At 51.1% G+C, this 57,671-nt stretch carries 39 protein-coding genes, 1 rRNA gene and 18 pseudogenes (1 of these 58 running past the window's edge); 44 read left to right on the forward strand and 14 right to left on the reverse strand.

What is annotated here, in order from left to right; genetic code table 11:
- The 6 genes from P378_RS11075 to P378_RS23605 form a co-directional block, all read left to right on the forward strand.
- A 16S ribosomal RNA gene (locus P378_RS11075) occupies positions 1 to 251 on the forward strand; the annotation flags it as partial.
- A gap of 702 nt (positions 252 to 953) precedes the next feature.
- The gene (locus P378_RS11080; RefSeq protein WP_099083293.1) at positions 954 to 1,142 is read left to right on the forward strand and encodes a hypothetical protein; all 189 of its coding nucleotides are present in this window, start codon (positions 954 to 956) and stop codon (positions 1,140 to 1,142) included.
- A 199-nt stretch (positions 1,143 to 1,341) separates the two neighbouring features.
- The gene (locus P378_RS11085) at positions 1,342 to 2,274 is read left to right on the forward strand and encodes an ABC transporter permease (RefSeq protein WP_099083362.1); all 933 of its coding nucleotides are present in this window, start codon (positions 1,342 to 1,344) and stop codon (positions 2,272 to 2,274) included.
- A 2-nt stretch (positions 2,275 to 2,276) separates the two neighbouring features.
- Positions 2,277 to 3,200: an ABC transporter permease gene (locus P378_RS11090; RefSeq protein ID WP_238473137.1), complete on the forward strand. Its 924-nt coding sequence runs from the start codon at positions 2,277 to 2,279 to the stop codon at positions 3,198 to 3,200.
- Between the two features lie 99 nt (positions 3,201 to 3,299).
- Complete coding sequence (locus tag P378_RS23600) at positions 3,300 to 3,671, forward strand: YkgJ family cysteine cluster protein (protein WP_338013905.1); 372 nt, start codon at positions 3,300 to 3,302, stop codon at positions 3,669 to 3,671.
- Positions 3,672 to 3,763: 92 nt separating this feature from the next.
- On the forward strand, positions 3,764 to 4,021 hold the full coding sequence (locus tag P378_RS23605) for a hypothetical protein (RefSeq protein ID WP_338013906.1): 258 nt from the start codon (positions 3,764 to 3,766) through the stop codon (positions 4,019 to 4,021).
- 136 nt (positions 4,022 to 4,157) lie between these two features.
- Here the strand turns inward: P378_RS23605 and P378_RS11100 are convergent, their stop codons facing one another.
- The 8 genes and pseudogenes from P378_RS11100 to P378_RS11135 form a co-directional block, all read right to left on the reverse strand.
- Positions 4,158 to 5,975 carry an NADH-dependent [FeFe] hydrogenase, group A6 gene (locus tag P378_RS11100; RefSeq protein WP_238473138.1) on the reverse strand — a complete coding sequence of 606 codons (1,818 nt, stop codon included), beginning with the start codon at positions 5,973 to 5,975 and terminating at the stop codon, positions 4,158 to 4,160.
- A gap of 20 nt (positions 5,976 to 5,995) precedes the next feature.
- Positions 5,996 to 7,705 (reverse strand): NuoF family protein, encoded by a 1,710-nt coding sequence (locus P378_RS11105; RefSeq protein WP_099083294.1) that lies wholly within the window; start codon positions 7,703 to 7,705, stop codon positions 5,996 to 5,998.
- A gap of 23 nt (positions 7,706 to 7,728) precedes the next feature.
- Positions 7,729 to 8,157, reverse strand: coding sequence for an NADH-quinone oxidoreductase subunit NuoE (gene nuoE / locus P378_RS11110; protein ID WP_238473139.1), 429 nt, complete (start codon positions 8,155 to 8,157; stop codon positions 7,729 to 7,731).
- A 423-nt stretch (positions 8,158 to 8,580) separates the two neighbouring features.
- Positions 8,581 to 8,784, reverse strand: coding sequence for a hypothetical protein (locus tag P378_RS11115; protein ID WP_099083296.1), 204 nt, complete (start codon positions 8,782 to 8,784; stop codon positions 8,581 to 8,583).
- 341 nt (positions 8,785 to 9,125) lie between these two features.
- Positions 9,126 to 9,587, reverse strand: a complete 462-nt coding sequence (locus P378_RS11120; RefSeq protein ID WP_099083297.1) for a phosphatase — start codon at positions 9,585 to 9,587, stop codon at positions 9,126 to 9,128.
- Positions 9,588 to 9,668: 81 nt separating this feature from the next.
- A complete protein-coding gene (locus tag P378_RS11125; RefSeq protein ID WP_099083298.1) occupies positions 9,669 to 11,645 on the reverse strand; it encodes a [FeFe] hydrogenase, group A in 1,977 nt (658 codons plus the stop codon).
- A 32-nt stretch (positions 11,646 to 11,677) separates the two neighbouring features.
- Positions 11,678 to 13,557 (reverse strand): annotated as a pseudogene (locus P378_RS11130) (NADH-ubiquinone oxidoreductase-F iron-sulfur binding region domain-containing protein).
- Positions 13,558 to 13,570: 13 nt separating this feature from the next.
- Positions 13,571 to 14,059, reverse strand: a complete 489-nt coding sequence (locus P378_RS11135; RefSeq protein ID WP_099083299.1) for an NADH-quinone oxidoreductase subunit NuoE family protein — start codon at positions 14,057 to 14,059, stop codon at positions 13,571 to 13,573.
- A 635-nt stretch (positions 14,060 to 14,694) separates the two neighbouring features.
- Between P378_RS11135 and nadE the strand changes: the two genes are divergently transcribed.
- The 19 genes and pseudogenes from nadE to P378_RS11225 all read left to right on the forward strand — a co-directional run bounded on the left by nadE (position 14,695) and on the right by P378_RS11225 (position 29,467).
- On the forward strand, positions 14,695 to 15,420 hold the full coding sequence (gene nadE, locus P378_RS11140; RefSeq protein ID WP_099083300.1) for an NAD(+) synthase: 726 nt from the start codon (positions 14,695 to 14,697) through the stop codon (positions 15,418 to 15,420).
- An 86-nt stretch (positions 15,421 to 15,506) separates the two neighbouring features.
- A complete protein-coding gene (locus P378_RS11145; protein ID WP_099083364.1) occupies positions 15,507 to 16,238 on the forward strand; it encodes a YebC/PmpR family DNA-binding transcriptional regulator in 732 nt (243 codons plus the stop codon).
- Between the two features lie 82 nt (positions 16,239 to 16,320).
- Positions 16,321 to 16,938 carry a hypothetical protein gene (locus P378_RS11150; protein ID WP_180261068.1) on the forward strand — a complete coding sequence of 206 codons (618 nt, stop codon included), beginning with the start codon at positions 16,321 to 16,323 and terminating at the stop codon, positions 16,936 to 16,938.
- A gap of 108 nt (positions 16,939 to 17,046) precedes the next feature.
- Positions 17,047 to 17,537, forward strand: a pseudogene (ruvC, locus tag P378_RS11155) (crossover junction endodeoxyribonuclease RuvC).
- Entirely contained in the window at positions 17,534 to 18,136 is a 603-nt protein-coding gene (gene ruvA, locus P378_RS11160) for a Holliday junction branch migration protein RuvA (protein ID WP_099083302.1), read from the forward strand. Before ruvC ends, ruvA begins: the two are co-directional and overlap by 4 nt.
- Positions 18,137 to 18,150: 14 nt before the next feature.
- Positions 18,151 to 19,184, forward strand: a pseudogene (ruvB, locus tag P378_RS11165) (Holliday junction branch migration DNA helicase RuvB).
- Between the two features lie 52 nt (positions 19,185 to 19,236).
- A complete protein-coding gene (locus P378_RS11170; protein ID WP_099083303.1) occupies positions 19,237 to 19,569 on the forward strand; it encodes a hypothetical protein in 333 nt (110 codons plus the stop codon).
- A gap of 94 nt (positions 19,570 to 19,663) precedes the next feature.
- Positions 19,664 to 19,861: pseudogene (locus P378_RS24170) on the forward strand (epoxyqueuosine reductase QueH); the annotation flags it as partial.
- Positions 19,771 to 20,226 carry an epoxyqueuosine reductase QueH gene (locus tag P378_RS11175; protein ID WP_420795996.1) on the forward strand — a complete coding sequence of 152 codons (456 nt, stop codon included), beginning with the start codon at positions 19,771 to 19,773 and terminating at the stop codon, positions 20,224 to 20,226. The pseudogene P378_RS24170 and the gene P378_RS11175, both read left to right, overlap by 91 nt.
- Position 20,227: 1 nt before the next feature.
- On the forward strand, positions 20,228 to 20,452 hold the full coding sequence (locus P378_RS11180; RefSeq protein WP_099083304.1) for a DUF2905 domain-containing protein: 225 nt from the start codon (positions 20,228 to 20,230) through the stop codon (positions 20,450 to 20,452).
- A gap of 296 nt (positions 20,453 to 20,748) precedes the next feature.
- A pseudogene (gene queA / locus P378_RS11185) lies at positions 20,749 to 21,772 on the forward strand (tRNA preQ1(34) S-adenosylmethionine ribosyltransferase-isomerase QueA).
- Between the two features lie 81 nt (positions 21,773 to 21,853).
- Positions 21,854 to 22,965, forward strand: a pseudogene (gene tgt, locus P378_RS11190) (tRNA guanosine(34) transglycosylase Tgt).
- 76 nt (positions 22,966 to 23,041) lie between these two features.
- Complete coding sequence (yajC, locus tag P378_RS11195; RefSeq protein WP_099083305.1) at positions 23,042 to 23,323, forward strand: preprotein translocase subunit YajC; 282 nt, start codon at positions 23,042 to 23,044, stop codon at positions 23,321 to 23,323.
- A gap of 149 nt (positions 23,324 to 23,472) precedes the next feature.
- On the forward strand, positions 23,473 to 24,135 hold the full coding sequence (locus P378_RS11200) for an HD domain-containing protein (protein WP_099083306.1): 663 nt from the start codon (positions 23,473 to 23,475) through the stop codon (positions 24,133 to 24,135).
- 87 nt (positions 24,136 to 24,222) lie between these two features.
- Positions 24,223 to 25,454 (forward strand): annotated as a pseudogene (secD, locus tag P378_RS11205) (protein translocase subunit SecD).
- A gap of 15 nt (positions 25,455 to 25,469) precedes the next feature.
- Positions 25,470 to 26,347: pseudogene (gene secF, locus P378_RS11210) on the forward strand (protein translocase subunit SecF).
- Between the two features lie 65 nt (positions 26,348 to 26,412).
- Positions 26,413 to 26,715, forward strand: coding sequence for an ACT domain-containing protein (locus P378_RS11215; RefSeq protein ID WP_099083307.1), 303 nt, complete (start codon positions 26,413 to 26,415; stop codon positions 26,713 to 26,715).
- 20 nt (positions 26,716 to 26,735) lie between these two features.
- Entirely contained in the window at positions 26,736 to 28,094 is a 1,359-nt protein-coding gene (locus tag P378_RS11220; protein ID WP_099083308.1) for a PFL family protein, read from the forward strand.
- 447 nt (positions 28,095 to 28,541) lie between these two features.
- Positions 28,542 to 29,467, forward strand: a pseudogene (locus P378_RS11225) (RluA family pseudouridine synthase).
- A gap of 23 nt (positions 29,468 to 29,490) precedes the next feature.
- Here P378_RS11225 and P378_RS19610 read toward each other — a convergent pair.
- Positions 29,491 to 29,649 carry a hypothetical protein gene (locus tag P378_RS19610; protein WP_180261069.1) on the reverse strand — a complete coding sequence of 53 codons (159 nt, stop codon included), beginning with the start codon at positions 29,647 to 29,649 and terminating at the stop codon, positions 29,491 to 29,493.
- A gap of 117 nt (positions 29,650 to 29,766) precedes the next feature.
- Here P378_RS19610 and P378_RS11230 point away from each other — a divergent pair, with 117 nt between their 5' ends.
- A complete protein-coding gene (locus P378_RS11230; protein ID WP_099083309.1) occupies positions 29,767 to 30,060 on the forward strand; it encodes a DUF5665 domain-containing protein in 294 nt (97 codons plus the stop codon).
- A 3-nt stretch (positions 30,061 to 30,063) separates the two neighbouring features.
- Here the strand turns inward: P378_RS11230 and P378_RS11235 are convergent, their stop codons facing one another.
- From P378_RS11235 to P378_RS11245, 3 genes and pseudogenes are all read right to left on the reverse strand, one after another.
- Positions 30,064 to 30,519 (reverse strand): DUF441 domain-containing protein, encoded by a 456-nt coding sequence (locus P378_RS11235; RefSeq protein WP_099083310.1) that lies wholly within the window; start codon positions 30,517 to 30,519, stop codon positions 30,064 to 30,066.
- A 180-nt stretch (positions 30,520 to 30,699) separates the two neighbouring features.
- A pseudogene (gene comA, locus P378_RS11240) lies at positions 30,700 to 31,517 on the reverse strand (phosphosulfolactate synthase).
- Positions 31,518 to 31,666: 149 nt separating this feature from the next.
- A complete protein-coding gene (locus P378_RS11245; RefSeq protein WP_238473141.1) occupies positions 31,667 to 33,103 on the reverse strand; it encodes an MFS transporter in 1,437 nt (478 codons plus the stop codon).
- A gap of 90 nt (positions 33,104 to 33,193) precedes the next feature.
- Between P378_RS11245 and P378_RS11250 the strand changes: the two genes are divergently transcribed.
- The 8 genes and pseudogenes from P378_RS11250 (at position 33,194) to P378_RS11290 (ending at position 43,062) form a co-directional block, all read left to right on the forward strand.
- Entirely contained in the window at positions 33,194 to 33,469 is a 276-nt protein-coding gene (locus tag P378_RS11250; RefSeq protein WP_099083311.1) for a YqhV family protein, read from the forward strand.
- Between the two features lie 398 nt (positions 33,470 to 33,867).
- The gene (gene pyrR, locus P378_RS11260) at positions 33,868 to 34,374 is read left to right on the forward strand and encodes a bifunctional pyr operon transcriptional regulator/uracil phosphoribosyltransferase PyrR (protein ID WP_143338473.1); all 507 of its coding nucleotides are present in this window, start codon (positions 33,868 to 33,870) and stop codon (positions 34,372 to 34,374) included.
- A gap of 241 nt (positions 34,375 to 34,615) precedes the next feature.
- The gene (locus P378_RS11265) at positions 34,616 to 35,554 is read left to right on the forward strand and encodes an aspartate carbamoyltransferase catalytic subunit (protein WP_099083312.1); all 939 of its coding nucleotides are present in this window, start codon (positions 34,616 to 34,618) and stop codon (positions 35,552 to 35,554) included.
- Positions 35,538 to 36,824 (forward strand): dihydroorotase, encoded by a 1,287-nt coding sequence (locus tag P378_RS11270; RefSeq protein WP_099083313.1) that lies wholly within the window; start codon positions 35,538 to 35,540, stop codon positions 36,822 to 36,824. Before P378_RS11265 ends, P378_RS11270 begins: the two co-directional genes overlap by 17 nt.
- 79 nt (positions 36,825 to 36,903) lie before the next feature.
- Positions 36,904 to 37,982 (forward strand): annotated as a pseudogene (gene carA, locus P378_RS11275) (glutamine-hydrolyzing carbamoyl-phosphate synthase small subunit).
- Between the two features lie 13 nt (positions 37,983 to 37,995).
- A pseudogene (gene carB, locus P378_RS11280) lies at positions 37,996 to 41,225 on the forward strand (carbamoyl-phosphate synthase large subunit).
- Between the two features lie 137 nt (positions 41,226 to 41,362).
- Positions 41,363 to 42,151 carry a dihydroorotate dehydrogenase electron transfer subunit gene (locus P378_RS11285; protein WP_099083314.1) on the forward strand — a complete coding sequence of 263 codons (789 nt, stop codon included), beginning with the start codon at positions 41,363 to 41,365 and terminating at the stop codon, positions 42,149 to 42,151.
- A complete protein-coding gene (locus tag P378_RS11290; protein ID WP_099083315.1) occupies positions 42,148 to 43,062 on the forward strand; it encodes a dihydroorotate dehydrogenase in 915 nt (304 codons plus the stop codon). The genes P378_RS11285 and P378_RS11290 overlap by 4 nt, the downstream gene beginning before the upstream one ends.
- 138 nt (positions 43,063 to 43,200) lie before the next feature.
- Here the strand turns inward: P378_RS11290 and P378_RS19615 are convergent, their stop codons facing one another.
- Positions 43,201 to 43,371, reverse strand: coding sequence for a hypothetical protein (locus P378_RS19615; RefSeq protein WP_180261070.1), 171 nt, complete (start codon positions 43,369 to 43,371; stop codon positions 43,201 to 43,203).
- A gap of 76 nt (positions 43,372 to 43,447) precedes the next feature.
- On the opposite strand from P378_RS19615, the pseudogene pyrF reads away from it, so the two are divergent.
- From pyrF to P378_RS11310, 4 genes and pseudogenes are all read left to right on the forward strand, one after another.
- A pseudogene (gene pyrF / locus P378_RS11295) lies at positions 43,448 to 44,184 on the forward strand (orotidine-5'-phosphate decarboxylase).
- Complete coding sequence (gene lspA / locus P378_RS11300; RefSeq protein WP_099083316.1) at positions 44,185 to 44,634, forward strand: signal peptidase II; 450 nt, start codon at positions 44,185 to 44,187, stop codon at positions 44,632 to 44,634.
- A 154-nt stretch (positions 44,635 to 44,788) separates the two neighbouring features.
- Entirely contained in the window at positions 44,789 to 45,361 is a 573-nt protein-coding gene (gene pyrE / locus P378_RS11305; RefSeq protein WP_099083317.1) for an orotate phosphoribosyltransferase, read from the forward strand.
- A 90-nt stretch (positions 45,362 to 45,451) separates the two neighbouring features.
- Positions 45,452 to 46,924, forward strand: a complete 1,473-nt coding sequence (locus tag P378_RS11310) for an alkaline phosphatase family protein (RefSeq protein ID WP_099083318.1) — start codon at positions 45,452 to 45,454, stop codon at positions 46,922 to 46,924.
- Between the two features lie 81 nt (positions 46,925 to 47,005).
- On the opposite strand, the gene P378_RS11315 is transcribed toward P378_RS11310, so the two are convergent.
- Entirely contained in the window at positions 47,006 to 48,787 is a 1,782-nt protein-coding gene (locus P378_RS11315; protein WP_099083319.1) for an Rqc2 family fibronectin-binding protein, read from the reverse strand.
- A gap of 362 nt (positions 48,788 to 49,149) precedes the next feature.
- Here P378_RS11315 and P378_RS11320 point away from each other — a divergent pair.
- The 6 genes and pseudogenes from P378_RS11320 to P378_RS11345 form a co-directional block, all read left to right on the forward strand.
- Positions 49,150 to 51,898, forward strand: a pseudogene (locus tag P378_RS11320) (calcium-transporting P-type ATPase, PMR1-type).
- A gap of 268 nt (positions 51,899 to 52,166) precedes the next feature.
- Positions 52,167 to 53,014 (forward strand): annotated as a pseudogene (gene dapF, locus P378_RS11325) (diaminopimelate epimerase).
- A gap of 66 nt (positions 53,015 to 53,080) precedes the next feature.
- Positions 53,081 to 54,257 (forward strand): annotated as a pseudogene (locus P378_RS11330) (LL-diaminopimelate aminotransferase).
- A gap of 321 nt (positions 54,258 to 54,578) precedes the next feature.
- Positions 54,579 to 55,771 (forward strand): annotated as a pseudogene (locus P378_RS11335) (pyridoxal phosphate-dependent aminotransferase).
- Positions 55,772 to 56,154: 383 nt separating this feature from the next.
- Entirely contained in the window at positions 56,155 to 56,883 is a 729-nt protein-coding gene (locus tag P378_RS11340; RefSeq protein WP_099083320.1) for a TraR/DksA C4-type zinc finger protein, read from the forward strand.
- A gap of 203 nt (positions 56,884 to 57,086) precedes the next feature.
- A pseudogene (locus P378_RS11345) lies at positions 57,087 to 57,671 on the forward strand (YicC/YloC family endoribonuclease) (it continues 296 nt past the right edge of the window).

The following is a 57,671-nucleotide window of genomic DNA, read 5'->3' on the forward strand; positions in this document are numbered from 1 at the left end:
CGGTCCCAGTTCGGATTGTAGTCTGCAACTCGACTACATGAAGTCGGAATCGCTAGTAATCGCAGGTCAGCATACTGCGGTGAATACGTTCCCGGGCCTTGTACACACCGCCCGTCACACCACGAAAGCTGACAACACCCGAAGCCGGTGAGCTAACCGAAAGGAGGCAGCCGTCGAAGGTGGGGTTGGTGATTGGGGTGAAGTCGTAACAAGGTAGCCGTATCGGAAGGTGCGGCTGGATCACCTCCTTTCTAAGGAGCATTCGGACGTCGGCAAGCAGACGTCGGACGACGGGATAGAAGGAATTCGCTCTGCGAATTCCAACGAGACTGACGACCGATGCCTGACGACTGACGACTGAAACTCTGGTCGATCATTCATCATCTCAACTGTTTAGTTTGAGAGACCAATACTCGAGGTTCGAGATTCGAAGTTCGAACTGGTAAAACGATGCTTGAGCTTAAAGCTATTCAGTTTTGAAGGAACACAGAAGTTAAGCCTCCAGGGCCGATGGTACTTGGGGCGCAAGCCCCCGGGAGAGTAGGTCGTCGCCAGAGTAATTTTAAACACCCTATCCTTGAAAGGATAGGGTGTTTTGTTTTTTGTTAATCATTAAATTTTTCTGCCAAAAGAATAATCAAAACAAGAAGGACATTTGTAATCAGCCAGACAGTTTTGATTTTTTTCAATGAAAAACACCGTCAAAGCATACGCTTGGGATGATTGTAAAAGCATTTATGGCAAATAAAAGAAAGCCATAAAATAATAACTCTTCCACTGTAAGGTCACCCTATAAAATACAACAGGATATGTAGTTAACTAGTTAATTTTAAATTTTACGCTATATGTATTGGAATGAGAATAGCTTCATACTGATATTATAAATATTAAAATCTCCGGCTCTAAAGGTGTCCCTACGACTGCCGATTTTACCGGTAGGAGGAGGGGACAATATGAAGAAAACAGAACAGGGACAACTACCTGAAGAAACAGTCAACCTTTTAAAAGAAGCCTTCAGCGCTGCGGAGCAGCTGGCAAAGATCAAAAAATTAAGGAGTACTGTAGGGCAAAGGATCAATAATCAAGATAAGTCTGTTACAGAAGCTTTAAAAAATTTGCTTAAACAACAAAGTAAAAGCTGACGAACACCCTTAGGGGTGTTTTCTCATTAAGCTAACAAAATGGCTTTTAAAACGGGAAACCCTAGCTATTTTCCGGCTTATCGTAAGAGAAAGTGTGAAATACAGGTCAACTAATGTTAAAATATAGTTGATTCCAAGTAAATTTGACAAAATGATTCTTATTATTCCATAAGTAACAGAATGTAGGAGGAACCGCATGGTGGCCCGGTATTTAGTACGGCGATTGTTTACCATGACCATAGCCCTCTGGCTGATTATAACCATCACCTTTGCCATGATGCACGCTATTCCGGGGGGACCCTTTGCTTCCGAGAAGAAACTGCCTGATGCCGTAAAAAAGAATTTAGAGGAACGGTATCGTCTTAATGATCCCCTGTGGAAGCAGTACCTGGATTATCTTACCAACTTGCTGCGCGGGGATCTGGGGCCGTCCTTCAAGTATGAACACCAAACGGTGAACGATATCATTAAAACTGCTTTTCCGGTTTCAGCAGCTCTGGGGTCTTTAGCCATCCTTTTTTCCTTAATGGTTGGGCTGCCTGCAGGTATTGTGGCCGCCTTAAAGCAAAACCGGTGGCAGGACTACCTGTGCATGGTTTTGACAGCCCTCTGTTTCTCTGTGCCAAGCTTTATCCTCTCGGGCTTATTAATGTATGTATTTGCCTATCATTTTGGCTGGCTGCCTCCGGCCATGTGGGGCACCTGGCAGCAGGTCATCTTGCCTACCATAGCCTTATCGGCATTCCCCACGGCAATTATCGCCAGGCTAATGCGTTCCAGCATGCTGGAGGTCATGCAGCAGGATTATTTAAGAACAGCCAGGGCAAAGGGACTGCCTGAATCTATGATTGTCCTGCGGCACGCCTTACGAAATGCCATTCTGCCCGTGGTCACTTACATGGGGCCGCTGATTGCCACCATTCTGACCGGTAGCTTTGTGGTGGAATCCATTTTTGCCGTTCCTGGATTAGGACGCTGGTTTGTTCAAAGTGTAAGTAGCCGTGACTATACGGTTATTTTGGGCGTTACGGTATTTTACAGTGCCTTTTTAATGTTGATGAATTTGCTGGTGGACTTTGCCTATACCTGGATTGATCCACGGATTAAAATAACGGGTAGCAAGGAGGCCTGAGGGTGGGATCATTCCCTGAACTTTCAAAACCGGTGCAAGTCCACAACCAGGAATCAGAGAAAGCAAACAGAATGGGATACCGGTTGGGGACCTGGCAGCATATAAAACAAAACAGACTGGCAATGGCCAGTGTCATAGCTCTTTTGCTACTGGTTATTTTGGCTTGCTTTGGACCCTATCTTTCCGGATATCGCTATGATGAGCAGGACTTGTCTATGGTTAATCAGGCTCCCAGCCTCACGCACTGGTTCGGAACCGATGCCCTTGGCCGGGACCTCTTTACCAGAACTTGGTATGGAGCCAGAATATCCCTTGCCATTGGTTTAGTGACAAGCTTTATTTGCCTGGTGGTGGGGGTTATTTACGGCGGAATATCCGGCTTCATAGGCGGCTGGGTGGATGAGGTTATGATGAGAGTTGTTGAGGTTCTTTATAGCATACCTTTTTTGCTCTATTGTATTTTATTAACGATATTGCTGGGACCGGGGCTAAAGGGGATTTTTATAGCTCTGGGCGCAGTTTACTGGCTGAATTTAGCGCGTATCGTCAGGGGACAGGTACTGATTCTTAAAGAGCAGGAATATGTGTTGGCGGCTCGCCTGATGGGGGCCGGCACCTTCCGTATTTTATTCAGACATATACTTCCCAACGCCACAGGACCTATTCTTGTCACCATGACCCTTTTAATTCCCGAGGCCATTTTCGCGGAAGCATTTTTAAGCTTTTTAGGTTTAGGGGTGTCTGCACCCATGGCCAGTTGGGGTGTATTGGCCAGCGAGGGTCTGGAAGGTGTACGCAACTATCCTTGGCAGTTATTCTTCCCGTCCTTTTTTATATGTTTAACTATATTGGCCTTTAATTTTACCGGGGAGGGACTGCGGGATGCCTTAGATCCCAGGTCGGGAAATAAGAGACGGGTTTCCTGACAACCATCATGTGAATTTGGTTATGTAATGACTGGATTATGTTATAATATTGCCATTGGTGTTTACCAAATAAATAAAAGAGTACAGAGGGGCAGACAAATGGGAAGAAACTTAAAACTGGAAGATAAATTTACTTTCTCCTGTCATGATCAACTTGCTTGTTTTAAAAAATGCTGCCGGGATATTAATATTTTTTTAACTCCCTATGATGTTTTAAGAATGAGAAAGAAAATGCAAATTTCCTCCGGGGATTTTTTAAACAAACACACCCATGTATTAAAGTCTCCTCACTCCGGCTTTCCTGTGGTTATACTGAAAATGAGGGAAGACGACCTGGTCTGTCCCTTCATTACAGATAAAGGCTGCCAGGTGTATGATGTCCGCCCCTGGTCCTGCCGCATGGCGCCGGTGGAAGTAAGAGGGACGGGGGAATTTGGCATTGCCTTTGAGGAATCCCGCTGTCACGGCTGAAGGAAACAAAGGAATGGACCGTCAATGAATGGATGGAAAACCAGGGGCTTGCAGCATATCATGAACCCGAAGAGTTGTTTGGGCAAATTCCTTTGAAAGTGAAGCGGACCGGAGATGCAAGACTGGATCAAGTGGTTATGGACATGATTTTTACCGGGTGCTATGATCTGGACAGGTTCAGAAAGTTACTGGCGGATCACCCGGATTTATTGGATGATCAACCGCAGGATCTGATCAAAGAAATTATGGAAGATGATGTGGCTCTAATGAAGTTTGCTTTTAGATGGTTGCCGGTTTATTTGAATGATGTAAGCAGATTAAAGGAGCTTGCAAGGATTTTAAATCAATAAAATAACCTGTCGGGGGCGGGTGTTATTTTACAAGAAAAGGAGGGCTTGCTCAGTGCAAGCCCTCCGAATGTTTTAGCACTATCAACGAATAAAAATTTATGGTTGATAGTATAAGAAAAGCTAAGGCTTCTGCCGCTTAGCCTACCCAAAGGGAACAAGTAAGCCAAGCTTTTCTAATGATGATCACCGCTGGGGATTCTTTCAGGGAGCCTTCCGGCTTTCTGTAAACCCCGCGCGGGACATAGAAGGTGTGCAGCAGCTTATGGGATTTTTCACCCAGAGGCTGACCCAGGAACTCTTCGTAAATGGCTGTGATAGCCGGGTTCTCGTGGGATTTGCGGATCGGCAGATCTTCGTCAGCCTTATAGATACCGGCGATACGTTTGAGGCGTATTTCAAGGTTGGTGGGGATGGGCTGGCCACCGCCACCAATGCAACCGCCGGGGCAGCACATGATTTCAATGAAGTGGTGATCCGCTTCACCGGCCCGGATCTTATCCAACAATTTGCGGGCGTTGCCCAGGGTATGGGCCACAGCAACTTTAACTTCAAGGTCGCCAACCTTCAGGGTGGCTTCCTTAATGCCTTCCATACCGCGAACGGGGGTCAGATTGATGTCCGGCATCGGTTCCTTGGTAATAACTTCGTAAACGGTACGTACAGCAGCTTCCATTACGCCGCCGGTGGCACCGAAGATAACCGCGGCACCGGTGGAGAGACCCATGGGAGCATCATACTCTTCATCGGGCAGACTTTCCCAATCAATGCCGATTTCACGCAGCATACGAGCCAGTTCACGGGTGGTCAGTACAACATCCACATCCTGGTAACCGCTGTCCTTAAGCTCGTCACGCTGGGACTCGAACTTCTTGGCAGTACAGGGCATGATGGATACGCTGTAAATATTTGCAGGATCAATACCTTTCTTCTCAGCATAGAAGGTCTTGGCCAGGGCGCCGAACATCTGCTGAGGAGATTTACAGGTTGACAGGTTAGCCAGCAGATCAGGATAATACATTTCAATGTATTTAATCCAGCCAGGGCTGCAGGAAGTAATCATGGGCAGCACGCCACCTTCGGTGACACGCTTGATGAATTCGTTGCCTTCTTCGATAATGGTCAGGTCAGCCGTGAAGTCGGTATCCATGACACTGTCAAAGCCCAGACGGCGGAGGGCGGCAACCAGTTTGCCGGTGCTGACGGTGCCGGGTTCCATACCAAATTCTTCGGCGATGGCTACACGAACAGCAGGGGCTGTTTGCACCACAACATGCTTGTTCGGGTCATCCAGGGCACGCCATACTTTGCCGGTGTCGTCCACTTCGGTAATGGCGCCGGTGGGACAGACCAGGGAGCACTGACCACACATAGCGCAGTTTACATCAAGGAGGCCCTCGTTAAAGGGAGGAGCAACGATGGTCTCAAAACCACGGTTTACAGCGCTGATGCACTTAACACCCTGCACTTTTTCGCAAACGGCCACACAGCGGCGGCACAGGATGCACTTACGGGGGTCGCGGATGATTGAGGGTGAAGAGTTGTCGATATCGTCCTTGCTGTGGCTCTGGGCCGGTCTGACAAACCGAATTTCCTTCAGGCCCATGGCTTCAGACAGGGACTGCAGTTCACAGTTATTGTTGCGCAGGCAGGTATTGCACTCCTGCGGGTGGTTGGACTGGATCAGCTCCAGGGTCATCTTGCGTGAAGCCCTGACAGCTGCGGAATTGGTTTTAACAACCATGCCTTCAGCAACAGGGGCGACACAGGCAGCCTGGAGGGCCCGGGCACCTTGTACTTCGACCACGCAAATACGACAGGCTCCAATGGCATTAATTTCTTTCATATAGCAAAGGGTAGGGATATTAATGCCTATTTTCTTTGCGGCTTCTAAGATCGTTGAACCCTGTTCAACCTCAACTTTTACATTGTCAATGGTTAGTGATACGTTTGCCATGCCTTTTCCCCTCCTATCCTCTAGGATTTTAGGCCTTTGCGGGGCATTTTACAAACGCCGGCCGGGCAGGTTTTATCGTTGATATGCGCTTCATACTCATCACGGAAATAACGCAGGGTGCTGAGGATGGGGTTCGGAGCCGTTTGACCCAGGCCGCACAGGGCAGAAGCCTTGATGGAGTTGGCCAGTTCAACTAACAGGTCCAAATCGCCTTCCTTGCCTAATCCCTTGGTGATGCGCTCAAGAATTTCCAGCATTCTCTTGGTACCGATACGGCAGGGGGTACATTTACCACAGGATTCGTCCTGGGTAAAGCCCAGGTAGAATTTCGCCAGGTCAACCATACAGGTCCCCTCGTCCACGATAATCATACCGCCGGAACCAACAATGGAACCAAGGGCAGCCAGATTTTCATAATCAATGGGGGTTTCCAGGTACGCTGCCGGAATGCAGCCGCCGGAAGGACCGCCGGTCTGGGCAGCCTTAAAGGCCTTGCCGTCGGGCACACCGCCGCCGATGTCCTCGACCATTTCACGCAGGGTAATGCCCATGGGAACTTCAACCAACCCGGTATTGGTAATCTTACCGGCCAGTGTAAACACCTTGGTGCCTTTGCTCTTTTCGGTACCCATGGCAGCATACCAGTCGCCGCCGTTAATGATGATGGGGCAAAGATTGGCCCAGGTTTCAACGTTATTGATAACGGTGGGTTTGCCAAACAAACCGGAAACAGCGGGGAAGGGGGGACGCGGGCGAGGTTCGCCGCGACGGCCTTCAATGGAGGCCAGCAGGGCGGTTTCTTCACCGCATACAAAGGCGCCGGCGCCCACACGAATTTCAATGTCAAAGCTGAAGTCAGAACCTAAAATGTTGTCTCCCAGCAGGCCAACTTCTCTGGCACGGGTTAGGGCTTTGCTGAAGTGATCAATGGCCCTGGGATATTCCAAACGAATGTAAGCGTAGCCCTTGTTGGCCCCAACGGCAAAACCGCCGATGGTCATGGCTTCGATGATGGAATAGGGATCATCTTCCAGAACCGAGCGATCCATAAAGGCACCCGGGTCACCTTCGTCACCGTTGCAGACGATGTATTTCTGGTCAGACTTTTGATCCAGCACAAACTGCCATTTTACTCCGGTGGGGAAGCCGGCGCCACCGCGGCCGCGAAGACCGGATTTCTTAACTTCATCCACCACCTGCTGGGGAGTCATTCCCTGCAGGACTTTGGCCAGTGCCTTATAACCGTCCATGGCGATGTATTCTTCAATGGAGGTCTGGTTGATCAAACCGCAGTTGCGCAGGGCATTGCGCTTCTGCTTTCTAAAGAATGTCATGTCGGACTTGCGGGGCTGAACGGAACCGTCAGCGGCATGATAGCACAGGCGGTCCACATACTTGCCCAGCTTCAAATGAGAGTTAACGATTTCTTCGACGTCTTCGGGTTGTACCCGGCAGTAGTAATAGCCTTCGGGGAAGACGGTGATGACGGGGCCCATTTCACAGGTACCCATACAACCGGTAACGACCATTTTTACGGAGTCTTGTAAACCGTGGCTGTCGATGGCCTTCTGGAGGGCTTCCAGAGTATTTTGACAACCAATTGATATACATCCGGTACCACCACAAACCAGTACGTGATATTTATAGTTGTCAGAGGGTTCTTCACCCAGACGTAATTTAATGGCTTCTTTGGCAGACGCCCTTAATAATTCGAGTTCAGCAAAATTCATATATTTCACCTCCCTGGAGGTTTTTATTCGTATTTGGCTAATATTTCAGATACTTTATCTGCAGATATGCGGGGATAAACCTCACCGTTGACGGTCATAACCGGCGCGATACCGCAGGCTCCCAGGCATCTTACCAAGTCCAGGCTAAAGCGGCGGTCTTCAGTGGTGTTGCCTGCTTTAATGCCCATTTCTTTTTCCAACATGGTTTGCACATCGGGAGCACCCTTTACGTAACAGGCAGTTCCCAAACACAGGTTGACGGAATGTCTGCCTCTGGGACGGAGGCTGAAGGCCGCATAAAAGGTGGCCACCCCGTACACGTCACTGAGGGGTACACCTAATTCTTCGGCGGCTTTAATTAACAAATCCTTCGGTAAATAACCCTGGGCTTCCTGGATGGCGGCCATTACCACAATCAGGCCGTTGGGATTGCCCTTGTACTGAGCAAACACGGCATCCAGATTTTTTCCTGATCACAATTGCATTTGCACTCTGCATCCATGCGATGGTTCCTCCTTTCGTCGGAAGCGCATATTTTTTTATACGGCTACTGTTTGTACACCCTGGTTCGTTAGATTTAGGAAGGCCTGTACTGCAAATTCGTGGAAAGAAAGGTAGCAAATCTATGTGTTTCTCCTGCTACCTCCACAAAACCCCTGAAAAACCTTTGTAACTTCTGAAAAATCACAGTTTTTTTGGTATCACCACCTTCCAATAAATACCTGAACTGCCTTAAACTATAGAGAAAATTAAATAAAAGAAGAAAAGATAAAAAATGTTATGGTCTAGCATTGAAATTTTATGAGGAAAGTTTCAAAATATGACCTTTTCGCATAGAAAACATTTGCTTTTGAACAGTATTTTTTGAAGAATAACTAAGAAATGCAAATCAGTTGGCCGTAAAGATCAAAAGAGGGGGTTAATTCGCTCTTTTCCTCCTTAACCATAAAAACAAATTGATCATAAGCATCGACACATGGTTCAAACTTTGGTACATTTAGACTACTTGCACTGGTAATGGAGTATTTGGCAATGTTAGTGATGGTCATCTGCCCGTTGACTAGTTGTTGCGTTACCAACTGTCACACCTCCATTCCCTACAAAATATTCTAATGTTTTCTTTTGGTTAAAACTGTCTGAAATATGACATAATTTATAATTTATTTAGACAAGTTAAACTTCTTAAAACATTATAAATATTCAAACAATTTTAACTATAATAATTCTAACCTAGAACGTTCGGGAGCGTCAAGTAGTTTTTGGACCGAAATTAAATATAATATTTCGACAGACTGGGCAAAAGAGAAGTAGTATGTGAAATAATGTACAATAAAAATACAGTTGCTCTTTGAAAATAAAGTTTTCCAAATAAAAAAGATGTTGACATTGGTCAACATCTCAACCCAAAATAGGAAAATTCTTAAAAATACTCCACCATTACTTGTTTGCCTTTTTTCTTAAGGAAATCAACCAGTTCCCTGGCAAACCGGCTCTTAACAATGGGTTTTGCCGGTAGGCTGAGGCTTCGCTGTGATTTATTGGCCGCCATGCCAATTAAAAAGGAAATGGACTCAGCTTCTGACAGGGCGGCGACCAGCAGGTTAGCATCCTCTTGACCCCCGGGCAGGGCTTCTAAATGCCCGTAATTTAAAAGGATGTCCAGCGTCTGACTTAAAATCAGTGTACCGTCAGTAACCAACACCAGGCCTGTGACATCGGAGAGTGTTTGGGTATCAGGTAAAAAGCGGGAGACCATGTTGGCCGTACTGGAGCCGCAAATGATTTTTTTGCCTGGTTCGGCCAAAAACATGGACACCATTCTTTCATCGTCCTCGGGGTATTTTGCCGGTCCTATCAGTAAACACAGATGTTTTTTCATCATTATTCATCACCAAATGTATTTTAACATAAAAAGTAGGTGCTAACCACTGTTAGCACCCAGAAAGGATTATTTTTTGTGCGGTTACGAGCAAGTCCCGCAACTGCAGCCACAGTTCGCTTTGATGGCTTCCAATACATTCTCTGCTTTAACGTTTTGGATCTGGCCATTTACCTTAACGGAAACGCCGTTACCGCAGCTTTCAAGACAGAATACACCCTTTACCTTGACAGGTAATTCAAGAAGTTTTTCTACCACGGCCAGGGAGCCTTTCTTTAAGCAGCTTTCGCCCAGGCAAACGGTAATCTCGGGGCCGTCCCCGTCTTTAATAACGATTTCGTTGCCGGCAACACGCTTTTTGGGATAGTAGTGGGTATGGAGATCATGGTGTGTATCGTGGTTGCAGCAGCCGCCCCAGTATTTTTCAAAGATCTTATCCAGATCTTCGTTATCCTGGGCCTTGTGCAGAACCAGTTTGGAATCAATATTGTAAATTTCCTTGGCCCGGGCCTTGCGGTGCTCGCCGTCGTTCTGGTAAGGCTGTCCGCCGCCGCCGACGCAACCGCCTGGGCAAGCCATGACTTCCACGGCATGGACCGTCATTTCGCCGGATTGGATTTTCTTAAGGAGTTCCTCGGTTGCGGCCAGACCGTTGACCACCGCCAGGGATAATTTATTGTCGCCCACATTGATGCTGGCGATCTTGGTGTCTTCCATGCCTCTGGTAAATTCCACATCAATCCGTCCTTCGGCGTTGAGCAGCTTGCCTGCTACGTAACGGACCACGGACTCCATAACACCGCCGGTGGCGCCGAAGAGGACACCGGAACCGGTAGTCTGCTGCATGGGCTGATCAAACTCGGAGTTTTCCAGCGCATTAAAGAGAATGCCGGCTTCCCTGAACATACGGGCCGCTTCGACGGTTGTTAAAACCGCGTCCACATCATAGGAGCCTTCGGTCATAAATTCCGGCCGCTTGGCTTCGTATTTCTTGGCGGTGCAGGGCATGATGGAAACCACATACATGTCCTGAGGCGCAATGCCTAATTCCTTGGCGTATTTTTTCTTCAATAGCGAACCAAACATCTGATGCGGGGAGCGGCAGGTGGATAAATTATTCAGCAGTTCGGGATGAAACTCCTCGGCGTATTTTACCCAACCAGGGCAGCAGGAGGTAAAGAGGGGCAGGTTTTCGCCCTTCACCAGGCGGCCCAGGAACTCGTTGGACTCTTCGATAGTTGTCATATCTGCGGTAAATACGGTGTCAAATACCTTGTCAAAGCCTACTTTGCGCAGAGCGGCTACGAGTTTACCGGTAACATCAACGGAACCAAGGCCAAATTCTTCACCCAGGGCAGCCCGGGGTGCCGGAGCAATCTGGCAGACAACGGTCTTTTTGGGATCACGGATGGCTGCCCAAACTTCTTCAATGGCAGAAGAGTTGGAGGTCAGGGCGCCGCAGGGACAAACTGCGATGCACTGGCCGCAGTTGATGCAGGCGGATTCAGCCAGGGGCTGGTCCATGGCGGCTACGATTTCAGTACGGGAGCCGCGGTTTTTGAAGTCCCAAACGCCGATGCCCTGTTTTTCCTTACAGACCCGCACACAGAGGCCGCACAGGATGCACTTGTTAGGATCGCGAACCACCGACAGGCTGGAAGTATCCAGCGGAGCCATGACGGTACGGCTGGGATAGCGCAGCCGCTTAATGCCGTAGTCGTTGGCGTATTTTTGCAGTTTGCAAGCGCCGCTGGAATCACAGGTGGTGCACTCGCGGTCGTGATTGGCCAGCAGCAGTTCCAGCACCATTTTGCGCACCCTGTTAACCCGCTCGGAATTGGTGTACACCACCATACCGTCCGCAGGGGCGGTGGAGCAGGAGGCCTGCATGCCCATCCGTTCAATTTCCACCACGCACAGGCGGCAGGCGCCGGCAATGGTCAGCTCCGGGTGATAACACAGGGTAGGGATATCAATACCGGCCTTGCGTGCCACAGCCAGAATATTTGTCTCATCGGTAAAATCTATGACTTGTCCGTTAATGGTTATTTTACCACTCATCACGTCACACCCTTTCTCTCAATATCCAAGTACTACCTGATAACGATGGATCCGAACTTGCATTTCTCCATGCAAGCGCCGCACTTGAGGCAAAGATCCACATTGATGACGTGGGGCTGCTTTTTGTCGCCGGTAATGGCGCCGGCGGGACATACTCTGGCGCAAATGGTGCAGCCTTTGCATTTTTCCGGATCAATGTAGTATTCTTTTAAAGCCTGGCAGGCGCCGGCGGGACATTTTTTATCCCGAACGTGTGCGAGGTACTCGTCACGGAAGTAACGGAGAGTGGTAAGAACCGGGTTGGGAGCAGTTTTGCCAAGACCACAGAGGGAACCGTCCTTCACATTCTGGGCCAATTCTTCCAGGAGCGCCAGGTCTGCTTCGGTACCTTTACCCTCGGTAATCTTGGTCAGCATGGCCAGCATTTGTTTGGTCCCCTCACGGCAGGGAACACACTTGCCGCAGGACTCGTTCTGTACAAAGCCCATAAAGAACTTGGCGGTTTCAACCATACAGGTATCATCGCCCATGACCACCAGACCGCCGGAACCAATCATGGCGCCGACCTTCATAAGCTCATCATAATCCAGGGGAAGATCCAGTTTTTCTTCGGTTAAGCAGCCGCCGGAGGGACCGCCGATTTGTACGGACTTATATTTCTTACCTTCTCTTAAGCCACCGCCGATGTCAAATACGATTTCCCGCAGGGTCATCCCCATGGGAACTTCCACCAGACCGGTATTTTGGATCTGACCGGCCAGGGCAAAGGTCTTTGTGCCGGCGCTGCCGGGAGTACCGAAGCCTCTGAACCAGGCGGCGCCGTTCATAATAATGGCAGGCAGGTTGGCCAGGGTTTCTACGTTATTGATGATAGTGGGACAAGCCCACAGACCCTTAACGGCAGGGAAGGGTGGACGGGGGCGGGGCATGCCGCGCTCGCCTTCAATGGAAGCGATGAGGGCAGTTTCTTCACCGCATACGAAAGCGCCGGCGCCTTCCTTGATGTTTATCTTAAAGTTGAAGTCCGTGCCTAAAACGCCCTTGCCCAGCACACCCAGGCTTCTGCGTCGGCAATGGCCTTTCGCATGCGCTTAATGGCCAGCGGGTATTCAGCCCGGGCATAAATGTAACCTTCGTCGGCTCCGATGGCAAAGCCGGCAATCATCATGCCTTCCAGTACCGAGTGGGGGTTGCCCTCCATAACGGAACGGTCCATAAAAGCACCCGGGTCGCCTTCGTCACCGTTGCAGATGATGTACTTTTTAGGACCGGGCTGTGCAGCGGCAAAGGACCACTTGCGACCGGTGGGGAAACCACCGCCGCCACGGCCACGCAGACCGGAATCTAAAACTTCTTTAATAACTTCATTAGGTTTCATGCCGGTTAAAATTTTGGCAATGGCCTGGTAACCGCCATGGGCAATGTAGTCATTGATATCATCGGGATCGATACGTCCGCAGTTTTTTAAGGTAACTCTCACTTGACGATTGTAGAAAGGAATTTCATCCTGGGTTTTAACCGTTTCACCGGTGGTGGGATCGCTATAGAGTAAACGTTCGACCACCCCGTTATTCACGATGGAGGTCTCAACGATTTCTGCACAATCATCTTCCTGAACTTTGCAGTAAAGTAAACCGGAAGGCTCAAAGCGAACCAGGGGACCCATCTGGCAGAAACCATGGCAGCCGCTGATGCTTACACCAATGCCCTCATGGCTGACTTCTTTAACAAGATCGACCTCGGCTAATAAGCCCTGTTCAGCAATAAGTTTTTTCAAGCTTTCATATACCTTTAATGACCCGTTGGCTACGCAGCCGGTACCGGCACAGACCAAGATGCGCATTTTTTGTTCGGCCAGTGCAGCCTTGGATTTTTGCTGCAGGTTTACTAAATCTTCACGTGACTTAAGCATCTATGGTCCCCCCTTAGTTTTCACTGGCAGCGGGTGCCAATTTTCTGATTACTTCTAAGATACCGTCCGGAGTCATTTGACCGTGAACTTCTTCATCGGCTACAACAACCGGAGCCAAACCGCATGCCCCTAAGCAGGAGACGGTTTCTACGGTAAACATTAAATCGCCGGTGGTAGGATTGTCCGGTGTAACACATAATTCTTTACGAAGAGCCATCATGATCGGTTCGGAGCCCCGCACGTGGCAGGCGGTGCCGTCACAAACACGGATGACATATTTTCCTTTGGGAATAAGGGAAAACTGGGCATAGAAGGTAGCCACGCCTAATACGGTGGCAGGGGAAATACCCATTGCAGTGGCTATGTAGGTTAATACTTCTTTAGGAAGATACCCGTATTCTGCCTGAGTCTCCTGCAGAATGGCGATAAGGTGAGAAACCTTACCCTCATGAGAATCAATAATTTGTTGTAGTTTTAAAAATTTTATATCTCTGTTCTCCATCATAAACCCCCCTTTGGTGTTAGAAACCCACTTGAACACCTGCTAGAACCTAACTGCTTAACCCAGGTAAACTCCTATAAACCACCTCTTTTCTGGATAGTAAAAACCAGGATTTAGAAAGGAAAGTTTTAATTTTCTTTAATTAACGTCACTATTTATGGTGAAAAATCTTACTTTCCCTAAATAGCAACAATTTAAAGTCTTGTCTTTATATTTAGACAATTAGTTGGACAGTAAGCCGGCTTCTCAGAAGAATTTATTATTTTAATACCTTTAGAAGAGACTTAAAAAACCAGCAATATCGAGGTATAATCTAGCTAGGTGCAAAAATGTTGCCTAAATTTTTATTAAATGTCAAAGATTCTGAATATATTATAGGCTCGTAAATATTACCTTGTCAATTAAAGTTTCTGATTTCCTGCTAGAAACCGTTCATTAAATTGAACAAATAGAAAAAATAGTATAACTTAATAAACTAGTAAAAATAGAGAAACAAGTCAGACAATAATGACAATTAATACAAGTAAAATAGCTTTCATTTGTGAAGTTTTTCTTCAATTTGTTTTGGTTTGCGCCCGGCGGGAAGATTATGATATGATGAAATTATCAATGGCCTAGGGGGGCTTGTCTATAGTATGAGGGACTTAGTAGACAAACTGACGCTGTGGATACAAGAGGAAGTACAAAAGGCGGGTGCCCAAGGTGCAGTTGTTGGATTAAGTGGCGGCATTGATTCTTCCTGTGTTGCTGCACTCTGCAAAAGAGCTTTCCCGGATGATGTTTTGGGTGTCATCATGCCCTGTTATAGTAACCCGCAAGATGCGCAGGATGCCAAATTAGTGGCAGAGACCTTGTCCGTTCCCTTTGAAGAAGTGGTCCTTAATGACCCCTTCGACTGGTTTGTTCACCGTTTTACCGGACAAGACTATGATTTGCACAGCTGTGATCTAGCCATTGCCAATATTAAACCCAGGTTAAGAATGATCACTCTGTATTACCTGGCGGCCAGGCATAATTATTTAGTGATCGGAACAGGCAACAGGGCCGAACTGGTGGTAGGTCACTATACCAAATATGGTGACGGAGGGGTGGATCTCCTGCCCATTGCCAATCTGGTAAAATGGCAGGTGAAGGAACTGGCCAGAGAACTGGGAATTCCCCAGCGGATCATTGATAAAGCACCCTCCGCCGGGTTATGGTTTGGTCACTGCGATGAGCAGGAAATGGGTGTTACTTATAAAGACCTGGACCATTATATTCTTACCGGAAAAGCTCCGGAGTCCGTTAAGAAAACCATTCAGACATTGGAAAGAAAAAGAGAACACAAGAAGCATATGCCGCCAATCCCACCAATTTTTTAAATGAATCGTTTGTTTTGATAAAAGCTGGGTACATCCAGAAGGGTCTGGTCATGTACCGGGCTTTTTTCAAGAAAGAGGGGTTTTTTGTGTCAGGACATTCCAAATGGTCAACCATTAAGCGTAAAAAGGCCAAAGTTGATGCCCAAAGGGGTAAAATCTTTACCAGATTATCGAAGGAGATTATTATTGCCGCCAGAAACGGCGGCCCGGACACGGCCGGCAACATGCGCTTGAAGGCTGCTGTTGAAAAAGCCAGGGCAGCCAATATACCCAACGAAAACATTCAGCGGGCTATCCAAAAGGGCGCTGGCGGCGGTGAAGGGAGTCATTTTGAGGAATTCAGTTACGAAGGTTACGGTCCGGGCGGTGTTGCCATTCTGCTTTATGTTGCCACAGACAATCGTAACCGTACTGCCGGAGAAGTTCGGCATATTCTTTCCAAACACGGCGGCAACCTTGGTGAAACCGGTTGTGTGAGCTGGATGTTTAAAGAGAAGGGTGTCATGATCTTTGACCGTTCAGAGGCCAAAATCAGTGAAGACGATTTAATGCTGGCAGCCATTGAAGCCGGTGCAGAGGATGTGAAGGTGGAGGAAGACAGTTTTGAAATTACCACCGCACCGGAAGATTTTGAAAGCGTAAGATCCGCCCTGGCAGAACAGGGGATTCCCATCGCCGATGCGGAAATTGCCATGGTCCCCCAGACCAACGTCAAGCTGCAGGGTGAAGAAGCAGAAAAGATGATTAAAATCATTGACCTGTTGGAAGACAATGACGATGTGCAAGCAGTGTATACCAATTTTGTAATGGAAGAATAAGGCCGGGGTTGTCCCCGGCTTTTCCCTTGAGGTATAAGCCTGTAAAAAGTGGCAATACTAACCAACTAAAGGAGTGGTTAGTATGGTAAGCAGGTTGCTTTGGATCGGTCTGGGGGGATTTTTGGCTGTTCTGTTACTGGGTGTTGCCATAGTCGGCGGCAGGGTGACCGGCGACAGTGCCGGCGCCGGGGTGTCAATTTTGCAGGTCTTTGCCCAACAAATTCAGCCGGCACTGGTGCCGGATCTCGTCATAAGGGAAGAGAATATTTACCTTTGCGGGGACATTGAAGAGGTGGCCAGAAAAACCGTGGGTTCATTCGGCATCAAGACCGAAAAGGAACTGAAAGAAAAATATGCGGCCCTGGGTTTCTCGGTGGAAATCCGTAAAAATGAAATTTTGGCCCAGCGAAAGGTGAATGAATTTTGCAGTTACCACCGGTCCTTCAGGCATTTAGGCATTCATGATAACAAACTTGCAATATACCAGGGACCCCTTGGCTATCATCAAAAACTGTTAAGGGTAGAGGAGCCCATTCCCCTGAACAGCCTGTCTGCCGCCTTTCAGGTAAAACTTCAACAGGCCATGGACTTCTACCACATGACGCCGGAAACCCAGGCCAAGCTTCGTTATGAACTGGAATTTTCCAATGAGGACGGACTCAACGCCATCTTGGAAAATTTGGATGAGATGCAGGACTAAGGACCAGGAAAAGCCGGGTTCTATTATTTTATAATGGATGAATTTATCGCCCAACAGAACAAAAGTTTGTAGTATAATATTGGTAGTCAGGTAAATATGGGGGTTAATATGATTGTTTTGGGAATCGACCGGGTACTGCCATTACCGGGTTTGGTTTGGTGGAATTCCTGGGAAACCATTATAAACCCATCGCTTACAGTTGTCTGAGGACCGGTACGGAGTTGTCGCTGGATTTACGATTGCAGAGACTTTACCAAGGTTTGCAGGAGATTATCGCCAAATACAAGCCTGATTTTATGGCTGTGGAAGAGTTGTTCTTTAACAAAAATGCCCGGACAGCCTTGGCAGTGGGTCATGCCAGGGGAATTGCCCTGCTGGCGGGAGCCAATGCCGGCGTTCCTGTGGCGGAATATACACCTTTACAAGTAAAGCAAGCGGTGACCGGGTACGGCAAAGCCGATAAACAACAGGTTCAGTTTATGGTAAAAACACTGCTTTCATTAAATGAGATTCCTAAACCCGATGATGTGGCAGATGCTCTGGCAATTGCCATTTGCCATGCTCACTGGAGTTCAGCGCCGGGAGGACTGACAAGATGATTGCATATATTCATGGAAAGCTGGCTGCCGGTGGTACAGGCTGGGTGGTGATCGATGTTCAGGGTATCGGTTATCACATCCATGTTCCTTTAACCACCAAACTGCCGGGTATTGGGCAGGAAGTAAAACTTCACACCCATATGGCCGTCCGGGAAGACGGTATTCAATTTTACGGTTTTTCCGGCGAGGAGCAGCGGGACTGCTTCCTGGCGCTGCTGGATGTGGCAGGGGTTGGCCCAAAGATGGCCCTGGCGGTGGTTTCCCACCTGCCCCCTGAAAATTTACGGTTGGTCATTGCCGGTGAGGACGTTAACCAACTGGTGAAAGTGCCGGGGGTGGGAAAAAAGACCGCCCAGCGCATTTTACTGGAACTGAAGGACAAACTGCCCGGACCGGTGGCCTTGTCCGGGGAGACGGCTGCTTCTGACGGGACCGTTCCCCAGGGCCAGGACGAGGATGCTGTTGTGGCGTTGTTGTCGCTGGGTTATTCCCAGAGCGAAGCCAGGGATGCTGTTCGAAAGGCGCAACATAAAACCCCGGCGGCAGATGTGCCCGCGCTGATTAAGGCAGCTCTTAAAGAACTGGCGCCAATTAAGTAGCACGGGAGGTAACCATGACGGATAGATTGGTATCTGCATCCATACAAACGGAAGACAGCGATCTGGAGATGAGTCTGCGTCCCAGAAAGTTAAATGAATATATCGGGCAGCAAAAGGTGAAGGAAACCATCTCAATCTTTGTGAAGGCCGCAAGACAAAGGGGTGAACCCCTGGATCACGTGCTGCTGTTTGGCCCGCCCGGTTTGGGCAAGACCACCCTCAGCAACATCATCGCCAACGAGATGGGGGTCAATATCCGCATCACTTCCGGACCCGCCATTGAGCGGCAGGGGGATTTGGCCGCCATTCTCACCAACCTCTCCCAGGGAGATGTGCTTTTTATTGATGAAATACACCGCCTGAGCCGGGCTGTGGAGGAAATTTTATACCCGGCCATGGAAGACTATGCCTGGACATTGTGCTGGGCAAGGGACCCGGCGCCCGGTCCATCCGGTTGGAGTTGCCCAAGTTTACGCTGATCGGCGCCACCACCCGGGCGGGCATGCTGGCCTCGCCCCTGCGGGACCGTTTTGGCATTATCAGTCGCCTGGAGTTTTATAACACCGAGGACCTCACCAGGATTGTCAGCCGGGCAGCCGGTATTCTTCATGTGTCCATTGAGCAATCCGGTGCGACTGAGATCGCCCGTCGCTCCCGGGGCACCCCCCGGGTGGCCAACCGGTTGTTGAAGCGGGTGCGTGACTACGCCCAGGTGAAGGCAACCGGGGAGATTACAGCGGCAGTGGCGGCGGAAGCCCTGGAATTCTTTGAGGTGGACCCGCTGGGACTGGACCATACCGACCGGCGGCTGTTGCGCACCGTGATTGAAAAATTTAACGGCGGACCAGTGGGCTTGGATACCATTGCGGCGGCCATCAGCGAAGAAGCCGATACCGTAGAGGATGTTTTGGAACCCTTCCTGATGCAGCTGGGCTTTATTACCCGGACGCCCCGGGGCAGAATGGTGACGCCCCAGACATATCATCATCTGGGAATTCCTCTGAAGACGAATTCCACAGGAGATGTTGAACAAAGAACCTTGTTTTAGTGGTAGACATGGTGTAATGTGGTAATAAAATTACCGGTGAGGAGGAACTTTGATGAGCGAAGAACGTCTCGACCGCCTGGAAAGCTTAATGCAGGATTTGATTAAAATGGTTGCTGTTAACAACACGATGACGAAGGAACTTAAATCCGATGTTGCAGTTCTCAAGGACGATATTGCGGTACTCAAGTCCGACGTTGCACAGCTCAAAACCGAGTCAGCCATGCTAAAGAAAAACCAGGAGTTATTTAGAGACGAACTTTTTGCCCGGTCTGCACGAATGGATGATCTTCGCAGGGAAGTTAGGGACAAGATTGCTGAAAAGGCATTAAACACCAACTATGCAGTCAGTATGTCATCAAGCATAATAAGGAAATTTTCGCCCTGAAAGAAAGGCTTTCACTGTAGTTCAGTAAGAAACAGCGGAATAGGATATACTATCGAAGGTATCCTAATTTTAACCGCAATAAAGGGAAAGTCACATGAAAAAAATCCTGCTGCATACTTGCTGCGGGCCTTGTTCCATCTACCCCTGGGGAGCTTACGGAATAAAGATCATGAAGTTTACGGCCTATTTTATAACCCCAACATTCATCCCTATACCGAATTTAAGAAAAGACGGGATCAACTGGAACAATTTGCTCAACAGCAAAAATGGAAGGTCATTTTTGATGATGAATACCGCCTGGATGAATACCTGCAGGAAGTGGTCCACCGGGAGGCCCGGCGCTGCCAAATGTGTTACAACCTGCGCCTGAGAAAAACGGCCCAACTGGCGAAGAAGGGGAACTTTGATGCCTTTTCCACCACTTTGCTGGTCAGTCCCTTTCAGAAGCATGATTTAATCCGGGACATTGGAGAAAATTTGGGGGGACAGTACGGGGTGCCCTTTTACTATGAAGACTTCCGACCCGGCTTTAAAGAAGCCGTAGCCAAATCAAAGGAACTGGAGATGTACCGCCAGCAGTACTGCGGCTGCATTTACAGTGAGAGGGACCGTTACTACCGGCCCGCTAAAGACGCCAGGGACAAAGGGGGGAAATAAAATGGCACCCTTTGAATCAATGGCCAAAATGCTTGTATTTGCCGGGATGATCCTGGTGTTAATAGGTGGTCTCCTGCTGCTGGCCGGTAAAATTCCGGGCATTGGCAAACTGCCCGGAGACATATTCGTCCAGAGAGGAAACTTTACCTTTTATTTTCCGGTGGTAACGTCTATTGTTTTAAGTATACTTCTAACCATATTGTTAAATTTATTTTTCAGACGCTAGTAAACACTTCCAAATATCTTTTAACTGCCCTGTTCTGACAGGGTATTTTTATTGGAAGCCGGTTGTAGATGAAAAGTTGCCAGCCGTTAGCAGGAATTCGACCAAATTTGTCGAAAAGGTGTTGAGTTGCGCAAGCGACGGGCGTCAGTGAAATAAACTTCCTTATAGTACAAAAGGACACTCCCCGGGGAGCCCGGCGGGTAGGGGCCAAGCCGGTTATAACAACCGGGATATTCTGGAATACTATATACAGACTAAAGATTGCCCTTACTACGGGCAATAAAGGAGTCAAAGATTTGAAGTTATCGGATTTTGATTTTCAATTGCCTGAAGAATTGATTGCCCAGGAGCCTGTAGAAAAACGGGATCAATCCAGGCTTATGGTGGTTCACAGGGATAGCGGGGCCATTGAACATAAAACCTTTAGGGAGATTATTGAATACCTGCGGCCCGGGGACGTGCTGGTTATGAACGAGAGTAAAGTCCTGCCTACACGTATTTTTGGCACCAAAACTTCCACCGGCGCCAAAATTGAACTGCTGTTGCTGCGACAGGTGGCGCCGAACCGCTGGGAAGCCCTGGTGAAACCGGGGAAAAAGGCCAGGACCGGGGACATGCTTGATTTTGGAAACGGGTTGATGACGGGCAGCATCCTTGACCATACCGATGTGGGTGGTCGTATCATAGAATTCAGTTACCGGGAACCTTTTCTGCAAGTGCTGGAGCGGATTGGCACCATGCCGCTGCCGCCTTACATAAAAAACCACTGGCAGACCAGCAACGCTACCAGACGGTTTATGCCCGGCAAGAGGGGTCTGCAGCGGCTCCCACCGCCGGGCTTCACTTTACCCGTGAATTATTGGAAGAAATCAGGGCAAAGGGAGTTAAAACGGTAACGGTATTGCTGCACGTGGGCCTGGGCACCTTCAGGCCGGTGCAGGTGGAGGACATTACCCGTCATTCCATGCATCAGGAATACTTTGAAATTACCCCGCAGGCCGCCGAAGAAATCAACCGGGCCAAGAACCGGGGGGGACGGGTCATTGCCGTGGGCACCACCAGCGTGAGGTCCCTGGAAACTTCCTGCGATGAAAACGGACAAGTCCTGCCGGGCTCCGGCATGACCGGCATCTTTATCTATCCTGGATACAAATTTAAGGTGATTGACGGGCTGATAACCAATTTTCACCTTCCCAAATCCACACTTCTCATGCTGGTAAGTGCCTGGCGGGCCGGGAGAAAATTCTGGCGGCCTACCGGCTGGCGGTACAAGAAAAATATCGTTTCTTTAGTTTTGGTGATGCAATGTTCATAATCTAAGGGGCCAAGGGGGAGAAGTGAGAGGTTGGAGGTGAGAGATTTTTTAACTTCTAACTTCTCACCTCTCAAACAGGAGGAAATATGCCAGTAAAAATAACCATAGAAAAGGAAGAGAAACATACCCGGGCCAGGTTGGGCAAACTCTCCACCCCCCACGGGGTGGTGGAAACACCCATTTTTATGCCCGTGGGCACCCAGGCAACGGTAAAAACCATGACCCCTGAAGAGGTGTGGGAGACCGGCGGCAGGTTGATTCTCAGCAATACCTACCACCTTTACCTGCGGCCGGGACACGACCTGGTCCGGGAAGCCGGCGGACTTCATAAATTTATGAATTGGCACGGACCCATTCTCACAGACAGCGGCGGGTTTCAGGTTTTCAGTTTGGGGCCGCTCAGAACAATCACCGAGGATGGAGTGGAATTTCGTTCCCATATTGACGGGTCCAAACATTTCTTCACACCGGAAAAGGTGATGGAAATCGAAGAAGCCTGGGTGGGGATATCGCCATGGCCTTTGATGAATGTGCCCCCTATCCCTGTGACAAGGAGTATGCCCTGACAGCGTTGGAACGCACCACCCGCTGGGCGGAACGCTGCAAAAAGGCCCACAAGAGGGAGGATCAGGCCCTTTTCGGCATCATCCAGGGCGGTATTTTTAACGATCTGAGGGAACGCAGCGCCCGGGAATTAATCGAGATGGATTTTCCCGGTTATGGCATCGGGGGGCTTTCGGTGGGAGAACCAAAGAAACTGATGTATGATGTGCTGGATCATTTAATTCCCATCATGCCGAAAGACAAACCCCGCTACCTGATGGGGGTGGGTTCCCCGGACTGCTTGATTGAAGGAGTGGTCCGAGGTGTGGATATGTTTGACTGCGTACTGCCCACCCGCATCGCCCGCAATGGCACTGTATTCACTCACAAAGGCCGGCTTACCGTCCGCAATGCTGAATATGCCAGGGACTTCCGGCCCCTGGATGAGCAATGTGATTGCTACGCCTGCCGCAACTACAGCCGGGCCTATATACGACACTTAATAAAAACAGATGAAATTTTAGGCATACGGTTAACAACCATTCATAATCTGCATTTTATTCAGCATTTGATGGGAAAGATAAAAGAGGCCATCCGGGAAGACAGACTGTTGGAATACCGGTCGGAATTTATGTCGCATTTTAATGCAGGTTAATTTTTCTTCCGCTGGCAGGGAAAACCTGTCTTGAAGAAGAAATTGTTTTTTATGATAGCAGAAAGGAGGGTTTACATTGGATTTCGGACCGCAAACGGCTTCCATCATCTATATTGTGGCTCTGTTTGCCATTCTTTACTTCTTAATGATCAGGCCCCAGCAGAAGAGACAGAAGCAGCATGCCGCCATGATCAAAGGCCTGAATGTCGGTGATAACATCGTTACCGTTGGGGGCGTCCTGGGCTCCGTCGTTAAGATTAAGGATACCACCGTTGTCGTAAGAGTGGCCGATAAAGTGCACGTGGAGTTTTTAAAAAGCGCCATTGCCCAAGTGACCGAGAAAAAAGAAGCCGAATAACCAACCGGGTATATTAATATAGAAGCTTATTAAGTATCGGTCTGAGAAAAACTAACTTTAATGCAATGAACAATAGAGTAGGCCAGTCCTACTCTATTTACACTTGTTTGAATAAATTGTTTGCAATGCAAATAGGAGTGATAGAAAGCGTGGGGATAACCCTTGAAGACGTTAAGCACAATCCCGTGGTGGATACCTGTATACGAAAGGGAAACGAATACCTCGGGGTCATGGGCTTTACAGAGCACAGTTACAGACACATTAACCTGGTGGCCAGCATCGCCCGGAACATTTTGGAGAAATTGGGCCGACCCCAGAGAGAATGCGAGCTGGCAGCCATAGCAGGCTATTTGCATGATATCGGCAATGTGATCAGCCGCAACGATCACGGGATCTCGGGGGCCAATATCGCCTTTAACCTTTTATTAAATATGGGAATGCCGCCCGAAGAAGTCTGCACGGTGGCCTCCGCCATTGCCAACCACGAAGAACAGTACGGGTATCCGGTGAACGCCGTGTCAGCTGCTCTGATTGTGGCGGATAAATCCGACGTTCACCGCTCCCGGGTGCGTAACCAGGATTTTGCCACCTTTGATATTCACGACCGGGTGAACTACGCAGCATCCCATGCCTTTTTGTTTGTCAATGATGACCGCCGCACCATCACCATGGAACTGGATATTGACATTGAGATTTGCCCGGTTATGGAGTACTTTGAAATATTTCTAACACGAATGATGCTGTGCAGGAGGGCGGCGAACTACCTGGGCTGTAACTTTGAATTAGTAATAAACGGCGCAAAATTGCTATAAAGGGAACAAGAGTTTAATTGACAGGAGATTTTTGCAGGTATATAATTAACTTTGTTTATTTGCAGTATAAAAGGGGGAAAATTGGTGATGAAATGGGACAAGGTACTCAGACTGTTCGCAGTTATTATTGCCGTAGCTGTTATTGCTGTCGCCAGCACACAGCCCATCTTCCCAAATATAAAATGGTTACCGTTAACTAAGGAAATACCGCTGGGTCTGGATCTGCAGGGTGGCGTGCATGTAACGCTGGAGCCAAGGACACCCCGCAGGCCAAAGTAAATGATGAGACCATGAAGCAGCTGCTGCAAACCATCGAACGCCGGGTGAATGCCTTTGGCGTCTCCGAACCGGTGATCCAGCAGGAAGGAAAGAACCGCATTATCGTAGAACTGGCCGGCATCAAAGATCCGGAAAAAGCTGTAAATGAGATTATAAAGACAGCCTTTTTAGAATTTAAAACCGAAGACGGTAAAACCATCTTGACCGGCGCGGACTTAAAAGACGCCGTTGAGGCGAAAGACCCTGTGTCCGGTGCAGTGGAAGTGGATTTGGAGTTTAATAAAGAAGGAGCCCGGAAATTTGCTGAAGTTACTTCTGCCAATGTAGGTAGAAATATCGCCATTCTGCTGGATGGTCAAGTCCTGCAAAATCCGAGGGTAGAAGAACCCATTACCGGCGGTAAAGCCCGCATCACCGGTTACAGCAGTTTGGAAGAAGCACACACCATTGCGGTTCTGCTGAAATCAGGTGCCCTGCCCCTGAAAGCAGAGGTCATTGAGAAGCGTACCGTGGGTCCCAGCCTGGGCGCTGATTCTCTGGACAAGTCAATTATGGCCGGCATCATTGGTGTGATTGCCATTTTGGTCTTTATGCTTGGCTACTACCGAGTGCCCGGCTTGGTTGCCAACTTTGCCCTGGTGGTCTATGCGCTGATTGTGTTAGGCATCTTTGCCGCCATGCAAGTGGTGTTGACCCTGCCCGGAATTGCAGCTTTCCTGCTTTCCATGGGGATGGCGGTGGATGCCAACGTGATCATCTTTGAGCGTCTGAAGGAAGAACTGAAGAGCGGCAAGACCCTGCGATCCGCCATTGATGCCGGGTTTAAGCGAGCCTTTGTGGCAGTGGTGGATTCCAATATTACCACCTTGATTGCCACCGCTGTACTGTTCTACTTTGGTTCCGGTCCCATTAAGAGTTTTGCGGTGGCCCTTTCCGTTGGTATTTTGACCAGTATGTTTACAGCCATCACCTTTACCCGCTGGATGCTGCACAGCACCGCCGATACCGGAATTAAAAACACTAAATTGTATGGGGCGTAAGGGAGGTTAAAAAGCATGTTTCACATTATAAAAACACGTAAACTATTTTACATTCTCTCCCTGGCCATTCTCATTCTTGGTATAGGCTCCCTGTTTACCCAGGGTTTGAATCTGGGCATTGACTTCACCGGCGGTAACCTGGTTGAACTCCAGTTTAAAAAGCCGACTTCTGCAGAGAATGTTCGGGCTGCTCTGGCCGAGTATAAATTGCAGGACAGCAAGGTACAAAGCAGTGGAGAAAATACCTATCTGATCAGAACAAAAGTGATGTCCCAGCAAGAAAGTGACAAGGCCTTTACCGGTATTAGCGAAAAACTGGGCGGCGCACCATGCTGCGGAATGAACTGGTTGGTCCGGTGATCGGTAAGGAACTGACCCGGCAGGCCCTGCTGGCCCTGGGGATCGCTTCCGTATTAATGGTTCTTTATATTACCTGGCGGTTTGAGTTTCTGCAGGCCGTTGCCGCCATCGGAGCCCTGCTGCATGATGTGTTTGTGATGGTGGGTCTGGCCTCGCTTTTGCAAATTGAAATTGACAGTTCCTTCGTGGCAGCTGTCTTAACCATTATCGGTTATTCCATTAACGACACCATTGTAATCTTTGACCGTATTCGGGAGAACCTGCGGCAGAACCGGAAAGAGGACCTGGCCGACATGGCGAACAAGTCCCTCTGGCAGACCATGGCACGTTCCATCAACACTGTATTAACCGTGGTATTTGTTCTTCTGGCCCTGTTCTTCTTTGGCGGCAGTACCATTCACAACTTTGTCACCCTGTTACTGATCGGTATTATCAGCGGCGCTTATTCCTCCATCTTTATTGCCGGACCGGTATGGTACGACTTAAGAAGGATGCAAAAAGAACGCAAGCGTTCCGTAAAGGCTGCTGCTTAAAACAAGATAAGTGCGCGGGGAACACCCTCGCGCTAATTTTTTATCTATTCGGAGGAGGAAACATTATGCTGGAACATCTTTCTGCTGAACAACCCCGTAACCGTATCATTGTCACCGTCATCGGACAAGACACCGTTGGTATTATTGCCAGGGTGTCCGGTATCCTGGCGGAAAATAATGTGAACATCCTGGATATCAGCCAGACCATTTTGCAAGAGTTTTTTGCCATGGTCATGATTGCCGATATGCAGAAGAGTACCATTGACCTGGGTGTTTTAAAGGAAAAGCTTACTGACCTGGGCAAAGAGATGTGTGTAAAGATTGATGCCCAGCACGAGGATGTATTCCGCTACATGCATCGAATCTAAGACTGCATTAGGAGGGCCATATGTATAGTATAAATGAAGTTCTGGAAACCATTCGTATGGTACAGGAAGAAAAATTTGACATCCGCACCATTACCATGGGCATCAGCCTGAGGGACTGCGCGGACTCCGATTATAAAAAGTCCTGTCAAAAAATATACGATAAAATTACCGCCCGGGCTGCCAACCTGGTGCGGGCCGGCGAAGAAATTGAACGGGAGTACGGCATTCCCATCATTAATAAGCGCATTTCGGTAACCCCAGTCTCCCTGGTGGCTGAAAGCAGCGACGCCGAAAATTATACAGCCTTTGCCGAAGCCATGGACCGGGCAGCCAAAGAAGTCGGCGTCAATTTTATCGGCGGTTTCTCCGCCCTGGTCCACAAGGGCTTCACCAAAGGGGACCGTATTTTGATCAATTCCATTCCTGAAGCACTTTCCACCACTGAGAGAGTCTGCTCATCCGTTAACGTTGGTTCCACCAAGGACGGCATTAACATGGATGCAGTTTACCGCATGGGGCAAATCGTCAAGGAATGCGCCGAACGCACTGCCGATAAAGACGGTCTGGCCTGCGCCAAGCTGGTGGTATTTTGTAACGTCCCCGAGGACAACCCCTTTATGGCCGGCGCCTTTCACGGTATCGGGGAGCCCGAGTGTGTCATCAACGTAGGCGTCAGCGGCCCCGGTGTGGTTAAAAACGCCGTGGAAAAGGTGAAAGGCAGCGATTTTGGCACCCTGGCGGAGACCGTGAAGAAGACCGCCTTTAAGATCACCCGGATGGGTGAACTGGTGGGCCGGGCTGCCGCCAAAAAACTGGATGTACCCTTTGGCATTGTGGACCTGTCCCTGGCACCCACGCCCGCCGTGGGAGACAGTGTAGCGGAAGTCCTGGAAGCCATGGGACTGGAAATCTGCGGCACCCACGGCACCACAGCTGCCCTGGCCCTGTTGAACGACGCGGTGAAAAAGGGCGGAGCCATGGCTTCCTCCTACGTGGGGGGCCTCTCCGGCGCCTTTATCCCCCTCAGTGAAGATGCCGGCATGATCCGTGCCGCCGAGAAGGGCGTGCTGACCCTGGAAAAGCTGGAGGCCATGACCTGTGTCTGCTCGGTGGGGCTTGACATGATTGCCATTCCGGGCGATACTTCGGCGGAAACCATTGCGGCCATCATTGCCGATGAAATGGCCATTGGCATGGTCAATTTCAAAACCACAGCGGTGCGCATCATTCCTGCTCCCGGCAAAGCGATCGGGGACCACGTGGAGTTCGGCGGTTTGCTTGGACACGCCCCCATCATCCCGGTAAAAACAGCCGCAGCGGTAGAATTTGTCTCCCGGGGAGGACGCATCCCGGCGCCCATACAGAGCCTGAAAAATTAATCTGAAAGCAAAACGACAACTATCAAAGAGGACAGAAGTTTCGAAGTGATCAGACCCCAAAAACCAGAAGCAAATCGACCGCTAACAAAAGAGGACATGCCCCCAGGAATATATATTAAACAAACCCTGTACAGGCAGACTGGCTTTTCCAAAAATTGAGCGGTAAATAATATTTTTAGTAAAACAATCATGAAAGTTGCGAGAACGTAGCGTTGGAAATGCCAGGCTGCCGTTCGCTAACGCATGGATTAAAACAAAACACGACTTATGTCGGTATAAATAATAACTAATTTTTGCATAAGGCTTGAATCCTCATAGTTTTAGGGATTCAATAAGCCTTTTTTGTTTTTATGCAGAGTAAAGAATAATCAAAATCCCAGTCATAAAATTTCGATCTCCAACGATTGTATGCTATAATTTGCTATATCTTATTCCCGAGGTGTTTCTGTGGAATCCTATACCTTTGAAATTGATCAAGAAAACGCAAAAACTCGGTTGGACGTTTTTTTAACCAATCATTGTCATAATATAAGCCGGTCCTACGTTCAAAAACTGATCGAAGAGGGTCTGGTGTCGGTTAACGACCGACCGGCTAAGGCCAACCATAAACTGAAAGCCGGGGAAACTGTCACCATTGAAATCCCGCCGGCGGAGGAATTGAGAGCGGAACCGGAAAACATTCCGTTGGACATCTACTATGAAGACAGCGATGTCATCGTGGTGAACAAGCCCAGGGGATGGTGGTTCACCCGGCGGAGGGTAATACCTCCGGCACTTTGGTGAACGCATTGTTGTACCATTGTAAAGATTTGTCCGGCATTAACGGTGTGCTGCGCCCCGGCATTGTCCACCGGTTGGATAAAGATACCTCGGGGCTAATTATGGCAGCCAAAAATGATCAAGCCCATTATTCGCTGACAGAACAGTTACAGGAAAGAACAGTAACCAGACGGTACCGGGCCCTGGTTCATAAAAACATTAAAGAAGAGCAAGGTACGGTAAATGCACCCATTGGCCGAGACCCCAGGGACAGGCAGAAGATGGCGGTCATTGAACGGAACTCCAAACCTGCAGTAACCTATTACAGGGTACTGGAACGCTTTGGCGATTATACCTTTATTGAATGTCGCCTGGAAACCGGGCGAACGCACCAGATCCGAGTTCACATGACCTATATCGGCTACCCCCTGGTTGGAGACCCCAAGTATGGCCCCGGTAAACCGCATTTTGACCTGTGCGGACAATTATTACATGCCATGGTACTGGGATTTCACCATCCTTCTACCGGAGAATACCTGGAATTCACCGCCCCTTTACCGGAGGTTTTTGAAAACGTATTAAACAAATTAAGACAATCCACAACACTTCGTTAAAAAAACACCGTATTCATAGAGTTTTAACCGGCAAACCCAGGGATTACACTCCTGGGTTTGTTGTGTTTGTTTGCCAGCATAATAGGATTTTCCTTTTGGTTCCCCAGCAGTTCACCGAGTCTCTGGGTGACCTTCAACCCGCCGCAACCTGCTCCTAATATAACAATGTTTCCCTCTCTCACAGGTAAAACCTCCCTAAACGTAACCCTTGACACTATTGTGACCGGAAAGCCCGCTGATCATGAAAGTTGTCGATAAAAAAGCCTCCCCTGGGAACAATAAACCACGGGAGGTTTTTTATGGAACAGGTTAAAGGAGAATTGTGTTCATTAAGGGACAGAATTGATGAGCTGGCCAGGAATATGGAAAAAATGAAGCTGGCCGAGTATGTGGAACTGTTGGAGGACACCCGGCGACTCCTGTGGGTGAACTTTATTTCCGGCATCGCCCGTGGTTTGGGGATTGCGGTGGGCTTTACTATTTTGGGTGCGGTTGTGCTTTATTTCTTGCAAAAATTATTGCTTTTAAATTTGCCGGTGGTTGGGGGGTTCATTGCCCAGATCGTACAAATGGTGCAAATAAAAATGTACTGATTGTTAACGAAACCAGTTGAGCACTTCAATAAAAAGGGCGGCAACCCCGGCGGCCATCAAGGGACCCACCGGTTGACCGTTAAAGAACAGAATACCGATGACAGAGCCAGCAATGAGGCCGAAAATAATTCCCGGGTCAATTTGCATGAGTTTGAGCCCTTCATTGTTTAAATGGGTGGCCAGTGCTCCGGCGATGATGGCCAGCAGACCGGGTAAAGAGGTGACATTATAAAGAAGTTCCCGGGTTGTTACCCTGTCCGTGGCGATGGGGACAAGGATGGAAAGGAGCAAAAAAACCAAACCCAGTTCCAGCCCGTGGGTTTCCAGGTAGGGAAACAGAAAATCCAGTTTGCTGAACTGCAGGACCAGCAGGATACAGGCACAGGTGGAAATTAGGCTTGACTTGGCTGCAAGACCGATTAACAGCAAAATCACCATGGTGGTTTCGCCGGTGTGCATCATCATTGCTCCTTTACGATGGACAGGATTACTACAGTATATGCGTCCATGACGGACGCTAGCACGAAGGGGGACAATCAGGGCAAGATGATTTAATAATTAAATAGAATTGTGCCTGTTCAATCGAAAGCTCCTATCCTATGTTAAACCCTTGGGTTTTATAGTAGGAGCTTGTTAAAATTAATCTATCTTTTTTCTTTGTAAAACGGCTTTCAACGTATCCGCCCGGAGCCCCACCCGCAGGGCTTCCAGGGCAAATATTTCATGGGGGTTCACATTGCCAATGTTGACATTGGGACCAAACCGGATAATCAGTTCCTGCTGTTGTTCTTTGAGGGGGGCTTCCCAGATTAACCGGGTGGCATCACCGATGCTGTGGACCAGTTCTTCCAGGTCGGAGAGGATGAGGTTACCTTCCTTGTCATAAAGCCCCACAGCCTTTCCGGATTCCCGGCCCTCCACAATGACATGGGAAGCCCCGCAGACCAGATCGTGATTCACTAACTGAACGATTTTTTAATTTCAAATTCGTCATTGGGATCCTTTTTACCAACCTCGCTGAGGACTTTAAAACCCATTTCAACTGCCGTGATGATGGCTTCCGCACGAATTTTCAGACTCAGGTCAATGGTGCCGTCCGAGACTTCGATCGCTGTGAACCCGAAGTCCCGGGCCATTGCCAGATATTGCCTGAGCTTGTCCTGAAGAACCGCTACTTCTAAAAAGGTACCGCCAGGGTAGATATCCACTCCGTGGGAACTGACCAGATGAATTTTTTCCTCCAGTACTTCATTGTAATACAGGGCAGAGGTACCGAAACCCAGCTTAAAAAAATCAATATAATCTCCTGCCAGATTGAGCAGGTCCCGGGTTTCTCCAAGACCCAGGCCCTTGTCGATAATCATGGTTAAACCTGTGCTACGTGGCTTGCTAAAACGGTCCCCCAGTGGAAACTGCAGCAGTTCCTGCCACGTTTTTTTCGCCCCGCTGATGGTCATCAGGCTAACAACTCCTTTCGCGGGCTCGCCTTTTTTAACGAGATCCGTCTGACACCTCCTGACATTCCCGTACAGTTGGAGTGTTCCACCTGAGTTTAATCTATGCGAACATTCATAAAGAGGTCACTGGTTTTGGGCGTCGCCATTATTTACCTGTCCACCCTCATTTCCCCTCCGGGCAACAGGCATCGGTTTACGGGCCACAACAGAAGCCCTGGGCCACCAGGCCAGGCTGTTATAGATGAAGGCCGGCTGCGCCACCGGGTCAACCACGGTTTTTTGGCTTGTTTTTCCTTGGCCTGCTTGTTGCCATCTTCCTGGGAAGCCTTGAGCGCTTTCACCTTGATGAAAAAGAAGGCCAGGACCGCTGCCACCACCGCCAGTCCGGCGGAGGCCCAAAATATAATATCCGGCCCGATGCCTACCAGCCAGCCGAACAGGGGAGGCCCTGCGGCCACACCCAGAAAACGTACGCTGCCGTATAAAGAGGTTACCAGACCCCGTTCATCCTTGTCCGTGGAACTGGTGATCAAAGTATTTAAACAGGGGAGCACCAGTCCGGTGCCGATACCGGCTGATGAAATGCCGGCAAAAAAGGCATATACATTATTAAACAGGGGCAGCGTGACCAGCGAGGCGGCAATCAAGCCATGCCCGATCACCACCAGCCACTTCATGAGCTCCACCTGTTTCTTAATCAGCGCACCGGTGATATAAGAGGTGATGCTCATAAACAGAACCGGTATGGCCAGGGCCGCGCCTTTAAGGACACCGTCCATGCCGAATTTTGTCTCCAAATAATCCGACAGATAAAATAAAACGCCAAAGAGGATGAGGAGAGCTACCGATCCTGCAAAAAAACTGCTCAGTAACAATGGAGATTTCTTTTTAAAGATTTTTTTGATGGAGCCAATATATTGTTTAACTCCCTTTGGTTCCTTTTGAGCTTCGGGCTCCCTGGTAAGAAACCAGACACCCAAAATGACCACCGCAATGACAATGGGGAAAAAGAAAAAAATGGCCCACCAGGCGATAAGGCCTACCAGAGAACCCAGAATGGGGCTGGACACTTTGCCCATGCCGTTGGAGGCTTCAATAACACCTAAGGATTTGGCCCTATCTTTCCCTTTCCACAGGTCACCGCAAAAAGCCATCGCAATGGGGGCGGTGCCGGCGGCGCCGATCCCCTGAATGACCCTGCCGCCTAAAATCCAGGGAAAGGCATTTTCTTTAAAAAGCAGGGCGGCAGCACCCGCCAGCAGGCCTCCCAGTGCATACAAAAAAAGTCCGGGAATAATAACTTTTTTGCGCCCAAAACGATCGGACAGAAATCCTGCAATGGGAATCACCAGCCCGGCCGGTACTGAAAAAAGGGTTATGATTAAACTGATTTGCATTTGGGAGACCCCGAGGGATTTTGCCATTTTTGGCAGTACAGGAATCAGCATGGAGTTTCCCAATACCATAATCAAAGGGACCCCAGCCAGGGCTGCCAGGGTAAATTTGTTCACTTCATCTCCTTTATTTCCGGCGGCGGCTGCCTGCGACAAGAGAATCACGTCCTTTATCAAAAAGATCGGCAACATGTATTTTGTCTCTGCTGGCTTATTGCTATGCATTTCAACTAGCCCCGCCGCATATCTAAGTAAAGGAACAGATGGTAACGGAGGGATATTATGTTTTTTGTTACAGATAAGATTGTTTTCGCAATGGCCATGCTGCGTTGCCTTTCAGCCAGTATTGAGCTGACGGCAGCCCTGTTGATGCTGAAATTTGGCAGGGTTGAAACAGCTTTAAAAATAAATGCCGTACTGGCCATGGTGGGACCAAGCATTATGGTGCTGGTAACCATTTTGGGGCTGGTGGGCCTGGCAGGCAAGGTTTCCTTAAGCAAACTGGGAATTATTTTTTCGGGAGTTTTACTGATTTTTTATGGCATCAGTCGACCCTAAAAATGGCCTTTCATGTAAAACAGGCAAAATCCTTTGGCGCCACAAGGGATGAGATTATCCGGCGCCGTTCTGGTAGGTCTACCCGCTGCAGGAAATGTCGTTATGCAATCTTTACCAGCGGCACTGGAAGCCTTCGACGAAGAATAATATTTCTCACTTCCAATCTCTCACCTCCTACATCTCAATTGACAGGGCTGTCTTTGGGTGGTAAACTTATACCAGCAAAACCTTTAATTTGGTCCAGAGAGGCCGGTAAGGAACATAGAGAACCTCAATTAGGGTTAAACTATGCATGCTTACCGTAACCGGTAAGCATTTTTAGTGTGTATTCTTGGAGGTGTCCTTGGCATGAATGAACGTGATTTAAAGGAAAAAGCCAGATACTGGACGATAAGGGTATGAGAAGGGCCATGGTCCGGATTGCCCATGAAATTATCGAGCGGAACAAAGGCGTGGAAAATGTCGCTTTAATCGGCGTGCGGCGCCGTGGGGTTCCCCTGGCCCAGCGTCTGGCCAAGCATATCAGTGACATTGAAGGGGCCACAGTGCCGGTGGGGATTTTGGATATCACCCTGTACCGGGACGATTTAACCACCCTGGCCAATCAACCGCAGGTCCATCAAACCGAAGTCAAATTCCCGGTCACCGGCAAAAAGCTGGTGCTGGTGGACGATGTTCTGTATACCGGACGCACCGTGCGGGCCGCTTTGGATGCAATCATGGATCTGGGCAGACCGGAAGTGGTGCAGCTGGCGGTTTTAATTGATCGCGGCCACCGTGAGATTCCCATCCGGGCGGATTACGTGGGCAAAAATGTTCCCACTTCCCGCAAGGAGGTCATTTCCGTCCGGTTAAAGGAAATTGACGACGAAGAAAGAGTTGTCATTTTGGAAGGAACAGAATAGAATCCCTGAAATACCTTTAAAAGCGGTCCAGAGAGGCCGGCAAGGTGATCCCCGGGCAGGGGATTCAGGCGGAGACGTACCCAAATTTTTGGGTGCAGCCAAATTGCCGGCCTCAGCCAGGTTTTTATAACCTGGTTGAGGCCTTTTCATTTCTACGCGTCTGATGATTTAACTCTTTAAGGATGACAGTATAAAATACTGTCAGAATGGATGATAGTATAAAACAGAGGAGGGCTGAGACATGTTTTGGCAAAGAAAAGACCTGCTGGGGCTCAGGCAGTTGACACCGGAGGAAATTAACCTGGTGCTGGATACTGCGGTGCCCATGAAAGAAATTATCGGCAGAAAAATTAAAAAAACACCAACCCTGCGGGGACGCAGTATGGTGACCTTGTTTTATGAGAACAGTACCAGAACCAGAACCTCCTTTGATTTAGCGGCCAAGTTTCTCAGTGCCGATACAGTGGGGCTGTCTGCTTCCAGCAGTTCGGTGGCTAAGGGAGAAAGTCTGCGGGATACCGGCCTTACCCTGACGGCCATGGGCGTGGATGTGGTGGTCCTGCGGCACCCGGCCAGCGGCGCTGCCGAATACCTGGCCAGGTGTATTCCGGCGGCGGTGATCAATGCCGGGGACGGCACCCACGAGCATCCTACCCAGGCACTGCTGGACATGTTTGCCATCCGGGAAAAGAAGGGAAGTTTTGCAGGTCTCAAGGTGGCCATTGTGGGAGACATCCTGCACAGCCGGGTGGCCAGGTCCAACATCTGGGGCTTGACCAAGATGGGGGCCGAAGTGAGGGTGGTAGGCCCTGCCACCTTGCTGCCTGCGGAGATCGAACAAATGGGAGCCCGGGTGTATACCGAACTGGACGCTGCCCTGGAGGGGGTCGATGTGGTCAATGTGCTGCGCATCCAACTGGAAAGACAGCAGCAGGGATTATTCCCCTCCATCCGGGAGTACAGCCGGCTCTTTGGCATCAACCAGCGCAGGTTGGAACGGACCGCGCCGGATGCCTTGATTCTGCACCCGGGTCCCATGAACCGGGGCGTCGAGATTGATCCCCAGGTGGCTTACGGCAGCCGGTCGGTCATTACTGAACAGGTGACCAACGGTGTAGCGGTACGTATGGCGCTTTTGTACCTGTTAACGGGGGGTGAACACAGTGCGATATCTAATTAAAGGCGGGGTCGTTGTAGACCCCGTGTCCGAAAAACTGTTTGAGTCAGATCTAATTGTAGAGAACGGCAGCATTGTTGAAATCGGCAGGGAACTAAAGGACCCACAGACGGAAATCATCGATGCCGGTGGCCGGTATGTCTGCCCGGGACTGCTGGACATGCATGTCCACCTGCGGGAACCGGGGTATGAATATAAAGAAAATATTCAAAGCGGCACCCGGGCAGCGGCCATGGGCGGCTTTACCGCGGTGGCCTGCATGCCCAATACCAACCCGGTGGCGGACAATGCGGCAGTGATTAACCTTATAAAACAGAAGGCCGGTAATGCCGCCGCCAGGGTTTATCCCATCGGAGCGCTGACCAAGGGTTCCCAGGGGAAAGAGTTGACGGAAATGGCGGATCTGAAGGCTGCCGGGGCAGTGGCCCTATCCGATGACGGCCAGCCGGTGATGGATGCCGGTATCATGCACAGGGTGATGCAGTATGCGGCCATGCTGGGGCTGACGGTGATCTCCCATTGTGAGGATTTGAGCCTGGCCGCCGGCGGGCAGATGCATGAAGGTGTTGTGTCCACCATGCTGGGCCTTAAGGGGATTCCCGCCGCCGCTGAAGAGGTGATGGTGGCCAGGGATATTCTGCTGGCGGAGGCCACCGGCTGCCGGCTGCACCTGGCCCATATCAGCACTGCGGGCAGCGTGCGGCTGGTGAGGGAGGCCAAGGCCCGGGGCATCAAGGTGTCGGCGGAGGTTACACCCCATCACTTTACCCTGACAGAGGAGGCGGTGCAGGGTTTCAATACCAACGCCAAGGTAAACCCGCCCCTGCGACGGCAGGCGGACGTGGAGGCGGTAAAAGAGGGACTAAGGGACGGCACCATCGATGTAATCGCCACCGACCATGCTCCCCATGCCTACCACGAGAAGGATGCGGAGTTTCAATACGCGCCCAACGGCTTGATCGGGCTGGAAACCGCCGTGGGCCTGGTCTTTACGAAGTTGGTGCAGCCCGGCATTCTCACGGTACCCCAGGCGGTGGCGAAACTCAGCTGGCATCCCAGGCAGGTGCTGGGCCTGCCCGGGGGTAACCTGCAGCCCGGCGCGGTGGCGGATATCACCATCCTTGATCCCAACTTGAGCGAGGTGGTGGACCCGACCAAACTGCAGAGCAAAAGCAAGAACACTCCCTTTGTCCGGTGGAAATTAACGGGACTGCCGGTCACAACCATGGTAAATAGCAAAATAATTATGCAGGAAAGACGGCTCCTGGTGTAGAAATAAGTAGTAGATAATTATACAAATTACTGTATAATTATACAATACGGCAAACAAATGACGGAGGTGTCTTTGCATAATGCAAGCATATTTAGTTTTGGAAGACGGAACCGTTTTTAACGGCAAGGCCTTTGGCGCCACCGGCGAGCAGTGGGGAGAAGTGGTTTTTAACACCGGCATGACCGGTTATCAGGAGGTCCTAACCGACCCGTCCTACTGCGGGCAGATTGTGGTCATGACCTACCCGCTGATCGGTAATTACGGTATTAATAAAGATGATTTTGAGGCCAAGAGCTCCTTTGTCCGGGGCTTTGTGGTGAAAGAGGAATGCAACCGTCCCAGCAACTGGCGGGTCAGCAACAAGATCGATGAATTTCTGGCCCGGGAGGGTGTCATCGGTATTTCCGGTATCGACACCCGGGCCTTAACCAGACGCATTCGCAACCACGGTACCATGCGGGGCATCATCAGCACCGGGGCCGTGGACCCCCGGGAACTGGTGGAGAAGGCAAAAAACTGCCCGCACATTTCCGGTCAGGAACTGGTGCCCACCGTGGCCACCAAAGAGATCTATACCGTACCCGGCAGCGGCCACCGGGTGGTGCTGATGGACTTTGGCGCCAAAGCCAACATCGTGCGCTGCCTGAACAACCGGGACTGTGAAGTGGTGGTGGTACCGCCCACCACCGGCGTGGCAGAAATTCTCGCCTTAAACCCCAAAGGCATTATGTTGTCCAACGGCCCCGGGGACCCCACCGATGTACCTATGCCATTGAGACCGTAAGAAATCTCATTGGCAAGCTGCCCATCTTCGGCATCTGCCTGGGTCACCAGATTATCGGTCTGGCCGTGGGGGGCAAAACCTACAAATTAAAGTTTGGCCACCGGGGAGCCAACCACCCGGTGAAGGACCTGGCCAGCGGCCGGGTGTACATCACTTCCCAAAACCACGGTTTTGCGGTGGATAAGGACTCACTGCCCAAAGAGGTCGAGGTTTCTCATATCAATTTAAATGACGATACCGTCGAGGGGCTTTGCTATAAAAACCTGCCTGTCTTCTCGGTGCAGTACCACCCGGAGGCGGCGCCCGGCCCCATGGATTCTGAATATCTGTTTGATCGCTTCCTGGCAAATATCAATCAACATGCAGCGCAGTGAAGGGAGGTTACCCATGCCCAAAAAGCAGGGGATTAAAAAAGTACTGGTGATCGGCTCCGGACCCATTGTCATCGGCCAGGCGGCAGAGTTTGACTACGCCGGCACCCAGGCCTGCCGTGCCCTGAGGGAGGAAGGTCTGGAAGTGGTGCTGGTGAACTCCAACCCCGCCACCATCATGACGGATGCCAATATGGCCGATAAGATTTATATCGAACCACTGACACCACAATTCGTTACCAGAGTCATCCGGCAGGAAAAGCCGGACGGCTTGCTGCCGACCCTGGGCGGACAGGTGGGGCTTAATATTGCCCTGCAGCTGGCCGAGCAGGGGATCCTGGATGAAGAAGGGGTCACCATGCTGGGGACGCCTTTGGATGCGATCCGCAAGGCAGAAGACAGGGAAATGTTTAAGCTGATGATGGAACAGATCGGCGAGCCGGTGCCGGAAAGCACCATTGTTTGTTCGGTGCGGGAAGCGGTGGAGTTTGCCGATGCCATTGGCTACCCGGTCATCGTGCGACCGGCGTACACCCTGGGCGGCACCGGCGGCGGCATTGCCAAAAGCCGGGATGAGCTAAAGGCAGTGGCCATTCGAGGCCTCAAGCACAGCTTGATCGGTCAGATCCTGGTGGAACGCAGCGTAGCCGGTTGGAAAGAAATTGAGTATGAAGTGATGCGGGACAGTGCGGACAACTGCATCACCGTTTGCAATATGGAAAACATCGACCGGTGGGTGTCCACACCGGGGACAGCATTGTGGTGGCGCCCTCCCAAACTCTTAGCGACCGGGAGTACCAGATGCTGCGCAGTGCTTCTCTGAAAATCATCCGGGCCCTGGGCATCGAGGGGGGCTGCAACGTGCAGTTTGCCCTGGACCCGCACAGCTTTAAATATATTGTTATTGAAGTGAACCCCAGGGTGTCCCGTTCCTCGGCCCTGGCATCCAAAGCCACCGGTTATCCCATCGCCAAGGTGGCGGCCAAAATTGCCATCGGCCTTACCCTGGACGAGATCCGCAACTCGGTGACCGGTAAAACCTATGCCTGCTTTGAACCTACCCTGGATTACGTGGTGGTGAAGTATCCCCGCTGGCCCTTTGACAAGTTTACCGGGGCGGACCGGTCCCTGGGCACCCAGATGAAAGCCACCGGGGAGGTCATGTCCATCGACCGCACCTTTGAGGCAGCCCTGATGAAGGCCATCCGCTCGCTGGAAGTGGGGATTTACGGCCTGCAGCTGCCGGAGATGGCCGGGATGTCCCAGGAGGAGTTGGAAAACAAGGTGGCGAAGGCAGAAGACCAGCGGTTGTCTGCTGTGGCCGAGTTTTTCCGGCGGGGCGGCCAAGTAAGGCGGGTCCACGAACTCAGCGGCATCGACGTATTCTTTTTGGATAAAATCCAGGAAGTCGTTAACTTTGAACGAAAGCTTCAACAGGAGGCAGCCGCGGGCATGGACAAGCAGACTTTGCTGCAGGCTAAAAAATACGGGCTGTCGGATAAATACATTGGCATGCTAACCGGCTTATCAGAACAGCAAGTGAGGGAGTCCAGGCAGTCCTTCGGCATCGAGCCGGTCTATAAGATGGTGGACACCTGTGCCGCCGAGTTTGAAGCGGTGACACCCTACTATTACTCCTGCTACGAATCGGAAACCGAGGCAATCCCCACCGATCGGACCAAAGTGGTGGTACTGGGTTCCGGTCCCATCCGGATCGGCCAGGGAATTGAATTTGATTACTGCTCGGTGCACTCGGTCTGGGCCCTGCGGGAAGAGGGGCTCGAGGCCATTACCATCAACAACAACCCGGAGACCGTCAGCACCGACTTTGATACCGCGGACCGGCTGTATTTCGAACCCCTGGTGGTGGAAGATGTCTTAAACATCCTGGAAAAGGAAAAACCCCAGGGAGTCATTGTCCAGTTTGGCGGCCAGACCGCCATTAACCTGGCCAAACCCCTGGAGAGCGCCGGGTATCAAATCATTGGCACCTCGGTGGATGCCATCGATATTGCGGAAGACAGAAAACGGTTTGATCAATTGCTAACGCAACTAGATATTCCCAAACCTCCGGGTCGTACGGCCTTTTCGGTGAAGGAAGCAGCGGGCATCGCCGAGGAAGTTGGGTTCCCGGTGCTGGTGCGTCCCTCCTATGTACTGGGCGGGCGGGCCATGGAAATTGTTTATTCTCAGCAGGAACTGCTGTCCTATATGGAAAGGGCGGTAAAAATCACGCCGGAACACCCGGTGCTGGTGGACCGCTATATGGTGGGCCGGGAGTTTGAGGTAGATGCCATTTGTGACGGGCAGGAAGTTTTAATTCCGGGCATTATGGAACACATCGAACGGGCAGGGATCCACTCGGGGGACAGCATCGCCGTTTACCCGGCCCAGACCCTGACCCAAACCCAGAAAGAGCAAATGGTTGACTACACCGAACGCCTCGCCCTGGCCCTGGGAGTCAAGGGGCTGGTCAATATCCAGTATGTGCTGCACGAAGGGCAGGTTTATGTAATCGAGGTGAACCCCCGCTCCAGCCGGACTGTTCCCTATTTAAGTAAAGTCACCGGCATCCCCATGGTCAACCTGGCCACCAAATGTGCCCTGGGCAGGACCCTGGCAGAGATGGGTTACCGGGGTGGACTGGTGCCCGATGCCGGGCTGGTGGCGGTGAAGGCGCCGGTATTCTCCTTTGGCAAACTGCTGGATGTGGATGTTTCCCTGGGACCGGAAATGAAGTCCACCGGCGAGGTGCTGGGAGTGGACGGGGATTTCTCGGTGGCTCTGTACAAAGCCCTGCTGGCTGCCGGCACCGAGTTTCCCAAGCAGGGAACCGTACTGGCCACCATTGCCGACCGGGACAAGGAAGAGTCCCTGCCTGTGATCCAGGGTCTGGTGGAACTGGGGTACAAGGTCTGCGCCACCCGGGGCACCGCTGAATTCTTAAAGCAGCACGGCATAGAAGTAGAGGCCGTCAACAAAGTGGGCGAGGGCGGAGAAACCATTGTCGACCTGATTAAGGCCAATAAAATAAATTTAGTCATCAATACCATCAGCCGGGGCAAAGAACCCCAGCGGGACGGCTTTAAAATCCGCCGTTCGGCAGTGGAACACGGCATCCCCTGCCTGACCTCCATGGATACCGCCTGGGCCATGCTGGAGGTGCTCTACGGCATTCAGGAAGGCGAAGTACCCGATTTAATCCCCCTCCAGAACTACATCGACAAACGGCAGGAGCTCAAATAACTTAATAACAGGGTACCCGGTACCCTGTTATTAAGTTATTGGTTTGAGTATAGGTTCTTGCCAATGCTGGCATAAAAAGGGTAAACTTAAGACATATTGTTGAGAAAAAGGTTCACGGAAGGTTTGGAGGGTTGTCTATGTCCAAGGTGATGGACGCCAAGGTCATGGCGGTATTTACGGTGGCGCCGGATACCTACTATATGGAGTTGGAAGCTCCGGAGATTGCCCGGCTGGCTGTGCCAGGCCAATTTGTGCATGTGCGCAGCAGCGATTCTCAAGACCCGCTGCTGCGCAGGCCTATTTCCATTCACATGGTCAGCCGCCCCAAGGGTGTTCTGGCCCTCCTGTTCCGGGTGGTGGGCAAGGGTACGGAACTGCTGGCCCAAAAGAAAACCGGCGACAGGGTCAACATTATGGGACCGCTGGGCCGGGGTTTCACCCTGCCGCTGCCGGGTTCCCGGGTGGCGGTGGCAGCCGGCGGCATCGGTGCGGCGCCCATGGTGTTCCTGGTGCAGGAACTGGCCAACATGAAGTGCCAGGTCACCGTTTACCTGGGGGCCAGGGATAAAAAGAGCCTGCTCTGTGACGGTCAGTTTGTCCAAATGGAAGCCGAAGTGGTCATTGCCACCGATGACGGCTCCATGGGCTTTAAGGGAACGGTGCCGGAACTGATGCGGCGTCACAGTGACTGGCGAAGAACGGCCATGACCTACATGTGCGGTCCCAAAGGAATGATGAAGGAAATCTCGGCTATGCTGGCGGAGGCCGATGTGCCCGGTGAAGTGTCCCTGGAAGAAAATATGGGCTGCGGGGTGGGTGCCTGCCTTTCCTGTGCCGTGAAGATTACCCACCACGGGCAAGTCACCAACAAGAGAGTTTGCGCCGACGGCCCGGTATTTCCATCCTGGCAGGTGGTGTGGGAGTGAGACCGAATTTAGGTGTAACGATCGGCAGTATCAATATGAAAAACCCTGTCACCACAGCTTCCGGCACCTTTGGTTTCGGACAGGAGTACGGGCCCTATGTGGATATCAACCGGCTGGGCGCCATCGTTGTCAAGGGGACGACCCTGGAGCCGAGGGAAGGCAATGCCACTCCGCGGCTGGTGGAAACCCCCTCAGGGATCCTTAATTCCATCGGGCTGCAAAATCCCGGGGCGGACTATTTAATCGAACATTATGCACCTTATTTTCAAACGCTGCAGACCAACGTCATTGTAAACATCTCCGGCTGCACCGTGGAAGAATACGCCGAGCTGGCGGCCAAGCTGGACGGCGTGCCGGGTATTGCCGGGCTGGAGGTGAATATCTCCTGCCCCAATGTGAAAAAGGGCGGCATGGCCTTTGGCGGTGACGCGGCCACGGCCGCTGAAGTGACGAAGGCTGTCAAACAGGCCACCGGTTTACCGGTGATTGTGAAGCTGTCCCCCAATGTTACCGATATCGCAGAAATCGCCAGGGCAGTGGAAGCAGCCGGGGCGGACGGTCTGTCGGTGATCAACACCCTGCTGGGCATGGCCATTGATGTGCGGAAGAGGAAGCCTGTTTTAGGCAATATCCTGGGCGGTCTCTCCGGCCCGGCAGTCAAGCCGGTGGCGGTGAGGGCGGTTTGGCAGGTATACAAAGCGGTGAAACTTCCCATCATCGGCATGGGCGGCATTATGACCGCCGAAGATGCCCTGGAGTTCATTCTGGCCGGGGCTGCAGCAGTGGCAGTGGGAACTGCCAACTTTATTAATCCCCGGGCCACTTTGGATGTGCTTGAGGGGATCGAGGCATATTTAACGGAAAACGGTGTAGAGGATATTAAAGAACTGGTGGGAGCGGCACACAGGTAAATACTACATCTATAAAAATAATTGGGTATGGGAAAAGGTACAGTACTTAAATCCTATGGAATTTAGTCTTGTTCTCTTAGTTCCCTTACCCACTGGTAAATGGAATCAGGTGTAGAAAACTCGGGATAATCCACTTCATTAAATTGCGCCTGCTGAATTCATAATGGCCTTCTTCTGTTTGATTTTGACAAATTCTTTACGGACTGCCTTAATGATAAAGTCAGTTTTTTGATCTCCGCAGATATATTTATTTAATTCTTCCTGCAGGTCATCAGGGAACTCAATTAGTATAAGCCGAGTTTTATCCATGCTTCCTTCTCATCAGGCATTTTTATAAAGTATACCAGCAATAGGAAGTTGGCAAAATCCCTATTTTGGAGGATTTATGAATCAAAAACTTACTTTAGCCAAAGAAAAACTCATCGTTGCCCTTGATGTTGATACCGCTGAAAAAGCGCTGGATTTGGTGAAAAAGCTATCTTCCCATGCGGGCATGTTTAAAGTGGGGATGCAGCTTTTTTACAACGCAGGTCCCGATGTGGTGCGGCGGATCAAGGAACAGGGAGTCAAGGTTTTTCTGGATTTGAAGCTGCATGACATTCCCAACACCGTGGGACAGGCAGCCCGTGCGCTGGCGGGTCTGGGGGCGGATATCATCAATGTCCATGCCGCCGGCGGGTCAGCTATGATGCAGCTGCCGCCGGGGCAGTGAGGGAGAGGGCGGCCGCCCTCGGTCTGCCGGCTCCCCTTGTCATCTCCGTCACCGTGTTAACCAGCATCGACCGGCCTGCCTTTCAGCAGGAGTTGGGGTTCCCCGGCGAGATTCAGGAAAAGGTCCGGGCCTGGGCCGTCCTGACCAAGGAAGCGGGTTTGGACGGGGTGGTGGCATCTCCCAAAGAGACCGCCGTTATACGGGAAGCCTGCGGTGATGATTTTAAAATTATCACCCCCGGCATTCGACCGGCCTGGTCGGTTTCCGGCGACCAAAGGCGGATTATGACACCGGGCGAGGCCATTGGTCAGGGGGCCAGTTACCTGGTGGTGGGCCGTCCCATCACCGGCGCCGGTGACCCGGCTGCGGCCGCCCAAAAAATACTTTCTGAAATGGCCGAGGGATTGTAAATGGTTCGGTTTGTGATTGTCCTTGTTATGACGGCTTTTATCGACCTGTATGTCAAATTCATTGTGATGAACAAAATGGTTGAGGGAGAATCCATCCCCATCTGGCCGGGTGTCTTTCACCTGACCTACATTCAAAACCCCGGCGCTGCCTTCGGCATGCTGGCCGGGAAAACCTGGTTTTTTGTGGGGATTACCGCCCTGGTGCTGGTGGGGATGGCGGTGAGCTACCGCTGGATCAACCAGGCCGGACCTCTTTATCACTGGGCCTTGGGGCTGGTGGCCGGAGGAGCTGTGGGCAACCTGGTGGACCGCATTCGCTACACCAAGGTCATTGACTTTCTGGATTTTCGGGTCTGGCCGGTGTTTAACCTGGCTGACACCGCCATCTGCATCGGCGTGGGATTGATCCTGCTGGATGCCTTCCGGGAGTTCCGAAGGGAGAAGGGTTAACCATAATAATATTTATGTAAACACTGCTTGACGGACCGACTTTTCGGAACGGGTAAACCTTTGAGAAGAGGGTAATGGTAAGTGATATAAATGTTTTACGGGTAAAATCCTATTTATATGGAACGGTCTCATTCTAAACAACGGGAGTGTTACTATGACCAGGGAAGAAATTATTGATATTTTTACCAAAACAGGGGCCATGCTGACGGGGCATTTCCGGTTGACGTCCGGCAAGCACAGCAACCGCTACTTCCAGTGTGCCCAGGTGCTCCAGTACCCTCACTACACGGAACGGCTTTGTCAAGAAATTGCCCGGCGTTTTAAGGATCAGGGAGTGGAGACTGTGATAGGCCCGGCCATGGGCGGCATTCTGGTCTCCTATGAGGTGGCACGGGCGCTGGGTGTACGCAGCCTGTTTACTGAAAGAGAAAACGGCAAAATGGCTCTCAGGCGTAATTTTACCATTGCCCCGGGTGAAAGGGTGCTGGTGGTGGAGGATGTCATTACCACCGGTGGTTCGGTGGCTGAAGTGATTGAGCTGGTGCGCGGTCTCGGTGGTGAGGTGGTGGGCGCCGGGGTTCTGGTGGACCGCAGCTATGGCAAAGCGGACCTGGGGGTAAGAACCGAAGCCCTGCTGACGGTTTCGGTGGAAACCTTTGAACCCGATCACTGCCCTCTTTGTGCCGAAGGCACGCCTGCCATAAAACCCGGCAGCCGCCAGGTGTAGGCAAGAAATTAAAAATAAAACTCCCCTGATTGGCGCATGCTATGGGGGAGTTTTTTATATTCCGGTTTTTTAATTTATGGAGGGGTGACAATGCCAGAGACCAAAAGGATTCTTTATATTGTAATTGATTCGTTTCACCCCAGGGCATTGGAACACTGCCGCCGGCAGGGTAAACTTCCCGCCTTGTCCTTTCTTATTGAAAACGGTTCTTTAGATAACCACTGTATTTCCAACTTTCCTACCATGACCCCTGCCTGTACCAGCACCCTGTCCACCGGAGCACCGCCTTCGCTGCATACCATCCCGGGCATTGTCTGGTATCACCGGGGAGAAAGACGGATTGTCGACTATAATTCAAGGTTGTTGTCCGTTTTAAAAAGGGGACTGCAGCAGGCTGTGCGGGATTTTGTTTTTAACCTGAACCACAAGCAGCTCAGTTGGGAAGTACGGACCGTCTATGAAGACCTGGAAGCCAGGGGGCTTTACACCGCTGCGGTGAACCCGTTTTTTTACCGGGGGAACACAGAATATCCGGCACACATTCCCTTTATCTTAAAGCTTCTTACTCTTTTTGAACTGGAGGACATGAGGATTTTCGGACCCAAAGGCCTTTCCCTGGGCCAGTTGTACCAACCGCCCGGCACCTTACGGCAAACCATCAAGGATATACGGTACTGGCGAAAGTTTGGTGTTAACGACAAGTTCTCCATCAGGGCGGTGGAATGGTTCTTACAGCAAGAACAGCGTCCGGATTTGTTAACGGTGTATTTTCCGGATACCGACAACCTGTCCCATTCGCAAAATGCCGACTGTTGTGAGCCGTGTTTAACCAGAATTGATAAAAAAATAACTGATATTCTTAATTGTTTCCCCAGTTGGGAAAAGGTACTGGAAGAATTTGTCATTATTCTGGTGGGTGACCATGCCCAGTCAACGCTGGAAAAAGGCAAAAAGGCCCTCATAAAGGTTCCTCAACGGCTGGAAATGTACACACAGGCCAAAACCGGTGAAGAAAACATCGAAGAGAAGGATATCGCCATTTGTTCCAATGAACGCATGGCTTATATCTACATTTTGCGCTACCGACCGGGCATGAGAAGAAATATGGTAAAGTGCCTGCTGCAGGAACCGCAGGTGGATCAGGTAATTTGGAAGGAGGACCCGTGGTACCATGTGGAAACCGAAAGGGGTGCTCTGTCGTTCCGAAAGGGAGGAAACTATCGGGATGAATATGGGAACCAGTGGGATGTATCCGGGGAGAAGGCAGCGTTGGATATGATTTTAGAAGAGAACCAAATTCGGTATGGCCTGTATCCCAATGCCCTGGAACGCATCAGCCAGTGTTTGGACAATCCCAATGCCGGCGAACTGGTGGTGACGGCAAAGCCAGGCTATCTATTGGCAGGTGAGGGGGCGCCCTGGCGGCACGGCAAGGGCAGCCACGGGTCCCTCCATCGAGAGGACACGATGGTGCCCCTTATTATCAGCGGGACTTCTCAAAGAATCGAAAAGCCCCGGCTGGTTGATGTAGTCCCCTTTATTAAATCCTTACTGCTAAAATAATAGCAAATATTCGTACAGGATTAGGTTAGTAGAAACAGAGGAAAGAGCTTACTCGTGCAGGCTTTTCTCACTTCTAACCTCTTACTTCTCACTTCTCATAAGCTTATCCACCAGTTCCTCACTGGGGGTTACATAAAGGGTTCTTTGATTGTCATAAATTACCATACCCGGCTTGGCGCCTTTGGGCTTACGGACATGACGGCGCAGGGTGTAATCCACCGGCACTTTGCCGGACTGCCGTGCTTTGCTGAACCAGGCGGCCAGGGAAGCGGCCTCCAGCAGGGTTTGCTCGGGGACGTCAGGCCTCTGGTCGCACCGGATGATGACGTGGGAACCGGGGATATTCTTGGTATGCAGCCAGAGGTCCTCATCACCGGCAAGCCGCAGGGTAAGATAATCGTTTTGTTTGTTGTTCTTACCCACCAGGATGGTGTGGCCGTCAGAAGAGACAAAGGACAGTGGCTGAGGCCGGCTCTGTTCTTTTTTCGTTTTAGCACGGTCCTGCTGGGCTTTGGGCTTCAGGTAGGTTTGTTCTTCCAGTTCGCTGCGGATTTCCGTTAAGTCCTCCGTATCCAGGGCCTGCAGTACAGCGGTTTCCACCGCCTCCAGGTAGGCCAGTTCCGACTCCGCCTGCTCCAACTGAATCATAACCGCATCCCTGGTGTTTTTTGCCTTGAGATACTTTTTAAAATAGGCCTGGGCATTCTGAGAAGGGGTCATAGACGCGTCCATGGGAATGACCGTTTCCTGTCCCTCCGGGTCATAAAAGTTTTGCACCTTTGCCTCGGACCCCTGTTCAATTTGATAGAGGTAGGCCGTCAGCAACTCACCGTAGACGCGGTAGATGTCTGCCTTCTCGGCAGTGTCCAGAGACTTCCGGTATACCGCCAATTTCTTTTTCAGACGGCTGATTTCCTTACGCACTGTTTGCAAGAGGGACTGGCGGTGTCCTTCCAGGAAGCGGAAACCGGTGATTTTTTCGTAGTAATGCTCCAAAATTCCGCTCATGCTGCCGCCTTCCCTGCGATGGGCCGCCACATGCGTAAGATTGACGGCGGCAAACTCCAGCGGCTGTCCCCGGCGGTCCAGCAGCAGGGTAGGTTCAAAGGTGCCTTCCTCAAGCATGGTGCTGACCCATTGCACCTGCCGCCAGAGCTGGGTCAATTCGTAGTCCCCGCAGTGCTCCAGCTGGTAGTCCGCAGGCAGCCCCGCACGGGTCACCATCTCCCGGCAGGTCTGGGGTCCCACCCCCGCAATCTTTTGCAGCAGGAAGCCGGCCACTTGGGCTTCTAAGTTACTGTCCATCATCTCCATGCGGAATTGCTCTTCCGACAGGGTACGGGGGTCCCGTTTGCCCTGTTCCGGCGGGGGCAGGTAGGGACGGTTGGGCAAAACTTCCCGGTAGCGGGAAACCGAATGGGAATAGCGGTGAATCCCGTCCACAATGGTATTGCTGTCCGGGTCCACCAGGAGAATATTGCTGTGTTTTCCCATCACTTCAATGATGAGAAGTTTCTCTCCGGGGCGACCCAGTTCATCCCGGGAGTCGATAGAGAACTTTAAGATCCGTTCCAGACCTACCTGTTCCACTAAACGAATGCGCCCGCCTTCCAGATGCTTGCGCAGGACCATACAGAAAATCGGCGGGGACAGGGGATTGACATAGGAACAACCGGTTAAATGAACGCGGGCATCCCGGGCATCCGCCGAAAGAAGAAGCTTTTGTTTTCCTCTTTCCCTGGTATGGACCACCAGGATCATTTCACTGGGGCCGGGCTGTTGAATCTTTTCCACCCGGCCCCCTATCAATTGATCTGCCAGTTCCCGAGCAACGGCAGCCATCACTAAACCATCAAAGGCCATAACATCTTCTCCTCTCACTCCTCTTATTTTAACGAACCGGGCATTCTGTGTCACTCTTAATTCTCCGGGGAAAAACATTTCAGCATCTACCCGGGGAGGTGCTATCGTTATCCACCGTTCACTCCTGCTACGCACCGACAGCACTATGACTCACTCCCGGGCAAAACCGGGTCGCCTTCGACTCGCCGTCCTTGGCTCGGCGAAGGCTGGCGCAAATATTTCTCACAGAATTGTTTATCCAAAAACTGGGTCTTTTTTTGGGACAGGCAGAATAAATTTAAAAGAAGTACAAGCAATATCTTTTCTAGCCTGGCTGACAGCTAACGGCTATTAATAAAACCTGTTTTTGGAGGGGTGACACCATGACTACGCGTTGGTTTGAGATGAGGAGACAGGAAGTTACGGACAAACTGGGAACTTGTCCCGATGGGGGATTGGACGAGCAGCAGGCCAGGGAAAGGCTTGAACAATTTGGACCCAATAAACTGATCAGTACCAGAAGAACGCCGCCCTGGAAAATGCTTTTGGACCAGTTTAAAGACTTTATGGTCCTGGTTTTAATCGCCGCCACCCTGGTGTCCGGGTTTTTGGGTGAATGGGCCGATGCTATCACCATTATGATTATTGTAGTGGTAAACGCCATTCTCGGGTTTGTTCAGGAGTTTCGGGCGGAGAAATCCATGGAGGCCCTGAGGGCCTTGACAGCCCCGGAGGCAAGGGTGATCCGCAACGGCGTGGAAAGAAAGGTGCCCGCCGCCGATCTGGTGCCCGGGGATGTTGTCTTGTTAGATACCGGTGATAAAGTGCCTGCGGACATGCGGTTATTGGAAGTTTCCAACCTGGAAGTGGAGGAATCCGCCCTCACCGGGGAATCAAACCCGGTGAAAAAGCGGGTTGCCAATATGAAAGGCCAGGAAGAAGTCTGCCTGGGAGACACCCGCAATATGGCCTACATGGGGACCGTCGTGGTACGCGGCAGGGGCAAGGGCGTGGTGGTGGCCACCGGCATGCACACGGAGATGGGCCATATCACCAGGATGATTCAAGAAGCGGAAGATGATGAAACCCCTTTGCAGCGCCGCCTGGAACAGTTGGGCAAGGCCCTGGTGATCTTTTGTTTGCTGGTGTGCGCCCTGGTGGTGGTGCTGGGGGTTATGCGAGGTGAACCGCTCTACCACATGTTTTTGGCCGGTGTCAGCTTGGCGGTGGCAGCCATACCGGAAGGCCTGCCTGCCATTGTCACCATCTCCCTGGCCATCGGTGTCCAGAGGATGATCAAACGAAACGCCATTATTCGCCGCTTGCCGGCAGTGGAGACCCTGGGCTGCGCCACCATTATCTGCAGTGACAAGACCGGAACGTTAACCGAAAACCAAATGACCGTGCGTCAGGCCGTGGTAGGCAGTACGGACGTTAAAGTGTCCGGAGAAGGATATGACCCCAAGGGAGAATTTCGCTTTGACGGGCCCCGGGGACCGGGAGTTAACCTGTTCCTCAAATGTGCCGCCCTTTGCAACAACTCCCAACTAACCAAGGGAGAAGTCTCTGTCGGGGGCATTTTCCGCAACCTGCGGGCCGGCAAACTAACCAACGTTTGGGGAGTGGCCGGAGATCCCACCGAAGGGGCGCTGCTGGTTATGGCAGCCAAGGGAAAGACCTGGCGCAAAGATCTGGAAAAAGAAGAAAAAAGAGTTTTAGAGCTTCCCTTTGACAGCATACGCAAGAGAATGTCCGTTGTTTATCAGAATCGCAGCGGCCAGTTAACGGCCTATGTCAAGGGTGCCCCGGATGTCATTCTGGACTTATGCACGCATATCTACCGGGATGGTCGCATCATTCCCCTCACTGAAAATACCCGGCAGGAACTGCTGAAGAGAAATTCGGACATGGCCAAGGAAGCCCTGCGGGTCCTGGCCCTGGCTTATCGCGATTTGAGCCATCTGGATGCAGCCGAAGAATTAAACGAAGACAACGTAGAACAGCGCTTGGTATTCTTAGGTCTGGCCGGTATGATAGACCCGCCCCGGCCCGCCGCCATCCAGGCTGTGCAGGTTTGCCGCCGGGCCGGTATCCGCACCGTTATGATCACCGGCGATCACCAACTCACCGCCCAGGCCGTCGGCAAAGAACTGGGGCTGCTTACCAAATGCGCCAGGGTGCTGACCGGGGCGGAACTGGACCGTATGTGCGACCAAGAGTTACAGGAGGCGGCCGAAAACACGGCTGTCTATGCCCGGGTGACTCCCAAACACAAACTGCGGATCGTCCGGGCACTGAAACGGAACGGGCATGTGGTGGCCATGACCGGTGACGGGGTGAACGACGCCCCGGCCGTAAAAGAAGCAGACATCGGAGTGGCCATGGGCAAGGCAGGGACCGATGTAACCAAAGAAGCCTCAGCCATGGTCCTGGCCGACGACAATTTCACCACCATTGCGGCGGCCATCGAGGAAGGACGGGCCATTTACGATAATATCCGTAAATTTATCCGTTACCTGCTGTCCTGTAACGTGGGGGAAGTGCTGACCATGTTCCTGGCGGTGTTAATGGGCATGCCGTTACCCCTGCTGCCCATTCAAATCCTCTGGATGAACCTAGTTACCGACGGGCTGCCGGCCATGGCCCTGGGGGTGGACCCCGCAGAAAAGGACATCATGTACCGGCGTCCCCGGGACCCCCAGGAAAGTGTTTTTTCTCACGGATTGGGCTGGCGCATTGTCAGCACCGGCATGGTCTTTGCCCTGGGGACTGGTGGCCTTTGCCGTCGGGTTGATGATGGGGCAGGTGGAACTGGCCAGGACCATGGCCTTTAATACGCTGGTGTTTTTCCAACTGTTCTTTGTCTTTTCCTGCCGCTCGGAAAGACATTCCATTGTAGAAATCGGCTTCTTCGGCAACCCCCAGCTGGTACTGGCCGTTATGGTCTCCGCCTGCCTGCAGCTGGCCGTCAACTACATCAACTTCCTGCAGCCGATCTTCCATACCGTACCCCTGGAGCTCAAACACTGGCTGGTGGTGCTGACCATTGCCGTGGTACCCCAGTTTTTGGGCATTGTGGTCAAGGCCGTCAAGGACAGGGCGAAAGAGAGGATTATGTATATCCGGGCATAGCCTCAAGTCCGAGGTTCGAAGTTCAATAATAAAAGACCCACCGAGGTTTTAAAAAACAGGTGGGTCTTTCTCATTCTTCATACTTATACCAATAGCCGATGGCAGGACCCAAAAGAAATACCCTATAGCTGTCAGATATACAATGTACAAACAGTCAGGCAGCAGGAAATGAATGCTATAAGTAGAAATCTACCGATCATAGGACATACTACATTAAAACTGACAGGTGCGTAATATGGCATAAAAGACAGTAAGGAGGTAACTTAATTTGTTTTTTACCAAGGTGCATGGTTTAGGAAATGATTTTATACTGGTAAACGCCGGTACCGGCCAGGGATTTCCGGATGACTACAGCACGCTGGCCAGGGAGATGTGTGACCGCAGGTTCGGCATCGGCGCCGACGGCCTGGTATTGCTGCTGGATTCCGAGAAGGCTGATGTCCGGATGAGAATCATAAATTCCGATGGCAGTGAGCCGGAAATGTGCGGCAATGCCATTCGCTGTGTGGGCAAGTATTTATACGAACACGGCATTGTCCGCAAGGACGAAATTAAGGTAGAAACGCTGGCCGGCATCATCGTGCCGCACATCATCCAGAACAACGGCGTGGTGGAAGCAGTAAGAGTGGATATGGGTGCCCCCAGGCTGGAAAGGGCGGAGATTCCCATGCTGGGACCCGCAGGCCGGGTGATCAATGAGCCCTGGAGGTGGCCGGGCAGACCATTTATGTTACCGTTGTTTCCATGGGAAACCCCCATTGCGTTATTTTTGTTGAAGATGTCTCGGCCATCCCCCTGGCGGACATCGGCCCCCGGATTGAGACCCACCCGGCCTTTCCCAGAAAAACCAACGTGGAGTTTGTCCAGGTGGTAAGCCCCACGGAAGTTCGCATGGTGGTATGGGAGCGGGGAGCAGGCATCACCATGGCCTGCGGCACCGGTGCCTGCGCGGTGGCTGTGGCCGGGGTGTTAAACGGCTTAACGGAAAAACATGTAACGGTGCATCTGCCGGGCGGGCCTTTAATCATTGAATGGGCGGACAACGGCACCGTATACATGACCGGTCCGGCCGAGGAAGTCTTTAAGGGTGAATATACAGTATACAACCGGCGATAAGGTTGAAAAAAACCGTCTGTAATTGTTATACTTTGCACGAACTGCAGAAAAAAGGAGGAATATGTCTTGCGCTTTGAAGAAGCTCAAAGGATAAAGAACCTGCCGCCCTACCTCTTTGCCCGCATTGAAAAAGTAATTGCTCAAAAAAGGAAGAGGGCGTGGATGTCATCAGCCTGGGCATCGGCGACCCGGACATGCCCACCCCGCAACATATTATTAAAGAAGCTCAGCAGCAGGTGGCTGTGCCGGAAAACCACCAGTACCCGTCCTCGGTGGGCATGCCGTCCTATCGCAAGGCGGTGGCAGACTTTTACGCCAAGCGTTTTGGCGTTGATTTGGAACCCAAAACAGAAGTTGTATCTTTGATTGGTTCCAAGGAAGGCATCGCGCATATCTCCTGGTGCTATCTCAACCCAGGTGACACCGTGCTGGTCCCCGACCCGGGCTACCCGGTTTACAGCGGCGGGGCTATTTTGGCCGGCGCAGAGCCCTATTACATGCCCCTGACTGCCGAAAAGGGCTTCCTGCCGGACCTGGCTGCCATTCCCGAGGATGTGGCCAGGAAAGCCAAGATGATGTTCATCAACTATCCCAACAACCCCACCGGCGCCGTGGCGGACGAAAACTTCTACAAAGAAGTGGTTGAATTTGCCAAGAAATATGAAATATTAGTCTGCCATGACAGCGCTTACTCCGAAGTGGCATACGAAGGGTACAAACCGCTTTCCTTCCTGCAGATCCCCGGTGCCAAAGAAGTAGGCATTGAGTTTAATTCCGTATCCAAGGCTTATAACATGACCGGCTGGCGTATCGGCTGGGCTGCCGGCAACTCGGACGTTATTGAAGCCCTGGGGCGCTTTAAAACCAATATTGATTCCGGCCAGTTCCAGGCTGTTCAATATGCCGCCATTGCCGGCCTCACCGGCCCCCAGGATACCGTGGCCGCCAACAACGAAATTTACCGTGAGCGCAGGGACATTGTGGTGGATGGACTGAACGCCATGGGCTGGCACCTGGAAAAACCCAAAGCCACTTTCTACATCTGGGCGCCGGTGCCGAAGGGCTTTACTTCAGCCTCCTTTGCGGAATTCGTCATTGAGAAGGCCGGCGTGGTCATCACCCCCGGCAACGGCTACGGCGAACAGGGCGAGGGCTATTTCCGCATCTCCATCACCATCCCCAAGGAGCGAATCGCCGAAGCCTGGAGCGGATGAAGAAGAATATCGGTAAAGTTGAGTTTTAACACTTATCCCTCTTTACGTAGGGAGGCACTATCGTTATCCCCGTTCGTTCCATGCTCCGCACCGACAGCACTACGACTCACTCCGGGCAAAAACCGCCTCAACGGGCCGTCCTGGCCCGATTCGGCTGGCGTACCCATACGGGCACAAGACAGACGTCCTGTCTGCGCCCCCGGTTTAGCCCTACGTTCGTAAGTGCCCGTTAGGTGCAAGTGCTGTTACCGGTGCTCCGCAAAGTCACTCTCTATCGGATAACGATAGTACCTTGCCAATTTCGAGACGTTTATTTACCTTACATTTTATTTTAGTTGGGAGAGACGATGATGAGATTGTCCGAACGTGCAGTGGGTATCAGCCCGTCACCGACCCTGGCCATTGATGCCAAGGCCAAGCAAATGAAGGCTTCCGGCATAAAGGTCATCAGCTTTGGCGTCGGGGAACCGGACTTTGATACCCCTGACAACATTAAAGAAGCTGCCATTGAAGCCATTCAAGCAGGGGAAACCCGCTACACACCTGCCGGCGGCACGCTAAAACTAAAGCAGGCCATCGTAGACAAATTCCAGCGGGAAAACGGCCTGGAGTACCAGACCAATCAAATTGTTGTTTCCGTGGGAGCGAAGCATTCCCTTTACAATGCCTTTCAGGTCCTCTGCCAGCCCAGCGACGAGGTGATTTTACCGGCGCCCTACTGGGTCAGCTACCTGGAGCAAATTAAGCTGGCCGGAGCGGCAGCCGTTGTGGTACAAACCAGGGAGGAAAACGGTTTTAAGTTAACCCCCCGGGAATTAAAAGAGGCCATTACCCCCAGGTCCCGGGTCTTCCTGCTGAACAGCCCCAGCAACCCCACCGGCGGTGTATACACCGGGATGAACTGGCAGCCCTGGGAGAGATCCTGCTGCAGCACAACATTACCGTTATTTCCGATGAAATCTATGAAAAACTGCTGTACGACGGCCTGGAACATGTCAGCATCGCCTCCATCAGCCCGTCATTGAAAGAAAATACCGTGGTCATCAACGGGGTATCCAAGGCCTACGCCATGACCGGTTGGCGTATCGGCTATGCAGCGGCCCCCACCTCTGTGGCCAAGGCCATGGCGGACCTGCAGTCCCATTCCACCTCCAACCCCACCTCCATCGCCCAGGCTGCCAGCGTGGCCGCCCTGAACGGTCCCCAGGATGCTGTGGACGCCATGGTGGTGGAGTTCGAAAAACGCAGAAACTACATGCTGGAGCGGATTAACGCCATTCCCGGCGTCACCTGCCCGAAACCCGGCGGCGCCTTTTACCTGTACCCCAACGTCAGCGCCTACTTTGGCAAGTCCTATCAAGGCAAACCGGTGAACAATGCCACCGACCTGGCCAACCTGCTGCTGGAAGTGGCCGAAGTGGCCGTGGTCCCCGGCATTGCCTTCGGCGGCGACGACTTTATCCGACTGTCCTACGCCACATCCATGGAGAATATTAAGGAAGGCCTGGACCGGATCGAGAAGCTGCTGGGTGAGTTGAATTAACTCTCAGAAGATACAACTAAGACACCTGAGAAATACGCTTTAAACGAACCTCACGCAGGCAGACTGGCTTTTCCGCAACGCAGCGGGCGTAAGAGAAGTGAGATGTGAGAAGTTAGACGTGAGAGAGGATTATAAAAAAAGATTTACCCCAATAGTTTCTCACCTCTAACCACTCACTTCCCACCTCTTAATTGCCAGGCTGCCCCCTAGGTAACACTTTCATATCTTAACAAACACTTCTCATATAGGTATTACTACCAAGCAAGCATTAAATCAAAGAAATAACTTCGAGTATTATCCAAAGGACCTGGGCAAATTATAGTTAACTTTGCCCGGGTTTTTCTTTTCCCCGGGGGCTGATTTCGTGAAACGGGGGGTTCATTTTGCTAACACAACAACAGACCGAAGGTTTTAAACAGCGCCTGCTGGATATGCGAGAACATATGCTCAACCGGATTGACAACTACAATAACGATGAAAGAGGCGGCGGCCTGGGCCTTTCCATGGACGAATCCATCGAAGAACTGTCATCCTATGACAACCACCCGGGGGACATCGGCACTGAAATGTTTGAGCGCAGTAAAGACCTGGCCCTGAAGGGGGATGCCATGCTTACGGTCCGGGCCATTGACGATGCCCTGGAAAAAATGCAAGAAGGCCGGTACGGGGTTTGCGAGGTCTGCGGCAAGGAAATATCCACGGAAAGACTGGATGCTGTCCCCTACACCACCCAGTGCGTCGACTGCAAATCCCGGGATGAACACCTGCCCAAGTCCCACGAGCGGACAGCGGAAGAAGATGTACTGGATGTCCCCTTCAGTCGCTCCTGGAAAGACAACGAGGATTACAACGGCTTTGACGGCGAGGACGCCTGGGAAACGGTGGCCCGCTGGAACGAACACGCAGACCGTGCCCAGGCAGGTTCCTATTACGGGGATGAAGAAATGATTGCGGAGGAACACCTGGAAACCTTTGCAGACCCGGACAGCATTCCCTATGAAATTGGGGATGACGGGGTTATCTACGAATCCTTCCGGGGTCCGGATGATGAAAGCGCACCCTATGAAAAGATAGATATCGGCTATCAACACGGCGATGGAAAAGACCGTTAAAATTTAATCCGGATGAATTCTAATTTGGGGCCGCTCCGGGCATAACTATGAAATAAGAGTTATGGCTGGGAACCGGCCCTTTTGCTTTAATTTCCTAGTTTTTATGCCCAATTTAAAAGGAAAATCTAAATTTAGGTAGAACACATTATACTGTCGAACTTTAAAATTTTATACGTTATATGAAAAAACTAGGTGGTGAAGTCTTGATCAAAAGCATGACCGGTTACGGCCGGGGAGAGGCATGCGCGGAAGGACGCAGGTTTACGGTGGAACTGAAATCCGTCAATAACCGCTTCTGCGAAGTGATTCTTCGCCAACCCAGGTCTCTGGCCCAAATAGAAGATAAAATCAAAAGACGCATCCAAGAACGAGTGACCCGGGGCCGCGTGGATGGCTACATTTCCATTGAAGAAACCGGGGAGATCACTACCGCGGTAAAAGTTGACAAAGCCCTGGCGGTGGCGTATCATAAGGCAATGGAGGAACTGAAGGAATCTTTGTCAATTTCGGACACAATCTCCATCAAGGACCTCATTTCTTTGCCCAACGTCATTTCCCTGGAACAACCGGAGGAAAATGTAGAAGAATGGGTTACGGCCATCGAGGAAGCGGCCGACCAGGCTTTGGACGGGCTGTTGGCCATGCGCCAAAACGAGGGCGAACGGCTAAAGAACGACATCCTGCAAAGGGCCGGCGAGATTCACCGTCTGATCCTGGAACAAGTTTCGGAAAGGGCGCCCTGGTAGTCCAGGAACACCGTGAAAAATTATCCCAGCGGCTCGCCGAAT

It is taken from the genome of Desulforamulus profundi, from assembly GCF_002607855.1.

Bases quoted from the DNA above. Each gene is read 5' to 3' on its own strand.
- P378_RS11230 (WP_099083309.1), top strand. From the start codon at position 29,767: ATGGAACAGGTTAAAGGAGAATTGTGTTCATTAAGGGACAGAATTGAT.
- ruvA (WP_099083302.1), top strand. From the start codon at position 17,534: ATGATTGCATATATTCATGGAAAGCTGGCTGCCGGTGGTACAGGCTGG.
- P378_RS11170 (WP_099083303.1), top strand. From the start codon at position 19,237: ATGAGCGAAGAACGTCTCGACCGCCTGGAAAGCTTAATGCAGGATTTG.
- P378_RS11180 (WP_099083304.1), top strand. From the start codon at position 20,228: ATGGCACCCTTTGAATCAATGGCCAAAATGCTTGTATTTGCCGGGATG.
- lspA (WP_099083316.1), top strand. From the start codon at position 44,185: ATGGTTCGGTTTGTGATTGTCCTTGTTATGACGGCTTTTATCGACCTG.
- P378_RS11235 (WP_099083310.1), bottom strand. From the start codon at position 30,519: ATGCACACCGGCGAAACCACCATGGTGATTTTGCTGTTAATCGGTCTT.
- P378_RS11250 (WP_099083311.1), top strand. From the start codon at position 33,194: ATGTTTTTTGTTACAGATAAGATTGTTTTCGCAATGGCCATGCTGCGT.
- P378_RS11310 (WP_099083318.1), top strand. From the start codon at position 45,452: ATGCCAGAGACCAAAAGGATTCTTTATATTGTAATTGATTCGTTTCAC.
- P378_RS23600 (WP_338013905.1), top strand. From the start codon at position 3,300: ATGGGAAGAAACTTAAAACTGGAAGATAAATTTACTTTCTCCTGTCAT.
- pyrR (WP_143338473.1), top strand. From the start codon at position 33,868: ATGAGAAGGGCCATGGTCCGGATTGCCCATGAAATTATCGAGCGGAAC.
- P378_RS11215 (WP_099083307.1), top strand. From the start codon at position 26,413: ATGCTGGAACATCTTTCTGCTGAACAACCCCGTAACCGTATCATTGTC.
- P378_RS11120 (WP_099083297.1), bottom strand. From the start codon at position 9,587: ATGATGAAAAAACATCTGTGTTTACTGATAGGACCGGCAAAATACCCC.
- P378_RS11245 (WP_238473141.1), bottom strand. From the start codon at position 33,103: ATGTTGCCGATCTTTTTGATAAAGGACGTGATTCTCTTGTCGCAGGCA.
- P378_RS19615 (WP_180261070.1), bottom strand. From the start codon at position 43,371: ATGGATAAAACTCGGCTTATACTAATTGAGTTCCCTGATGACCTGCAG.
- P378_RS11100 (WP_238473138.1), bottom strand. From the start codon at position 5,975: ATGGCAAACGTATCACTAACCATTGACAATGTAAAAGTTGAGGTTGAA.
- nadE (WP_099083300.1), top strand. From the start codon at position 14,695: ATGAGGGACTTAGTAGACAAACTGACGCTGTGGATACAAGAGGAAGTA.
- P378_RS11125 (WP_099083298.1), bottom strand. From the start codon at position 11,645: ATGAGTGGTAAAATAACCATTAACGGACAAGTCATAGATTTTACCGAT.
- P378_RS11220 (WP_099083308.1), top strand. From the start codon at position 26,736: ATGTATAGTATAAATGAAGTTCTGGAAACCATTCGTATGGTACAGGAA.
- P378_RS11265 (WP_099083312.1), top strand. From the start codon at position 34,616: ATGTTTTGGCAAAGAAAAGACCTGCTGGGGCTCAGGCAGTTGACACCG.
- P378_RS11150 (WP_180261068.1), top strand. From the start codon at position 16,321: ATGGTAAGCAGGTTGCTTTGGATCGGTCTGGGGGGATTTTTGGCTGTT.
- P378_RS11105 (WP_099083294.1), bottom strand. From the start codon at position 7,705: ATGAATTTTGCTGAACTCGAATTATTAAGGGCGTCTGCCAAAGAAGCC.
- pyrE (WP_099083317.1), top strand. From the start codon at position 44,789: ATGACCAGGGAAGAAATTATTGATATTTTTACCAAAACAGGGGCCATG.
- P378_RS11135 (WP_099083299.1), bottom strand. From the start codon at position 14,059: ATGGAGAACAGAGATATAAAATTTTTAAAACTACAACAAATTATTGAT.
- P378_RS11080 (WP_099083293.1), top strand. From the start codon at position 954: ATGAAGAAAACAGAACAGGGACAACTACCTGAAGAAACAGTCAACCTT.
- P378_RS11315 (WP_099083319.1), bottom strand. From the start codon at position 48,787: ATGGCCTTTGATGGTTTAGTGATGGCTGCCGTTGCTCGGGAACTGGCA.
- P378_RS11285 (WP_099083314.1), top strand. From the start codon at position 41,363: ATGTCCAAGGTGATGGACGCCAAGGTCATGGCGGTATTTACGGTGGCG.